This is a genomic window from Sphingomonas sp. 1F27F7B, assembly GCF_005503355.1.
Lineage (GTDB): Bacteria > Pseudomonadota > Alphaproteobacteria > Sphingomonadales > Sphingomonadaceae > Sphingomonas.
This window is the reverse complement of sequence record NZ_SCMK01000027.1, coordinates 1-55,291: the sequence shown is the minus strand read 5'-3', so window position 1 is coordinate 55,291 and position 55,291 is coordinate 1. Positions and strand designations below refer to the sequence as shown.

Annotated in this window: 58 protein-coding genes and 2 pseudogenes (1 of these 60 cut by a window edge); 41 read left to right on the top strand and 19 right to left on the bottom strand. The window is 64.2% G+C overall.

The window, feature by feature from the left end; genetic code table 11:
• Positions 1-34 carry the 3' end of a thermonuclease family protein gene (locus FFS08_RS20035; RefSeq protein WP_369805560.1) on the top strand. 467 nt of this gene lie to the left of the window's left edge, so only the last 34 of its 501 coding nucleotides appear in the window; its start codon lies beyond the left edge, outside the window; it ends in the stop codon at positions 32-34.
• A 3-nt stretch (positions 35-37) separates the two neighbouring features.
• Here the strand turns inward: FFS08_RS20035 and FFS08_RS20030 are convergent, their stop codons facing one another.
• Entirely contained in the window at positions 38-526 is a 489-nt protein-coding gene (locus FFS08_RS20030) for a hypothetical protein (RefSeq protein WP_070936340.1), read from the bottom strand.
• Between the two features lie 87 nt (positions 527-613).
• On the opposite strand from FFS08_RS20030, the gene FFS08_RS20025 reads away from it, so the two are divergent.
• The 12 genes from FFS08_RS20025 (at position 614) to FFS08_RS19970 (ending at position 10,527) form a co-directional block, all read left to right on the top strand.
• Positions 614-1,627 (top strand): deazapurine DNA modification protein DpdA family protein, encoded by a 1,014-nt coding sequence (locus tag FFS08_RS20025; RefSeq protein WP_062787883.1) that lies wholly within the window; start codon positions 614-616, stop codon positions 1,625-1,627.
• 97 nt (positions 1,628-1,724) lie between these two features.
• Complete coding sequence (locus tag FFS08_RS20020) at positions 1,725-3,344, top strand: PRTRC system ParB family protein (RefSeq protein ID WP_376765092.1); 1,620 nt, start codon at positions 1,725-1,727, stop codon at positions 3,342-3,344.
• A 33-nt stretch (positions 3,345-3,377) separates the two neighbouring features.
• On the top strand, positions 3,378-3,812 hold the full coding sequence (locus FFS08_RS20015; RefSeq protein WP_070936336.1) for a PRTRC system protein E: 435 nt from the start codon (positions 3,378-3,380) through the stop codon (positions 3,810-3,812).
• Positions 3,813-3,857: 45 nt separating this feature from the next.
• Positions 3,858-4,064 (top strand): PRTRC system protein C, encoded by a 207-nt coding sequence (locus FFS08_RS20010; protein ID WP_030090566.1) that lies wholly within the window; start codon positions 3,858-3,860, stop codon positions 4,062-4,064.
• 266 nt (positions 4,065-4,330) lie between these two features.
• Positions 4,331-5,227, top strand: a complete 897-nt coding sequence (locus FFS08_RS20005) for a hypothetical protein (protein ID WP_237241404.1) — start codon at positions 4,331-4,333, stop codon at positions 5,225-5,227.
• Between the two features lie 10 nt (positions 5,228-5,237).
• Positions 5,238-6,068: a PRTRC system protein B gene (locus FFS08_RS20000; protein WP_070936332.1), complete on the top strand. Its 831-nt coding sequence runs from the start codon at positions 5,238-5,240 to the stop codon at positions 6,066-6,068.
• Positions 6,065-6,724 (top strand): PRTRC system protein A, encoded by a 660-nt coding sequence (locus FFS08_RS19995; protein ID WP_070936330.1) that lies wholly within the window; start codon positions 6,065-6,067, stop codon positions 6,722-6,724. The genes FFS08_RS20000 and FFS08_RS19995 overlap by 4 nt, the downstream gene beginning before the upstream one ends.
• On the top strand, positions 6,714-7,472 hold the full coding sequence (locus FFS08_RS19990; protein WP_070936328.1) for a PRTRC system ThiF family protein: 759 nt from the start codon (positions 6,714-6,716) through the stop codon (positions 7,470-7,472). The genes FFS08_RS19995 and FFS08_RS19990 overlap by 11 nt, the downstream gene beginning before the upstream one ends.
• A 92-nt stretch (positions 7,473-7,564) precedes the next feature.
• Complete coding sequence (locus FFS08_RS19985; protein WP_070936326.1) at positions 7,565-8,209, top strand: hypothetical protein; 645 nt, start codon at positions 7,565-7,567, stop codon at positions 8,207-8,209.
• A 170-nt stretch (positions 8,210-8,379) separates the two neighbouring features.
• On the top strand, positions 8,380-9,513 hold the full coding sequence (locus FFS08_RS19980; RefSeq protein ID WP_137864400.1) for a hypothetical protein: 1,134 nt from the start codon (positions 8,380-8,382) through the stop codon (positions 9,511-9,513).
• 141 nt (positions 9,514-9,654) lie between these two features.
• A complete protein-coding gene (locus FFS08_RS19975; protein ID WP_070936322.1) occupies positions 9,655-10,107 on the top strand; it encodes a hypothetical protein in 453 nt (150 codons plus the stop codon).
• A gap of 180 nt (positions 10,108-10,287) precedes the next feature.
• Positions 10,288-10,527: a hypothetical protein gene (locus FFS08_RS19970; RefSeq protein WP_070936319.1), complete on the top strand. Its 240-nt coding sequence runs from the start codon at positions 10,288-10,290 to the stop codon at positions 10,525-10,527.
• Positions 10,528-10,758: 231 nt separating this feature from the next.
• Here the strand turns inward: FFS08_RS19970 and FFS08_RS19965 are convergent, their stop codons facing one another.
• From FFS08_RS19965 to FFS08_RS19945, 5 genes are all read right to left on the bottom strand, one after another.
• The gene (locus tag FFS08_RS19965) at positions 10,759-13,992 is read right to left on the bottom strand and encodes an efflux RND transporter permease subunit (protein WP_070936317.1); all 3,234 of its coding nucleotides are present in this window, start codon (positions 13,990-13,992) and stop codon (positions 10,759-10,761) included.
• Positions 13,989-15,149 carry an efflux RND transporter periplasmic adaptor subunit gene (locus FFS08_RS19960; RefSeq protein WP_070936315.1) on the bottom strand — a complete coding sequence of 387 codons (1,161 nt, stop codon included), beginning with the start codon at positions 15,147-15,149 and terminating at the stop codon, positions 13,989-13,991. Before FFS08_RS19960 ends, FFS08_RS19965 begins: the two co-directional genes overlap by 4 nt.
• Positions 15,146-16,414, bottom strand: a complete 1,269-nt coding sequence (locus tag FFS08_RS19955) for a TolC family protein (protein WP_070936313.1) — start codon at positions 16,412-16,414, stop codon at positions 15,146-15,148. Before FFS08_RS19955 ends, FFS08_RS19960 begins: the two co-directional genes overlap by 4 nt.
• 54 nt (positions 16,415-16,468) lie before the next feature.
• On the bottom strand, positions 16,469-16,771 hold the full coding sequence (locus FFS08_RS19950) for a hypothetical protein (protein WP_137864399.1): 303 nt from the start codon (positions 16,769-16,771) through the stop codon (positions 16,469-16,471).
• A gap of 110 nt (positions 16,772-16,881) precedes the next feature.
• Positions 16,882-18,219 carry an MFS transporter gene (locus FFS08_RS19945; RefSeq protein ID WP_070936309.1) on the bottom strand — a complete coding sequence of 446 codons (1,338 nt, stop codon included), beginning with the start codon at positions 18,217-18,219 and terminating at the stop codon, positions 16,882-16,884.
• 98 nt (positions 18,220-18,317) lie between these two features.
• Here FFS08_RS19945 and FFS08_RS19940 point away from each other — a divergent pair, with 98 nt between their 5' ends.
• The 11 genes from FFS08_RS19940 to FFS08_RS19890 all read left to right on the top strand — a co-directional run bounded on the left by FFS08_RS19940 (position 18,318) and on the right by FFS08_RS19890 (position 23,624).
• Entirely contained in the window at positions 18,318-18,587 is a 270-nt protein-coding gene (locus FFS08_RS19940; RefSeq protein ID WP_070936307.1) for a metal-sensing transcriptional repressor, read from the top strand.
• A gap of 222 nt (positions 18,588-18,809) precedes the next feature.
• A complete protein-coding gene (locus FFS08_RS19935) occupies positions 18,810-19,772 on the top strand; it encodes an adenine nucleotide alpha hydrolase family protein (protein ID WP_137864403.1) in 963 nt (320 codons plus the stop codon).
• On the top strand, positions 19,769-20,119 hold the full coding sequence (locus FFS08_RS19930) for a DUF3768 domain-containing protein (RefSeq protein ID WP_030090586.1): 351 nt from the start codon (positions 19,769-19,771) through the stop codon (positions 20,117-20,119). The genes FFS08_RS19935 and FFS08_RS19930 overlap by 4 nt, the downstream gene beginning before the upstream one ends.
• A gap of 45 nt (positions 20,120-20,164) precedes the next feature.
• Positions 20,165-20,359, top strand: a complete 195-nt coding sequence (locus FFS08_RS19925; RefSeq protein WP_083216155.1) for a hypothetical protein — start codon at positions 20,165-20,167, stop codon at positions 20,357-20,359.
• Positions 20,356-20,685 (top strand): hypothetical protein, encoded by a 330-nt coding sequence (locus FFS08_RS19920; RefSeq protein ID WP_062787874.1) that lies wholly within the window; start codon positions 20,356-20,358, stop codon positions 20,683-20,685. The genes FFS08_RS19925 and FFS08_RS19920 overlap by 4 nt, the downstream gene beginning before the upstream one ends.
• A gap of 73 nt (positions 20,686-20,758) precedes the next feature.
• The gene (locus FFS08_RS19915; RefSeq protein ID WP_030090587.1) at positions 20,759-21,079 is read left to right on the top strand and encodes a DUF7673 family protein; all 321 of its coding nucleotides are present in this window, start codon (positions 20,759-20,761) and stop codon (positions 21,077-21,079) included.
• Positions 21,080-21,242: 163 nt separating this feature from the next.
• Positions 21,243-21,755 carry a DUF736 domain-containing protein gene (locus FFS08_RS19910; RefSeq protein ID WP_062787872.1) on the top strand — a complete coding sequence of 171 codons (513 nt, stop codon included), beginning with the start codon at positions 21,243-21,245 and terminating at the stop codon, positions 21,753-21,755.
• A gap of 190 nt (positions 21,756-21,945) precedes the next feature.
• Positions 21,946-22,206, top strand: a complete 261-nt coding sequence (locus FFS08_RS19905; RefSeq protein WP_037505398.1) for a type II toxin-antitoxin system Phd/YefM family antitoxin — start codon at positions 21,946-21,948, stop codon at positions 22,204-22,206.
• Between the two features lie 3 nt (positions 22,207-22,209).
• A complete protein-coding gene (locus FFS08_RS19900; RefSeq protein WP_030090590.1) occupies positions 22,210-22,647 on the top strand; it encodes a hypothetical protein in 438 nt (145 codons plus the stop codon).
• Between the two features lie 65 nt (positions 22,648-22,712).
• Positions 22,713-22,904 (top strand): hypothetical protein, encoded by a 192-nt coding sequence (locus tag FFS08_RS19895; protein ID WP_062787870.1) that lies wholly within the window; start codon positions 22,713-22,715, stop codon positions 22,902-22,904.
• Positions 22,905-23,303: 399 nt separating this feature from the next.
• Positions 23,304-23,624, top strand: coding sequence for a single-stranded DNA-binding protein (locus FFS08_RS19890; RefSeq protein WP_062787869.1), 321 nt, complete (start codon positions 23,304-23,306; stop codon positions 23,622-23,624).
• A 32-nt stretch (positions 23,625-23,656) separates the two neighbouring features.
• Here FFS08_RS19890 and FFS08_RS19885 read toward each other — a convergent pair whose 3' ends face one another.
• On the bottom strand, positions 23,657-24,013 hold the full coding sequence (locus FFS08_RS19885) for a hypothetical protein (RefSeq protein ID WP_066703409.1): 357 nt from the start codon (positions 24,011-24,013) through the stop codon (positions 23,657-23,659).
• A gap of 512 nt (positions 24,014-24,525) precedes the next feature.
• Here FFS08_RS19885 and FFS08_RS19880 point away from each other — a divergent pair.
• Both FFS08_RS19880 and FFS08_RS19875 read left to right on the top strand, forming a co-directional pair.
• Entirely contained in the window at positions 24,526-25,500 is a 975-nt protein-coding gene (locus FFS08_RS19880) for a DUF2493 domain-containing protein (protein ID WP_030090592.1), read from the top strand.
• 184 nt (positions 25,501-25,684) lie between these two features.
• Positions 25,685-26,290, top strand: a complete 606-nt coding sequence (locus FFS08_RS19875; protein ID WP_349290417.1) for a hypothetical protein — start codon at positions 25,685-25,687, stop codon at positions 26,288-26,290.
• Positions 26,291-26,362: 72 nt separating this feature from the next.
• Here the strand turns inward: FFS08_RS19875 and FFS08_RS23650 are convergent, their stop codons facing one another.
• Positions 26,363-26,527 (bottom strand): hypothetical protein, encoded by a 165-nt coding sequence (locus FFS08_RS23650; RefSeq protein ID WP_157077779.1) that lies wholly within the window; start codon positions 26,525-26,527, stop codon positions 26,363-26,365.
• A 731-nt stretch (positions 26,528-27,258) separates the two neighbouring features.
• Between FFS08_RS23650 and FFS08_RS19870 the strand changes: the two genes are divergently transcribed.
• The gene (locus FFS08_RS19870) at positions 27,259-27,486 is read left to right on the top strand and encodes a hypothetical protein (RefSeq protein WP_062787863.1); all 228 of its coding nucleotides are present in this window, start codon (positions 27,259-27,261) and stop codon (positions 27,484-27,486) included.
• Between the two features lie 113 nt (positions 27,487-27,599).
• Here FFS08_RS19870 and FFS08_RS19865 read toward each other — a convergent pair whose 3' ends face one another.
• A complete protein-coding gene (locus tag FFS08_RS19865; protein ID WP_030090596.1) occupies positions 27,600-27,818 on the bottom strand; it encodes a hypothetical protein in 219 nt (72 codons plus the stop codon).
• 658 nt (positions 27,819-28,476) lie between these two features.
• Here FFS08_RS19865 and FFS08_RS19860 point away from each other — a divergent pair.
• The 7 genes from FFS08_RS19860 to FFS08_RS19830 all read left to right on the top strand — a co-directional run bounded on the left by FFS08_RS19860 (position 28,477) and on the right by FFS08_RS19830 (position 38,517).
• A complete protein-coding gene (locus tag FFS08_RS19860; protein WP_030090597.1) occupies positions 28,477-28,767 on the top strand; it encodes a hypothetical protein in 291 nt (96 codons plus the stop codon).
• A complete protein-coding gene (locus FFS08_RS19855) occupies positions 28,757-31,051 on the top strand; it encodes a type IV secretion system DNA-binding domain-containing protein (RefSeq protein ID WP_030090598.1) in 2,295 nt (764 codons plus the stop codon). Before FFS08_RS19860 ends, FFS08_RS19855 begins: the two co-directional genes overlap by 11 nt.
• Positions 31,052-31,054: 3 nt before the next feature.
• The gene (gene mobF, locus FFS08_RS19850) at positions 31,055-34,114 is read left to right on the top strand and encodes a MobF family relaxase (protein ID WP_030090599.1); all 3,060 of its coding nucleotides are present in this window, start codon (positions 31,055-31,057) and stop codon (positions 34,112-34,114) included.
• Positions 34,115-34,160: 46 nt separating this feature from the next.
• Positions 34,161-34,361, top strand: coding sequence for a hypothetical protein (locus FFS08_RS19845; RefSeq protein WP_066703418.1), 201 nt, complete (start codon positions 34,161-34,163; stop codon positions 34,359-34,361).
• Positions 34,362-34,406: 45 nt separating this feature from the next.
• Complete coding sequence (locus tag FFS08_RS19840; protein WP_070936293.1) at positions 34,407-35,045, top strand: hypothetical protein; 639 nt, start codon at positions 34,407-34,409, stop codon at positions 35,043-35,045.
• A 177-nt stretch (positions 35,046-35,222) separates the two neighbouring features.
• Positions 35,223-36,881, top strand: coding sequence for a hypothetical protein (locus FFS08_RS19835; protein ID WP_070936291.1), 1,659 nt, complete (start codon positions 35,223-35,225; stop codon positions 36,879-36,881).
• A 13-nt stretch (positions 36,882-36,894) separates the two neighbouring features.
• On the top strand, positions 36,895-38,517 hold the full coding sequence (locus tag FFS08_RS19830; protein ID WP_139181863.1) for a hypothetical protein: 1,623 nt from the start codon (positions 36,895-36,897) through the stop codon (positions 38,515-38,517).
• On the opposite strand, the gene FFS08_RS19825 is transcribed toward FFS08_RS19830, so the two are convergent.
• On the bottom strand, positions 38,514-39,035 hold the full coding sequence (locus FFS08_RS19825) for an SOS response-associated peptidase family protein (protein ID WP_066969933.1): 522 nt from the start codon (positions 39,033-39,035) through the stop codon (positions 38,514-38,516). The genes FFS08_RS19830 and FFS08_RS19825 overlap by 4 nt on opposite strands.
• Before the next feature lie 57 nt (positions 39,036-39,092).
• On the opposite strand from FFS08_RS19825, the gene FFS08_RS19820 reads away from it, so the two are divergent.
• Entirely contained in the window at positions 39,093-39,710 is a 618-nt protein-coding gene (locus FFS08_RS19820; RefSeq protein ID WP_066703426.1) for an SOS response-associated peptidase, read from the top strand.
• Between the two features lie 4 nt (positions 39,711-39,714).
• On the opposite strand, the gene FFS08_RS19815 is transcribed toward FFS08_RS19820, so the two are convergent.
• Entirely contained in the window at positions 39,715-40,491 is a 777-nt protein-coding gene (locus FFS08_RS19815; protein ID WP_066703428.1) for a hypothetical protein, read from the bottom strand.
• 52 nt (positions 40,492-40,543) lie between these two features.
• The gene (locus tag FFS08_RS19810; RefSeq protein WP_070936290.1) at positions 40,544-41,458 is read right to left on the bottom strand and encodes a hypothetical protein; all 915 of its coding nucleotides are present in this window, start codon (positions 41,456-41,458) and stop codon (positions 40,544-40,546) included.
• A gap of 127 nt (positions 41,459-41,585) precedes the next feature.
• Between FFS08_RS19810 and FFS08_RS19805 the strand changes: the two genes are divergently transcribed.
• The 3 genes from FFS08_RS19805 to FFS08_RS19795 all read left to right on the top strand — a co-directional run bounded on the left by FFS08_RS19805 (position 41,586) and on the right by FFS08_RS19795 (position 44,099).
• Positions 41,586-42,122 (top strand): hypothetical protein, encoded by a 537-nt coding sequence (locus tag FFS08_RS19805; RefSeq protein WP_066703440.1) that lies wholly within the window; start codon positions 41,586-41,588, stop codon positions 42,120-42,122.
• Entirely contained in the window at positions 42,119-43,522 is a 1,404-nt protein-coding gene (locus tag FFS08_RS19800) for a HEPN domain-containing protein (protein ID WP_066703444.1), read from the top strand. The genes FFS08_RS19805 and FFS08_RS19800 overlap by 4 nt, the downstream gene beginning before the upstream one ends.
• 79 nt (positions 43,523-43,601) lie before the next feature.
• Positions 43,602-44,099: a GNAT family N-acetyltransferase gene (locus FFS08_RS19795; RefSeq protein ID WP_096367890.1), complete on the top strand. Its 498-nt coding sequence runs from the start codon at positions 43,602-43,604 to the stop codon at positions 44,097-44,099.
• A 78-nt stretch (positions 44,100-44,177) separates the two neighbouring features.
• On the opposite strand, the gene FFS08_RS19790 is transcribed toward FFS08_RS19795, so the two are convergent.
• From FFS08_RS19790 to FFS08_RS19770, 5 genes and pseudogenes are all read right to left on the bottom strand, one after another.
• Positions 44,178-45,275, bottom strand: a complete 1,098-nt coding sequence (locus tag FFS08_RS19790; RefSeq protein WP_137864398.1) for a DUF4238 domain-containing protein — start codon at positions 45,273-45,275, stop codon at positions 44,178-44,180.
• Positions 45,276-45,292: 17 nt separating this feature from the next.
• Entirely contained in the window at positions 45,293-47,374 is a 2,082-nt protein-coding gene (locus FFS08_RS19785; protein ID WP_070936287.1) for a hypothetical protein, read from the bottom strand.
• A 342-nt stretch (positions 47,375-47,716) separates the two neighbouring features.
• Complete coding sequence (locus tag FFS08_RS19780) at positions 47,717-50,986, bottom strand: error-prone DNA polymerase (RefSeq protein WP_137864396.1); 3,270 nt, start codon at positions 50,984-50,986, stop codon at positions 47,717-47,719.
• Positions 50,983-52,539: a DUF6504 family protein gene (locus FFS08_RS19775; protein ID WP_066701114.1), complete on the bottom strand. Its 1,557-nt coding sequence runs from the start codon at positions 52,537-52,539 to the stop codon at positions 50,983-50,985. Before FFS08_RS19775 ends, FFS08_RS19780 begins: the two co-directional genes overlap by 4 nt.
• Positions 52,460-53,092 (bottom strand): annotated as a pseudogene (locus FFS08_RS19770) (ImuA family protein). The gene FFS08_RS19775 and the pseudogene FFS08_RS19770 overlap by 80 nt, the downstream one beginning before the upstream one ends.
• Here FFS08_RS19770 and FFS08_RS24260 point away from each other — a divergent pair.
• Together FFS08_RS24260 and FFS08_RS19765 are read left to right on the top strand one after the other, a co-directional pair.
• Positions 53,045-53,173 carry a hypothetical protein gene (locus FFS08_RS24260; protein WP_283214641.1) on the top strand — a complete coding sequence of 43 codons (129 nt, stop codon included), beginning with the start codon at positions 53,045-53,047 and terminating at the stop codon, positions 53,171-53,173. The pseudogene FFS08_RS19770 and the gene FFS08_RS24260 sit on opposite strands and share 48 nt — an antisense overlap.
• 183 nt (positions 53,174-53,356) lie before the next feature.
• Positions 53,357-53,890: a hypothetical protein gene (locus FFS08_RS19765; protein ID WP_066701116.1), complete on the top strand. Its 534-nt coding sequence runs from the start codon at positions 53,357-53,359 to the stop codon at positions 53,888-53,890.
• On the opposite strand, the gene FFS08_RS19760 is transcribed toward FFS08_RS19765, so the two are convergent.
• Positions 53,876-54,094, bottom strand: coding sequence for a hypothetical protein (locus FFS08_RS19760; RefSeq protein ID WP_066701117.1), 219 nt, complete (start codon positions 54,092-54,094; stop codon positions 53,876-53,878). The genes FFS08_RS19765 and FFS08_RS19760 overlap by 15 nt on opposite strands.
• A gap of 171 nt (positions 54,095-54,265) precedes the next feature.
• On the opposite strand from FFS08_RS19760, the gene FFS08_RS19755 reads away from it, so the two are divergent.
• Positions 54,266-54,469: a hypothetical protein gene (locus FFS08_RS19755; protein ID WP_070936279.1), complete on the top strand. Its 204-nt coding sequence runs from the start codon at positions 54,266-54,268 to the stop codon at positions 54,467-54,469.
• Between the two features lie 8 nt (positions 54,470-54,477).
• Here FFS08_RS19755 and FFS08_RS19750 read toward each other — a convergent pair.
• Positions 54,478-55,291, bottom strand: a pseudogene (locus FFS08_RS19750) (conjugal transfer protein TraG N-terminal domain-containing protein); the annotation flags it as partial.

Sequence of the window (55,291 nt, the reverse complement as noted above, 5' to 3'; positions counted from 1 at the left end):
GCGGCACGGGAACCGCCTGAGCTGCGAGCGCTGATGGTCAGGCCGACAAAGTCGGGTCGGCCCACCAAGATGGTCCCTGCTCGAAATTTCCGTCCATCCTGACCAACGGCCCATCGGGCGCGTCGGCCACATAGGGGTTCACGAGCGGCATCACCGTCTCCTTCAGGCGCTTCTGTTCGCCTGCGATGCGCCCGCGCCGCTCCAGCAGATCCTCCAGCCATTCAAGATCGTCGAGCATCGACACCACGCCGCGGCCGGCGAGGCAGAAATAGATGCAGCGCTGAAAATCGTCGGCACCATCATTGCCCAGGATCTCCGCCAGCTTCAGCTTGCCCGCCGAAACCCCTTCATGCACCCAGCTTACCGCCTCGCGCAGCTCCCGCACCGAATAGTAGGCGTCCTCGACATGCATGCCGATCGCCGCATTGGCGATCATCCGACGGGTCGGCCGGTTCTCCATATCCAGCGCCGCATCCCGCAGCGTTATGTCGAGATCGAACAGGTGTCGGATGCTGGGCGTCGTCATGGCAAATCTCCTACTCATTAGAACGTAACGTGAACATGCGCGACCGTCAATTGTCCGCGTGCTTCCGTTGCGAGCGGAGCGCGCATCATGCCCATCAACGTCATCGTCGGCCTTCCGCACCTGAACGATGGGCCGATCCTTCAGCGGGCACGCGCGCTTGGCCGGACCGCGCTCATCTCGGCGAACGCGCTTTCACGTTGGTCCGAAAAGCGCGGCTGGCGGGAATGGACCGGATGGCGCCTGGGGCAACTCCAGAATGCACGGGGTTTGTCCGGCCTCTGCCTGGACTCCGCAGGCTTCGTCGCGACTGCGCGCTATGGTGGCTTCCCGTGGTCCCTGTCGGACTATGTATCGCTCGCGGCGGCCTATCCATTCCAATGGTGGGCAAGTGCCGATTACTGCGTCGAGGCTGAGATCGCGCGAGATCGCGACGAAGTCTTCGACCGCCTGTCGCGCACCATCCGCGCCAATCGCGACTGCCGCATCCTGGGCGAGGATGCCGGAATAGCCGACAGACTGATGCCTGTGATCCAGGGCCGGCGACCATCCGACTATGAGCGCTGTGTCGATGCGCTCTGGGGTTCGCTCCGCCCCGGCGCATTGATCGGTGTCGGAAGCATGTGCCGGCGCGATATTCACGGACCGGAAGGCCTGATCGCGGTCATCGACCATCTCGATCAGATTCTTCCGGCCGGTGTTCTGCTCCACGCATTCGGCGTCAAGGGCACGGCACTGCCCTTCCTTCTGCCTTTCGCACACCGGGTCGCGTCGATCGACAGCCAGGCCTATGGCGTCGGTGCGCGTCGGGCAGCCCTGAAGGCGGGGATCTCCAAGACCGATCGCGTCGTGGCCGATTACATGGAGCAATGGCTCGCCGGTCAGTACCACCGACTAACCGAGCGGCCGCGCCGCCTTCCGCAGCAACGGCCTGCTGACGCAGATCCTCCGCCGATCGATCCCTGGGAGGCCGCAATCGCGCAGGCCCGTACCGAAATCCGCGATCTCATCGAGTCCGGCGATCTTGATCATGATGAGATGTTCGAGCCGTGGCTCGAGCAATGGGCGGCCGACATCTTCCATGACCAGACGGCGGAGCGGTGAAAGGGGAGGGGGAGTGGAAGGGTGAGCATCAGGCTCACCGAAAGGGTGCGCGTCGCGAGCAAGCGCGTGCACCGCCATTCTCACTAGGAGAACCGCCTTGACCGCATCGCACCCTGTCGGAACCGCCATGGTCCCGCTCGCCCGGATTGCCGTGGGCTATAATCCGCGCCGCTATTTCGACCGGAAGAAGCATGACGAACTCGTCGCCTCCCTGCGTTTGCGAGGCATGCTGCAGCCGATGCTGGTTCGGCCCGCTGCCGACCTGCCGGAGCATTTCACGATCGTCGCCGGTGGGCGCCGCTTCCGAGCCGCCATGGAAGCCTTCGGCGAAGACGGGGAGGTGCCGGTCCTGATCCGGGAGATGACGGATCAGGAGGCGCTCGATGCCGCTATTGCCGAAAACGACGATCGAGATGACCCCTCGGAGACTGAGCAGGCAGACGCGGCCGTTCGCTACCTCGCGGCGTGTCAAGGCGACCGCGCCGAGGCTGCCCGGCGGCTTGGCTGGTCTCGGGCGAAGCTCGATCGCCGCCTCGCGCTCGCCGACCTTTCCGACACCGTCAAAACCGCGCTCGACGAGCGCCGCATCAAGGTCGGACACGCCGAGCTGCTGGCCGCCGTTCCCGCCGACAAGCAGGACAAGGCGCTCGAGACGATCATCGCGGCTAGCCTTGATATCGCCAAGACCCGCGACCTCCTGATGCGTGTCACCCAGCGTCTGGCCGACGCCCTCTTCGACAAGACGGAATGCATGACTTGTCCGTTCAATTCGGGGACGCAGCGCGCCTTGTTCGACACCCATGTCGACGATGGTCACTGCACCAATGCCACCTGCTTCCAGCTCAAGACCGAAGTCGTCGAAGCCGCGCGCCGTGAAGCGGAGGCGGCCGCCGAGGCCGAGGATGCCGCCGCAGCAATCGGGTCCAATGATGGCGACGAGGCCGATCTTGCCGACGATGGCGACGAAATCGAGGATGGCGGAGAAACTGGCAGCCTGATCGATGACGCCGCGCCCGTGGCACCTCTGGCCGGCCGCGGGACCGTCGTGCGCAAGGTTTCCACCAGCACCGGGCCGAGCATCACCGCAAAGTCCATCGCGGGTCGCACCGCCGACCTGCGAGAGGCGACCTGGCGGACGGCACTCGCGCGCGGGCTGGCTGACGATCCATCGGCTGCGCAGGCGGCGATCCTCGTGGCGGCGCTGACCGGCACACTGTCGCACATCAAGGCAGGCACTTTGACCTCGCGCGCCGCGCTGCTGGTCGACGCCGCGTTCCCCGATCGCGGTTTCAAGGACAAGATCGCAGAGATCCGTGAGCTGTCGGAGGGACAAGCCACGACGGTGCTCGCCGCGATCGGGGCCGCCTATGCCCGGGACGTCCAGTCGTTTACGCATGTCGCCGATCTTGCCAGCGCCTTCGGCATCGACATTCGGACGGTCTGGCAGGTCGATCGCTCATTCCTCGAACGCTACACGAAGGACGAGCTCAAATTCATCGCCGGCGAATGCGGCCTGGTGGCGCATATGGGCGAGAAAGCCTTCGCCAAACTGCTTGGCGCCAAGAAGGCCGACCTCATCTCCGGCATGTTGAATGCGGTTGGCTTCGACTGGGCCGACCGGGTGCCGAGCGCGATGGCCCTCAATGGCCGCTATTCGCCGCCCCAGTTTCTTCCGCCCGCTGAGACCGAGGAGGTGGTCGCCGACCTGGCCGCCTGACCCCACCAGCCTTCCAATCAAGGAACCACCAACATGCTGATCTCAAGCCTATTGCCCTTGCTGGGCAGCTATTCGCTCGCCTTCGATCTCGTCGCCGGCGCTGACGATGTTGTCACCCTCATCATCATTCCCCGCATCGCCGAGGGGAAAACGCACAAGGCCGAGGCCGGCGAGCTGCGTCCGATCTCGATCACAGCGACGGCCGCTGAGATCGATGCCGAGCTCTCGAAGGGTGCCGACGGCGCCCTTGGCGGACTGATTGCCGCGCGCAAGACGCTCGCTGACCAGATCGCCACCCAGCGGGGCGCGGCCGAGGCCGCCCGCGCAGCGTCCGCCGAGGCGGCGAAGGCAAAGGCGGCATCGACGCCTCCCAAGTCGGCAGGCCCCACGACCATCGCGCCGGCTGCGCCAGCACCGGGCGCCCTTCCGGCCGATGCCAAATCGGAGGAACCCGCCAGTCTTTGGTGACGGGATGAACCGGCGCCCCTTTGCCATTCCAACGAGGACATTACGATGCAGATCGATCACCTTGCCCGGGTCTACCGCTATGACGGTATCGACCTCCCGCAGCCGCCGCACCTTGCCAACGACCCGCAAGGGCTGCGCGCCTATCACGCCACCCTCTACCCGGCGATCCTCAATGCCGACCTGGTGGATGCCGGGGTTACCGGCGGTGTCCATGTCACCGAATATCGCCGCGCGGTCGGCACGAAGGGCTGAGGTGGCACGCCCGCGAACAGCGGCCATCCCCGCAGCACCGCGCAACACGCTCCTCGAATGGATCGAGAACGACCATGGCGACACTTCCGGACTTTCCCGGCCAACCTGCAGCAAACAGGCCCAAGCCCTCCATGCGCAGATCGTCCTTTGCGCGGGCACGCAAGAGGACGGTCCCGCCGATCCCATCGCTCCACCCATCGGCCTGCCCCTCCCACCGCTCGGCTGACCTCGCCGGACGGTCCGTCCGCTTCTCGCCCGATATTCCCGTGATCTTCGATCGCTCGCTCGTAGCCCATCACAAGCTGGTGGGCAGCTGGGTGGTGTCGAAGGAGGGGGCGACAGCGCGTCTGACGCGCCCCGAGGCACGGCGGCGCATCGAGCAGGTCTTCACGGCGAAGGTCCTGGACATCCTGCGAAGCTGTACGATCGCGGACTTGCGCGTCGTCCTCCTCAACGGGGAATCCTGCGGCGCGCCGGCGATCGCCATCGTCTGCGATAGCGTCGGACAGTTGGATCTTGGATGGATCGAGGACAGCAATCGGCCGATCCCGTGGCGCGCGGCGGCCTACCGGGCGCTCGAGCGCACGCTCGGAAGCGCTCTCCCGGTGTTCTGCTATGACGATCTCTTCGACAATATCTCGATGTACTATTGGGATGGCGAGACCGAAGATGGGGCCGCCCGCGAAGCCCTGATCGCCTACCACGGGGCTGATCCCAGCGAAATCGACGCCCAAATCATGCCGTCCGCCATGAATGCCAAGCGGCCGGAATGGATGTTCGCAGCAAAGGCGGCGCCTCAGTCGAAGCTACCGATTGTCCTTCGCCGGGCCTTGCGCGAATTACGCGATGCTCACGCGGCACTCACCGATCTGCCCGACGAGCATCATGCCTGGCGCGTAGAGATGGACGTTCTCTACGAATATGTCCCCGGCATCGAGGAATGCTCGCCACTGCCGCCGCTGACCCTCGTTCCCGTCGAGCAGTTCGCGGTCGAGGTCGACGATGTCGGGCGCCACGGCATGGAGTATGGCTTCATGGACGTGACGGGTCTCTGCCCGATGACACAAATCGCAGCAATCGATGCATGGCTTGCCTCGCTCGCGGTTGGCGCCCGGCTTCTGCGCGCTGCCAGACACCTAATCGAACTCTATCCCCCCGAATAGCGAGGCCGACATGACCGACCATTGCGTGCAGTTCGAGCGAACTGCCGGCGGATTGGTGCTGACCAACGCCATCCTGCTTTACAGAAGCAACGGGGCCCGCGGCCTCGGTTCCCATCTTACCCCCGACGAGGATGCCGACGCTTTCGCCAGCATCCACCAGATCGACCATGACGCCGCCGGCGCACCGACTATCGCCGCCGGGACGCCTTTGACACGAGCACATTTGCGGCATTGGTCGCAGGCGCTCGGCCGCGTCGCCGCGCCCCAAATTCTCCCCGAGACGGTGCTCGTTGCGCATCCCGATCTGCTCGTCTGGTGGGTGCCCGCGCAGGTGCGGCCAGCATATTTCAACCTGTCGACCCCGCCGGCGGGCCTTCGTGCGCTTGCTGGCCGTACCGTTGTCCCGGTCGCATATCCCGCGCACGTCCTTGTCGCCACTCGGCGTAGGCTTGGTGTCTATGCCCTTGGCCGCAGCGAGCGGCCCACGGCCGAGACCATCCTGCTTCATTCGCCCATCCTCAACGTCTTCCTCAATGGCTCGCTGTGTTGGGGCAACATTCCGAGGCCGACATCGCTGGAGGTGGCGGCCATTCCCGAATTCGAACGTGCGCTTTTTGACTCCTGGTCGACGCACCCCAATCCGGGCCAGGAGCTGACCGTCACGGGAAAGGGCGGTCTCGTGCGGCTCTGGGACAATCTCGCGGCGACCCGCGCGACACGCTTCCCGGTCAAACGCCTGAAGGCGTTCGTTGGCGATCGTCGTCAAGCCGTCCCACGAGGGGGCACCAAGGCCGAGCCGATGACGCTTGGTGACTTGATCTACGGAAAGTCCCGCCGATGATAGCCCTTGCCGAAGACCCGACCTCCGCTGCCGTCCTGGCGGCCGCGCCATGTTATCCGGTGCCGCCCAGTGGGCAATCCCCTGCCATCGACGCGGTTCGCGAAGCCCGTGTCGGTCAATGCCTCGTCGTCGGCCGCGACGGTGTCTGCTTGATCCTGCGCCGGGCCTGGCTCGCTCTGGACCTGCCCGTCACACCGCCTATTCCAGCTTATCTCCCGTATGGAAGCATTGGCGCCGGGCGCGCGGATCTGCGCTGCGGACTGATACCGGCAGAGCTGTTGGCACAAGTCCTCAAGCACTTTCGGGCCGCTCTGCCGAACGAGGCCGCGGCGTTCATCGTCTGGGATGAGAACGATCGGCAATTCACGCTCGATCTCCCCCAGATCGACCACGCGACGCCGTCGCACCTCACCTACCGTCCACCCGTGCAGCCGCCGCACCGGCATATCGTCTGTGACATCCACAGCCATGGCCATGCTCCCGCCTTCTTCAGCGCAACCGACGACGCCGACGACGCACACGCGACCAAGATTTCCATGGTGGTCGGACGTCTCGGTCACGCGGATGGCCCGACAATCGCCTCCCGGCTGTGCGCCGGCGGGATGTTCCTGCCGCTTCCGCGCAGCCCATTTTCTGGAGACTATCATGAGCTCTGATCCGCCTGCCCGCCACTATCTGCCCGCGGCCCTTGGCAGCGGGGCGATCAAGGTCGTGCTCGTGGGTTGCGGCGGCAACGGAGCGCAGATGCTGATGGGCCTCGCCTCGCTGGACACCGCACTGCGCGCCATTTCCTCTCGCTCGCTCGACGTGACCGTCGTCGACGATGACATCGTCAGCGAAGCCAATCTCGGCCGACAGCCCTTCTATCGATGCGACATCGGCAACTCCAAGGCCCGGACCCTGACCGAGCGGGTCAATCTCGCTCACGGCCTTGCCTGGACGGCGGTACACGGACGGGCGCCCGAGGCCGCCAAGCTCGACGGCGCTGATATTCTCATCACCTGCGTCGATACCGCCTCCGCGCGCCGGGCCATAGGAGCAGCACTGGTGGCCGGGCGGAGCCCGCCGACCTACTGGATGGACCTCGGCAATCGCGCGGGCGATGGACAATTCATTCTCGGCTGCCCGAACCACGAGGCCGAGGCCGACCATCAACTACCTCCCACGGTCCTCGAATATTTTCCGGAGATCGCGGACGAGACCCTACCGGATGACGATGCGCCGTCATGCTCGATGGCCGAGGCCCTGGAGCGTCAATCGCTCTTCGTGAACAGAGTCGTGGCGAGCCATGCCCTGGCGCTGCTCTTTGACCTCATTGGTCGAGGATCGATCGGGCATGCGGGGGCCTTCATCAACATTGCCACGGGGCAGAGCGTTCCCATTCCGCTGCCGATCGCCGCCTGAGAGTCAGCGCTCCCCGAGGCCGCCCACGGGAGAAAGGGGAGGGGGAGAGGGCCGTTTGAGCGGATTTTCGCTCAAGACCGGAGGGCCTCCCCATGACTTACGACGTCGCCATGCGCCATCAGCAAGCGCTCGATCCCAGCTCGCTGATCACGGTCTTCACCACCCTCCACGCCATCGGCGCCGCAATCAAGGATTGCCGCAACGCCGGCAAGGATGCGGAAACCGATCCTGCCGTGATCCTGCTCGTCCGCCATCTGAGCGCAGTGTGCGAGGATCGGCCGTCCAGCCTGGAGCTTCGGCGCACCTGCATGGACCAGATTGCCGAAATCCGCCGCACCCCGGTGCTGCGAAATCTGGCCTATCGCGGCGTCAGCTATGACGAGGCCGCCAAGCGGCTCTTCCATTCCGAGGGCCGCTCCGCGATGCGGCGCCTGGCCGACGCCCTCGGCCTCTGCGACGGGACCTACGACATTCGCTCCAACAAGGGCGGCCCCGCGGTCTCCGGCGAAATCACGCTCCATGGCGAGGAGGCGTGGGTGCAGCTCTCGCTCGGCTGTTCGGGCCCGGGCCGGGAAGTCCTCTATCGCCGCGTTCGCGGCCGTGACGACCACTGCGGCGATCGCAATCACTGGGCATCGGTCAACGACCTCATGGCGCCCGACCGTTTCGCCGCCCGCCTGCAGCGCGACCTGCGCCTGCCCCCGCCGGTCGCACAGCCCATGCGCCTCTTTGCCTGATGTCGACGGAGGCCGAGCACATGACACGTGCCGAGAATATCCCGCCCTTCGATCCCTGCTCGGCCGCCACCTAGCTTGCCCGAGGCCGCGCACCGGATCAAGCCGAGGCGATTGCGAAAGCCTGGCGCGACTATCCCGACCTGCCGCCAACATCGACGGCGGCAGACCGCATGGCGCGTACCCGCGAACGTGTCGTCGCGATGAAGCCGGTCAACGACGCCATCGCCGCAGCTGCCGAGGCCGAGCGCCAGGCACGCAATTTCAGCTTCACCGAGGACCGAGCCGCCTCGGTACGCGGCGACGAGCGCGATGCGGCGATCCTGCGCGGCAGAGAGCGCTACGGCTATGACTGGAATCAGGCGATCCGCTATGCCGATGGCTGGTATGCGGCCCACGTTGGTTGGAATCACCGTCCACCGTCCAAAACCGCAGAACGCTCGGCCTATGATCGCGGGTTTGCCGATGGTGGCGGTGACGTCGATGATCTCTTCGATGCGGCCCGCCGCGCCAATCTTGCCGCGGCAAGAACAGGCGCGCCGTCGCGACCGTTCGTCGCGGCACGATGTCTGCCCTCGGATTGGTTGAAGCCGAGCGATCGACCACGGCCGACACCGTGGCCACGGCGGGTCATCATCCTCGGTGATCACCCAGCAGCCGCACTCGGCCGCGGCGACATCTTCGAGCGCTTTCAGGAGACGGGCGGTCGCTGCGGCGGTCGCGCCATCGTCCTCACGGCCGCCAGGGGCTTCGCTTCGTCAGCGTCGGCATTGTCTGAGGCCGAGGAATTGACGGCGGCTCGCGCCGATGAACTCATTGCCAGTCCCGAGCAGGGAGACCGCCTTCGCGCCCTCCTGGCGGACAGCGATGTTGAGGACATTCTTGTCGCATTGCATGGCGACTATTTGCGGGTTCTCGACGCCCATTCGGCAGCCCTGCCGACCTGTCGAAATCGTGAGCGCACGCGCAACACGCCGCCGCAGGTCAAAGCGCACCTGAAGCTCTGGATGGACCGAGGCCGCGAGGCCGGAAGCAATGTCGGCGCCGGCCACATCCGTTGGTCCAAGGCGACCAAAGGCCTCACCGCCAAGCTGGGCGAGCTGACGGCCCGCTATCAGGGGCCCGGCCCCGACAGGGGGCATATGGTTTCGATCGAGCAGGGCGGTGCGCCCGCGTATGGCTTCATCGATCCTGACGGCGAACTCCTCGATCCCACGGTTGTCGTCGGTAGCAAGGCCCGGCTGCGCGAGGAGATGGCACGGGCGCTTCGCCTGTTCGGCGGGGCGACGAGATTCGGCGCTCGCTAATCCCTGGGGTGAAATACCCGCAGCCAGCGCTGGCGCGGACGCCGTTGCTCTGTGGACCGCGATCTCACGGTCATCGATCCCGCCGCCTAGGCCTTCGAGGTCATCGAACACCCGCACCGCAGCCCATCGCAGGAGACCACCATGTCCCGCACCGATGGACGCGCCTATGCGCGTCACCTGATCGACGCGGCCCAACATTTCCTGCAGTCAGCAGTTGCCGACTATGCGCCCATGACCACCGAGCACCGCTACTACTGGACCGCCATCTCGATCGAACTGGCGCTCAAAGCGTGGCTTAGCCTTGTCGGCTTCACCGACGACCAAATGCGCCGCACCGTTGGGCATGACCTCGCTATCGCGCGTAGCCTGGCGGAAATCGAGGGGCTTTCGTTCCCCGACGCCGCCGAACCGGTGCTGACGCTGGTCCATCCCTTCTACATGCAAGGCGGTTTTCGGCGACCTAACGATGTTGAATGGCCTGCGGCGCTTCTTGCCCAGACCCTGCCGTTCCTCACGGCCTTCTACGCCGCGATCTCCGATACGATCGCCGCGGTGCCACCCGAATCCGTTTCAGCGCCCGCCACGCCAACCTGACGGCGGCCGTCGCCGAAATCCTCGCTTCGCGCATCGCCGTACCATCGCGGTGACCTTACATGCCACTCGGCGGCGTGTCCGGTGCAGGGGAAGGCTTCGCAGGCCCGACTGTGTCACCCTCGATGCCGGGATCGAGATCTGTTGGGCGTATTTCGCAACTCCCGATCAGGAGCCCCCGTCATGTTGAACCAGTTCCAACGCGCCTGCGCGGATGTCTATGGCGGGAGCGACTTCGCCCATGTCGAAAGCCTGAGCGACGCCCGTGAGGCCGGAGACACGCTCTTCACCTTCCTGATGATCGAGCTCTCCTCGAGCGAGGGCTGCGACGGTCGCGATGAAGCGGTGCGAAGGCTCGATATGGCAGTCGCCGAAATCCAGGGTGTCGCCGAGGCCGTCCAGCGCGGCGGGCCCGCGCGCTGACGGAGCAGGGGGGCTGGCGGGGTGGTGATCTGAGACCATTCACGCTCGACGCCTCCCGATGTCATCCCGCCAAGCATCGGCCTTGGGCGGCACCGCAGCAGCTCTTTGGTCTACCCGCTGTCGACCTCTTGTTGGCAGGCGCTCTCCTTGATCGAGCAGGCCTGGTGACACGCCAATCCTAATAGCTTGTGCCCCGGCCTGCTCGATCATTTCCTCGCCGTTCGGTAGTGGTCAGCTAGCAGCAGACGGGGCGATAGCTTGCCCCGCCTGCCTTCGCCGCGAGCGACGACCCACAAACACGGTGATTGCCGGTAACACCAGCAGCGTCAACGCGGTCGAAGTGATCAGCCCGCCAATGACGACGGTCGCCAGTGGCCGCTGGACCTCGGCGCCAGTACCGGTCGCGAGCGCCATCGGCACGAACCCGAGGCTGGCCACCAGCGCGGTCATCAGTACGGGACGTACACGCTCCATCGCTCCGCCGATGATCGCCTCGTCCTCGGTCACACCATCCTCACGGCGCTTGCGTATCGCGCTCATCATCACGAGGCCGTTGAGCACCGCCACGCCGGATAAGGCGATGAACCCGACCGCGGCCGTGATCGAGAACGGGATACCGCGCAGCAGTAGCGCGAACACGCCGCCCGCCAGCGCCATGGGCACCGCGCTGAACACGATCGCTGCCGGCACCAGGCCCCCGAGCGCCATGTAGAGCAGCGCGTAGATCGCCAAGAAGCAGATCGGCACGACGATCAGCAGTCGTAGCCGCGCCGATTGCAGGCTCTCGAATGTGCCGCCCCACGCCGTGTACATTCCGGCCGGGAGTTGGAGTTGGCCGATCTTCGCCTGCGCCTCCTCAACGAATCCGCCGAGGTCGCGCCCGCGCACATTGACCTGAACGACCACCATGCGCTTGCCGTTCTCGCGGCTTATCTGGTTCAGCCCCTGGGTGTAGCTGAACCGGGCCACCTCCCGGAGCGGGATCGACCGCGCGACCTGTCCCTCGGCCGCCGGCAGCATGACCGGGATAGCGCCGAGCGTTTCCAGATCGTCGCGCTGGGCGTCGGGCAGCCGAACGACTACGGCGAAACGCCGGTCGCCCTCGAACAGGAGCCCGGCTTCCCGTCCGCCAAGTGCTGCGGCGACGGTGTTCGCCACCTCTTCGACCGACAGGCCGTAGCGTCCCGCTGCCTGGCGATCGATCTTTACGTCGAAAGTTGGGGCGCCGTCCGTCTGCTCGACGCTGACATCGCCTGCGCCGGGAATCGCGCGGAGGATGCCGGCAATGCGCTGGGCTTGCTGGCTCATCTGATCCAGATCGTCGCCGTAGAGCTTGACTGCAACGTCGGCGCGGACGCCCGCGATCAGCTCGTTGAAGCGCATCTGGATCGGCTGCTGGATCTCGGTCCGGTTGCCGATCAGCGGCTTCATCTTCTCCTCGATGCGGCGCAGGATATCCTCCTTGGACTTCACCTCTGCCGGCCATTCCTTCTCCGGCTTGGGGATGAAATAGGTGTCCGAGGCGTTGGGCGGCATCGGGTCAGTACCGAGATCGGCATTGCCGTTCTTCGAGAAGACCAGCGCCGCTTCTGGCAGCGACTTCAGCGCATTTTCGATCTGGAGCTGCATCTGCGTCGATTGGTCGATCGAGGCCGAGGGCACGCGGAAGTTCGTAACGGTGATGTCCTTCTCGTCGAGCTGCGGCATGAATTCCTCGCCGAGCAGGCCGAAGCAGAGGATCGCCGCCGCAAAGATGCCGACGCCGCCTGCAATGAACGGCAGCGGTCGGGCGACTGCTTGTCGCAGCATGGGTGCATATTTCTCCTTGAACCAGCGGATTGCTTTCACTTCGGTCTCGCTGACCTTTCCCTTGATAAGGATTGCGAGCATCGCCGGCACGAAAGTCAGCGACAGCACGAAAGCGCTGGCGAGCGCCACCATCAGCGTGATCGCCATCGGCGAGAAGGTCTTGCCCTCGACGCCCTGGAAGGTGAGCAAGGGCACGAACACGAGGAAGATGATGAGCTGGCCATAGACGGTCGGCCGCACCATCTCCTGCGATGCCTCGATCGTTTCGCCCAGGCGTTCGCGCAGGGTCAGCAGCCTCCCCTCATGCTCCTGGCGTTGGGCGAGGCGCCGCAGCGCATTCTCGACGATGATGACCGCGCCATCGACAATGAGACCGAAATCGAGCGCGCCCAGGCTCATCAGATTGCCCGAGACGCCGAGCCCATTCATGCCCGCTGCCGTCATCAGCATGGTGATCGGGATCACCGCGGCGGTGATGAGCGCCGCGCGAATATTGCCGAGTAGCAGGAACAAGACGACGATGACGAGCAGCGCGCCTTCGACCAGATTCTTCTCGACCGTCGCGATGGTCGCATTGACCAGCTTGGAGCGGTTATAGACCGGCTCGGCGAACACGTCGGGCGGCAGCGCCTTGTTGACCTGGTCGAGTTTCTCGGCCGCACTGTTTGCGACAATGCGGCTGTTTTGGCCAACCAGCATCAGCACGGTCGAGATCACCGCCTCCGAGCCCATACGGCTGCCCGATCCGGTACGGACTGCACCGCCGATCACGACCTGGCCGACATCCTTCACCCGCACGGGCACGCCGGCGCGGGTGGCGACCACAGCTTCCTGAATGTCTTCGATCGACTTGAGCCGTGCATCGGCACGGACAAGGAAGCTTTCCCCTGCACGCCGGACATAGTTGGAGCCCGCCGACAGGTTTGCGCGCTCCAGCGCGTCTGCAAGCTCGGTGATCGACAGACCATAGCTGGCAAGCGCGTTCAGATTGGGCTCGATCAGATATTGCTTCACATAGCCGCCGTTGGAATCGACCCCGGCGACACCCTGCACGTTGCGCATTTGCGGCCGGATGATCCAGTCCTGCACGGTGCGCAGGTAGGCGGCCTTGGCCAATTCGGTCGTCAGCCGCTCGCCTTCGGGGGTGAGATAGCTGCCGTCGGACTGCCAGCCCGGCTTGCCGTCCACGACCTTGACGCCCTTGCCGTCGGGATGCCGGAACGCGACAGAATAGAAGAAAATCTCGCCGAGGCCGGTGCTGAGCGGCGCGAGGTTGGGTTGGATGCCGGCGGGCAAGCTGTCCTTGGCCTGAGTGAGCCGCTCCGTGACCTGCTGGCGCGCGAAATAGATATTAGTGTCGTCGGTGAAAACCGCCGTCACCTGGCTGAACCCGTTGCGCGAGAAGGAGCGCGTCATCTCCAGGCCGGGAATACCTGCGAGTGCCGTCTCCACCGGGAAGGTGACTTGCTTCTCGATGTCGACCGGACCCAACGTCGGGGCAAAGGTGCTGATCTGCACCTGGCGGTTGGTGACGTCCGGCACCGCGTCGATCGGCAGTTTGGTGATCTGCCAGGCACCGAAGCCGACTACGATGAGCGTCAGGAACGCGACGAGCCATCGCATCCTGACGGAGAGCGCGAGGATACCGGCGATCATTCCTCACCTCCTTCATTCTTCTCGATCTCAGCCTTCAGGAGAAAGGCATTGGAGGTCGCGATCGGGATACCGGCGACGAGGCCGGAGATGATCGCGACCAGCCCGCCGGAGCGGCTCCCGACCTGCACGTTCGTGGCCTTGAAGCCGGTCGCGGTGCGAACGAAGACGACGGTGCGGTCGCCGAGTGTCTGCACGGCATCTTGCGGTACACTCACGCCGCCCTTGGCCGCGCCTCCGCTTGCGAAGATACGCGCCTGGACGAGCTGGCCAGGGACAAGCGTGCTGCCGCCCGAACTCGGCACGATGATGACGGTCGCGGCGCGCGTCGTCGGATCGACCACGCCGGTCTCGGAGCGGACCTGCCCCTCGATCCTGCGCCCGTCAGTGGTGGTCAATTCTACGTGATCGCCGGCCCGCACGCGGGGCGCATCGGCCGGCGGCAGACTTGCCGCGATTTGCAGGCGTGTCGGATCGGCGACGCGGAACAGCTCCGTCTCGGCCGACACGAAGGTGCCGAGGGTTCCGGTTGCCGAGGTGATGCGCCCGGTGATCGGGCTGACCACCGCCACCGAGCGGCCATCAGACGCCACCCGTGCAGCACCGGCGGCGGCGGCGGCGCGACGGGCATCGGCCTGCGCCACGGCAAGATTAGCCTGCGCGGTCTCATAGTCGGCGCGCGGGCTCACGCCTTGATCGAGCAGCGATTTCTCACGGGCAAGCTGTCGCTCTGCGAGCGTGACGCGCGCGGCCGCGGCGCCGCGGTCGGCGGCGATTGCCGAGGCGTCGCGACTTTCGAGCAAAGCGATCGTTTCTCCGGCACGCACCGGATCGCCGATCCGCTTGAAGATGCGCGTGACCGTCCCCGCCGCGCGCGCCGTCAGCACCGCTTCGGCGTCGGGCGTCGAATCAACGGTGGCGCTTGCGCTGATCGCCGCATCCAGTCCGCCTGCGGCGGCCGGCGCAATGCCGATCTTCGAGATGCGGATGCCTTCGGCGGTGATGACGACACTATCCTTCGGTGTGTCGGCCTTGGCGGAAGCGGCCTCGGGAGCGGGCAGAACGGGTTGGGTTAGGCGAGCGATGCCGAATCCGATTCCGGCTGCAATGGCAAGCGCAATAGCGGCTCCGGCATAGAGCCGGTTCTTCTCGGAGGTCATTGGATCGGGTCTCCGGTGATGGTGCGGCCCTGAAGGCGGGCCAGGATGGCGTAAGTGGTGAAACGGCCGGCCTGGGCGTCGAGCACGACGCCTCGGGCCAGCCCAAGGTTGCGGCGCGCGGTCAGCAGTTCGATCAGCGGCGCCTTGCCGCCTTCGTAGGCGATGCGGGCAAGGCGATAGCCTTCCTGCGCGGTCGCGAGCGACGCTTGCGCGGCTCTAACACGCGCTTCGGATGCCTCTGCCTGCGCGATGGCGCCACGAAGCTCTGCTTCCGCTTCGGTCCGGGCGACTTCTGCGCGTGCCTCGGCGCCGGCTACTTCGGCGCGCGCAGCGGCGATATTCCCCCGGTTGCTGTCGAACAGCGGCAGCGGCACCGAGACGCCGACGACAAGCGCGTTCGCCCCCTCGCGTTCGAGCCGCCGGACGCCGAGCGAGCCGGTGACGTCGGGTATCGCACGCTTGCGCTCATAAGCGAGCCGCTGGTTTGCCGCCTCCCGTTCGGCGAGGGCGGTTCGATAGATCGTCGAACGGCCCGGATCGACAGGACCGACCGCCGGAGACGTATCGAAAAGCGCCAGCACGGACCCGGAAACGCCGGTATAGGGCTGCGCAACGCCAGAGAGCGCTGACAGGCGGGCAAGGGCTCCAGTGTAGTTGGCCCTCGCGAGGTCCAGATCGGCCCGCAACGCCTGCAAAACGGTTTCCGCCTGAAGGCTGCGCAGCCGTGCTTCCTTGCCAGCGCCGACCTGGGCATTGGCGACTCTCAGGTCGGCCTCGGCGTTCCCAACTTCATCCTGGGCAAGCTCGATCCGGCGCTGCGCGATCTCCGCGGCGGCATAGCCGGTCGCAAGATCATAGGCATAGGCGACCCGCGCATTGAGCCCACGCGCCTTTGCCGCACCCACACCTGCCTCACCAGCAGCGATGCGGGCAAAACGTTTGCCACCCAGCTCGAAAGGCTGGTTGATCTGAAGCGTCGTCTCCGCCGCGTCGAATCTGCTATAAGGTGCACTGCCGGCAATGTTTTCGGCCTGCACGCTCACGCTCGGATTGGGCCTTGCGCGCGCTTGTTCGGCGAGTCCCTCCGCCTGCGCGACATCGGCGGCGATAGCGGCTGCACGAGGTGCCCCTTCGCTTTGCTTGAGCAATGTGGGGAACGGCGGCGCCTCCTGGGCATAGGCCGTCCTTCCCAAGGCCGCGCCCCATAGCACGACCGTCATGCCGACCATCGCGCAACGCGCCAGCCGGCGTTTTACGCCATTCATGATTATTCCCTTCGAGCTGACTGGTTCCCGCTGCGACGATGCCGCGTCGGACCGTCAGTCCCGTGGGGGGCGCAGGATCGATATCGGCGGGAGAGAATCGACCGCGGCTGGCCCCGCCATCGTCCACACGACCGCGAGAGCGGGCGCGGTTGCGATGACTGCCGGCTCGGCCGGAATGGCGAGCCCTTGCAGGACGACATGCGCTGCGAGGTGCAGCGGATCGCTTGGCTGCGGCAGGTCGCCGGGATGATGATCGCTAAGCTCGATCACATGCTCGGCACTCGCGATGTCATGAACGTGGGGTTTCGAATCGTGCCAGCTCGCAATGCCGACCATCCCCACCAGGGCGAGCAGCATCAGGAGCAACGCCAAAGGGCGGCCCCGAACAAGCTTGGTGCGGAAAGGTGTCGCGATCACCGCTCTTTGGTAACGCGAGAGTAATCGCCCTGGCAATGCGCGAGTGTTGCTCATGTCGTCGGCCAACGCGGGTGGAGGTCATCGATCACGAAGGCGTGCTTGGCATCGCCGTCGGCGTGAGCGTCACGCTGATGGGGATGATCGGCCGGAAGATCATCGTGACGGTGCGACACCGAGTCCGGGTCGTTCGCCGGCCACAGCAGCAGCGCCGCGACCGCACCAACCGCCGCCAGCGCGGCCATACCGCCGAATGCGGCGGTCATGCTCACCCGCGCGCCAAGCTGGCCGACCAGCGGATAGGCGATCAGCCAGCAGACATGGCTGAGTGCGAACTGCGCCGCGAACAATGCAGGCCGGTCTTCCGAACTGGCTGAACGCCGCAGCAGCCGGCCGCCCGGCGTGACGCTCATCGAATAAGCGACGCCGAGTAGTAGCCAGCCACCGAGCAGAATGTGCCAATAAGCCTGCCCCGGCGGAATCATGGCGCTGATCGCAGTCAACGCGGCCAAGCCGAGGACCAGCAAGAACGAGGCGCCGATCATGATCGCGCGGTCGGCGACGCGATCGAGGATGCGGGGCAGCGCGAAAGCGGCGCACATCGAGCCGCCGCCAAAGGCGGCCAGGGTCAGCGCCACGTCCCGCTGGCCGAGCCCGAGCCCGCGCACGATCACGACGGTATTGACGATCACCATCGCGCTCGCCGCCGCCGCGGCCAGCGTCACGGCGAGCAGGCCGCGCATCCGCGGCGTCTTGAGGTAGATGCGAATGCCGCGCGTCGTCTTGTCGTAGATGCCCATCCTGCGGGTCGCTGCGGCCACCGTTTTAGCCAGGCCCGAGGTCACGACCAGCGCGGCCGAAGCGACAAAGCCGATCGCGGTGCCCGAGAACAGCCAGTGGAAGTTGATGACCGTCAGCAGCGCGGCCGCGAGCATCGGGCTGGTCAGACTCTCCATGTCATAGGCGAGCCGGGACAGCGACAGCGCGCGGGTATAATCGGCTTCCTCCGGCAGAACGTCGGGAATGGTCGCCTGAAAGGTCGGGGTAAACCCCGCCGAGGCCGATTGCAGCACGAAGATCAGCATATAGACCTGCCAGACCTCGGTGACGAACGGCAAGCAGATGGCGACGGCGGCGCGGACCAGGTCGAGCGAGACGAGCAGCGCCTTGCGCGGCACCCGGTCGGCGAAGGCGCCCGCCATCGGCGCAACGCCGATATAAGCGATCATCTTGATCGCCAGCGCCGTTCCCAGCACCGCGCCCGCATCGCCGCCGGCAATGTCATAGGCGAGCAGTCCAAGCGCGACCGTCGCCAGGCCCGTCCCGACGAGCGCGATCATCTGCGCCAGAAACAGGTGGCGATAGGTGCGGTTGGCGAGCACATGAAGCATGGTCTCTCCCTATCCCCCTGGGGGGATGTGTGCAACATCCCCTTGGGGGGGATGTATGAATTCCTCGACAAGCGTTTTGGGTGGTGAAAGATAGACCGATGAGCAACCACAAGCACGCCAGCCACCCGGCGATCATCAAGCGGCTCAATCGCGCCACGGGGCATCTCCGCAGCATCGTCACCATGATCGAGGAGGGGCGGACCTGCGTCGACGTCGCGCAGCAGCTCGATGCGGTCGAGAAGGCCGTGGCGAGCGCGAAGCGCGCCCTCATCAACGATCATATCGACCATTGCCTAAGCCATGCCGCGGACGAAGGCGGCGCGGCCAGGGCGATTGAGGATTTCAAGGCGATCTCGCGCTACCTGTAACTCTCTGTCTCGGTACTGGCTCAAAGGTGAAGGCCGCGCTGCAGGAGGCCCTCTCCAAGCAATAGGCGCCGCCGCCCAGGCCGCATGAGCGGATCATCCGCGTAATGACCATCGTGCTTCCGTCCGATTGCGGATCGGACGATGCCTGCTCCGATTCCAGCAGAGAGGGGAGGGGGGCCGGGCGGGGCGGCAATTTTGCCGCCCTCAAGGACTCGAAGCCCCATGCTTCCACATCCAACTGTCGAGTCCGCTGGGGCTCGCGCGCCGGTCGACTACATCCTTGTTGCCGCGCCCCCGCCGGTCGTTCTTGCTTATGGGATCGGCGTCGATTCAACCGCTCTCCTCGTCGAACTCGAATCGCGCGGCGAGCCGCCCGACCTGGTCCTGACGGCCGATCCCGGTGCCGAAAAGCCGGAAACCTACGAGTATCAGAGAGTGATCTCGCTCTGGATGGCGGCGCGCGGCATTCCCTACGAGGTGGTCCGCTATGTGCCCACGCGTTTCAAGCATTGGCCGCCTTACTATTCGATCCTCGCCAATGTCCTCACGAACGCGACACTGCCGAGCATCAGCCTTGGACGGCACAGCCTCAAATGGAAGGTGGCGCCGCAAGACGCTTTCCTGAAGCAATGGGCACCGGCTCGCGCCGCATGGGCGAATGGGCAGAAGGTCGAGCGGCTGATCGGCTACGACACGTCGCCCTCCGATTCCCGGCGTCATGCCCATGCTGCCGGGCTGGACGATCCGCTGTTCCAGTGCCGCTATCCGCTGCGCGAATGGAACTGGACGCGCGATCGCTGCATCGCCCGGATCGAGGCCGCCGGTCTCCCGGTGCCGCCCAAGTCGAGCTGCTTCTTCTGCGGCGCCATCCGGCCCGATGAAGTACGCGCCCTGCCGGCGTGGTGCCTTCGCTTGATTGTCCTGATTGAGGCCCGCGCCGAACCGCGCCTGCGCACCGTCGAGGGATTGTGGCGCCGATCGACCAGGACCCGGCCCGGCAGGATCACCGATTTCATCCGCGCCGAGCGGCTGCTCCCCGAGGCCGAGATCGACGCGATCCGTCGCGATGCGCCGACCGATCTCATCCGTTTCCAGGACGCCGCCAGCATCGTGCCGATCGCCGAGCGGCCGACGATGGAAGAATGGATCGCGAGTTTCAACGCCGGCTTGATGGAGGCAGCATGACCAGCACCATATCCCGGATCGCCGAGCTCAATGACCGCGTGCGGCTCGGCCTCGATCGAAACGCGCGGATCGTGATGACGGCGACCTGTCTCGCCACATTGGCAGGCGGCGACCGCATCGTCAGCGAAGCCGTCGCCCAGGCCGCGGTACTCGCGGCCGTCCGGCGCTACGAATTCAAGCCTGATGACGGCCCGGAACGCAACTACGGGCAGTTCGAGCTCGAGGGTCACATCGTCTGCTTTCGCATCGATTATTACGATCCCTCGCTCGAATGGGGCTCGGAAGATCCTGCCGACGCCGCGGTGACCGTCCGTGTCCTGACGATCATGCTCCCCTGCGACGATTGAGCCGATCAGTCGCCTCGCCAATTTCCAACCAAAATGGAGGTAATCTTGCGCCGCATCACACCCGCGACGTCCGAGGACGGACAAGCCATTGCGATTGCCGTTGAACGCCTGCGCGAAGCCCGTAACCTGCTGCGCAGGGCGGGCGCGCGCCGCGCGGCATCGGCAGCAGGTCAGGCCATCAACAGCGCCGAAGGCGCCGCGCGGCACGTCGCGCACAGAATGCGGAGGACACACGCATGAGCAGGCACATTCTCCCGCCCAAGGCCGGCCATCCCGACGTCATCTGCGCGGCGGTAGGCTGGGACCGACCGCTCCAGACCTATTATGCTCAGGTGTGCTTTCGCACCGATGATGAGCCCGATGAAGGGGAAGCGCTGATCTGGCGGGGCACGGAACCGGGCGAGCTTCCCACGCCCGAGGCCGCGATCGCCGTTATCACGCCCTATGCGGAAATCCCGCCGAGGCTTGCCGAACAGCTCCTCGCCGACATGACCGCGACGATCGGCGAGAAGGATGGCCGGCACCAGGCCGAGGTCAAGCGGCGGCTGTTCGGCTCGATTCATTAGGATCGGGCCGTTCGAGGCAGAAACGCTTGCGCCCGGGTTTCGCCTCGATACCCTCTGCGCGCGGAGAAAACCGATGACGTCCGTACCGACAGATTATGATTCCGCCCGTGCGGCGCTGACACGGCTTATCCCGCTCGCCATGGGCGACACCGGGCAGGCGCGCCGCGTCGCGAACTTTCTGATGGCCTGGTGGAATGGCCCGGAGCTTGGTCATTTCGAGATCGCCGACATGTTCGGCCTCGACATCGACGTGGCAAACGACATCACGAGCGTGATCGGCTTTCTCGGCCAGAACGACCGCGGCGCCGTCTATATCGACGGTCTCGGTTTCGCCGAAGAGATGCAGGATGTCATTGCCCTGTGGCGGCCATCGGCAAGCGCTCCCCAGACTTGACACGCATCGCGTGATTGCGAGGCCCTGAAGTACCCGACGGCGCCGAAGTGGCGCGTCGGAGCGGCGCTGGCGCGCCTTACTCGGCCGAACGGCCGAGGAGAGGAGCGGGTGAGAGAAGGTGTTCGGACAAGGGGTTCGAGCGCACTTTCTCAGGAGACTTCCCATGAACATCGGCACCATCACCCAGAACGCCAGCGGCACCTACACCGGCAAAATCTCGACGCTCACGGTCGCGATCGTCATCGCCCTTCGCACCGTCCATTCCGCCAATCCGCGTGCGCCCAAGTTCGAGATCCTCGCGCTCTCGGCGGCACGCCAGTGGGTCCAGGTCGGCTCACTGTTCGAGCTGGCGTCCAATGCGACCGGCGAAATGTTCCTCAACGGCAAGATCGAGGATCCCAGCCTCGACAAGCCGCTCTACATCTCGGCGTTCCGTCAGGACGACGGCTCGTACAACATCGTCTGGTCGCGTCCCAACCGCCGCCGCGATGCGCCGACCGACACCGCCCCGGCCGACGACAGCCTGCCGCCGCTGCCCGGTGCGGACGAGCCGGCCAAGCCGAACGGCCTCGCCGGTACGGATGGCCTGGGTGAATCCTCGGCCGAGGGCGCGTTCGGCGGCGAGCCCGCGCAGGGCAATGGCCGCCGTCGCCGCACGCCCGAGATGGCCGACTGACGATCCTCTCTCCCTGCCGCGCGCGTCCCTCCGGCGCGCGGCAACCCCGCAGGGCTCGTTTGCCTCACGGCAAGCGGGCCCTGCCTTCGTTTCCCTGTGACCGTGTCCTCAGCTATCGTCCTCGCGCGCGCGACAGAGAGGACTTGAAATTTATCCGGAAACTCCGTACTTTCCGGACAGGAGAATCACCATGCCCCAGACTGTCAGTTCCGTTGAGGCGTCAAAGGCCTTCGGCCGCATCAGCCGCCAGGCGCTGGTTGCGCCCCTTACCATCACGCATCATGGCCACGATAGCCTCGTGTTGATGTCGGCCGCCGAATATCAGCGGCTCAAGCGGCGCGATCGCGAGGTCTTCACGTTGACTGACGTGCCGGAGGAAATCGTGGAGGGGGTTCGAGCGGCGCGAGCGCCGGCAGAAGCCGCTGCCTTCGATCACGAGGTCGAGTCCTGACGAGTGCAAATTCCCGATCCAGTTCCCGGCCTCGTAATTCGCTACTCGTATCTCTGGAGCCATGAAGCAAAGGCAGGTCACGAAGAAGGCAGCAAAGACCGTCCCTGCGCCGTGCTGCTCGCGACGACAAATAAGGCAGGCGCCAAGATGGTCACCATCCTGCCAGTGACCCATACGCCGCCGTCCGACACGAGCCTTGCCGTTGAAATTCCGCACGCGACGAAGGTTCGTCTCGGGCTCGATGATGATCGCTCGTGGGTCGTCCTCACGGAGCTCAACTATTTTCAATGGCCCGGGCCCGATCTTCGGACGGTGCCCGGCGATCCATTGGGCGAGGTTGCATACGGTCAGCTTCCAACCGCCTTCTACGAAACCATCCGCACCCGCTGGCTCGCCGCCTACGACGCCGGCAAGGTCACGCAGGTCAAGCGTACCTCCTGACCAGTATCGGCCGCGCCCGCATTTGCCACGCGGCGCGGATCATCGCGACTTCGGAGTGAGAACACATGGGAACGAACCAGCGGCACGGCAATCGGGCGGTGAGCACGGCCGAGACCTTGAGCGACAAGCAGCGGGCCGATCTCGCGGGCGCGCGACCTACGGACGAAGAGATCGCCGCCGACCGATGGGCTGATGAGCATGATACCGCGCGCGAAAGGTCCCGCCGCGCGAAACTCCGTCTGCCATTTCGCGCCTGAGGCCGCCGAGGCCGAGCAATACGAGGCTCTGCCCTCAATCCCGATCGCTGCGTCTAGCGGGCCTCGCCGAACGGGCTTGCCCGTCACCGATTGCTGAGCACGAACTCCTGAGGGCGCTCCGCCGCCGGCGCCGGGGTCAAGAGCAGCGCGCCGCGCGATCGTCCATCGGGTAGAGCCCCGCCGCGGCCAGCAGCCTTCCTTCGCCTGTTCCTGACACCTGCGGCGAGACGAAGACGTCCCGCAACCCCATCCGGTCGCCCGTGTTGCCGCTTCGCGGCTGCCCGCGCCAACTCCCTCCAGGGGTTCCCCTCCGCTGACGCTACGGTGCGGACCCTCTCCGCACGCCGCTCTTCGGTGTCACCGGCGGGAAGGCCGCTGGACCCAACGAGGAGCACTACCATGAACAACGTCAATCTCGCCGGCCGCGTCGCCAAGGACCCCGAGACCCGCGGCGCCGTCACCACCCTCATTGTCGCGACCGATCGCGTGAAGCTCAGGGACGGCAAGACCTATGTCGACGACGCCACCGGCTACACCGCCAAAGAGACAGAGTTCCACAAGGTCACCTGCTTCAACGGCCTCGGCAAGGCCGGCGCCTCGCGCAAGAAGGGCGATGTCGTCGCCATCACCGGCCGGCTGCACTATTCGAGTTGGGAGGATCGCGACGGAGTCACCCGGTACGGCTGCGAGATCATCGCCGACAAGATCGACTTCTTCTGACCCGGTAGAGCGGCGCCTGCGGGCGCCGCCCTTCAGCTCAACTGGCCCGGGAAGTTCGCGCGTCGCCCCGTCTCGAGGTTGTGGACCATGTTCTCGACGCCGATCGCGTAGAACTCGCCGACATGGAAGCTCGCCCCATCCCGGAGCTTCCACTCCTGATCGGTGACGACCTTGATCACGCTGTTCACCAGCGCGATCACGTCCTGCTCCGCCAGCGGATAGAGGATCGGCTCGATCTGCCACAGGCGGTCGCCATGAATATCACGTTGCCGCAGGAGCTGCTGATAGACGGCGAGTTTCGCCACCAGCCCCGGTGGCTCATTGCCATGCAACAGTGCAGCATATCGCGATAGACGCTCCTCATAGTTCGCCTGAATCTGGGCCTTCACTCTTCATTCCTTCAACATTGCCTGCGGCGTCGGTGCTCGATCATTTGGCGCATCCCGGCCCTTCGACAGGCTCAGGCCGGGACCGGCGCTCTACTCGCCTGCGGCTCCCGGAGCCACGGCCTTGCCGCGTCTCCGCCCTGCCGGGTTACGATCACCTTGCGGGGGTGATGGGGAGGGGGTTTCTCCTGGGACAGTATGGAGCGATTTGCTGTTAACCCGGCCGCCGCGCGGCCGGGGCAAATCCAATTCTCTCTCTAACATCTCGGTATCAGACAAGCTTCATCGCCGTAGTGTGATGTGCCTTGGGGGGCTTTCTCAAGGATGCGCGGTCCCCCCAATTTTCCCGGGACCGTCGCTGCGCTCTGGCCCCAAGAAAATCGGTTCCCCCACGCCCCGCCGAGGCGGCGCGGGGACTTGTCCCCGCGTCCCTGACAAAGCCCCGTCGGCCCATCCGATGAGATTTCATCTTTCATCCAATCCCGGATGAGAGATCGACTTGTTCGGAGGCTTTTATGACTTCTTTCAACAATTTCGCCGACCTTGCCAGCTTCGTCGCCGCGTCGCGTGAAAATGACGGACTGACCCAGACCTACGAGGGCGCGTTCATCGAACATAGCGAGATGGCCAAGCTCAGCATCGTCGAAGCGCCCGAAGCACTTGACATGCCCGATCCCGAGCAGGTGCGGGCCGCCACCGAGATGATGATGCAGACCATGTTCGACGTGCTGCGCGACACCCGCATGGAGCCGTTTGCGGCCGATCTGGCGTGGGGTTTCGCCAACAGCTTCCATGTCGTGGCGAAGCGTATCGAGGGCCGCGAGGATGACGCCGCCAAGAAGCTCGGCGATCTCGCACGCAGCTATGATCCGTCCGAGATCTACGCGACCGAACTCGAAGACACCCAGCTCCTCTGCCAGACCCTCCAGGGTTGCCGCGAGGCGATGGAATGCATGCGCGACCATGCCGCCGAGGTCTATCGGGTCGAAACCGGCAAGCCCTTCTCGCCGGTGCGGGGAAGCCGGGTTTCCAGCGCGCTTACCGCATCGATGATCGAGGCCCGCGACTATCTTGCCTCGAAAGCCCGGGAGCGCCGCGAGCAGTTCGCCCCCGAAGGCCCGGTCGTGGCGTTCTCCGGTGGTCAGGTGTGGGAGGACGTGGACCTGCTCTGGAACGGTCTCGACAGCATCAAGGCACGCATCCCGGAGATGATCCTCGCGACCACCGCGCAAGCGAAGGGCTGCGATGCCGTGGCGCACGCATGGGCGGCATCGCGCGGCGTCAAGGTCATCCAGTTCCGCCTCGATCGCAGTCAGGGCAACCGCGCCGCCTTCGTCCGCAATGACCGCATTCTCGGTCTCAAGCCGGTGGAAGCCGTCATCTGCGAAGGCTCGGGCATCCAGCAGAACCTCGCCCAGAAGCTGCGGCAGGCGGGGGTGCCGCTGCACATCGTCCGCCTCGCGCACCAGCGCACCCAGCGCAGCGCGTGAGTGCTCGCTTGGAGGGGCTCCGGCTTCGGCCGGGGCCTCTCCATCTTTTTCTGCGTGGACATGCGGCGCTCAGGGGCATCGAGCCCCTTCGCGCCGCGGGGGACTGAGCGCTGGCGCGCTCGCGCAATGGCCACCATTCGCACCGACTTCGCCCCGCCAGGCGGCCAGAGGGGAGAAGGGACGGGTGCTGCGTTCAGCAAGGGAGGACGAGATGTCCATTGTGTTTCGCATCACCACATCGGCCGACCATCAGGAACGCCAGACCGCCGTCATCAACGCCCGCCAGCTCGCCGCCTTCCGGGAATTTCTGCGCGGCCAAGGCGAGCGTCTCGACATGACCCTGCTGGATCCAGATTTCGCGGAGGACGACTATCTCTCCTATCGGTTCGAGGCGCGTGTCTGCCCGCTGGCGCTCGCCAGCATCGCACGCATCTTCGACTATCAGACCGATGTCATCACGGTGCTGGATGAGGCCCAGTTTCGCGGCCGCCGGGTCAGCGTCTATCGCGAGGGCGACACTGGCCCGATCACCCTGTCGGTCGGGCTGACCTCCGATCTCGGCCTCGAACTCGATCTGGCCTATCAGAATGCGTTCGCGCTGCTCGAAGGGCTTGGACTGCGACCGGAGAGCGTCGGCGAAATCCCGGTCGACAATGTCCGTGCCCGCCTCGCTGATCCCGCGATCCGGCGCAGCGTCGAAGCGCAGGGTGCAGCCCCATACCTGTCCCGGCTCGACCGCCTGATCGCGACCGGAGATCTTGACGACAGTTCCCGTCTGGAATGGGCATAGCCTCCGCCCGGACCAGACGTCGCGAAGGGGCGCGTCGCCGCGCGCGGCGCGCCCCGCAATGCCGCTGCGAGCCTATGCCGCGACCGGCGTTCGCGGTGTCAGCAGGGTATCGATCGCGCGCTGCAATTGGTCGGCGGCATCGACATCGTTTGTCGCCGCCAGATACTCTTTGGCCTGCCGCATCAATGCCAGCGCAAGCGCCCGTGTCACCGTCGGGTCCGTCTCCGAGAGGTCCATATCGCTACCTCGAGCGCGGTCCATCCTCGCGAGCTTCCGGGCCGTCGCTCCTCCCCGGAGAGCTCCCGCGCCGTGCGCGGGAGCCGGGGCTGGTAACACGTCGAGACATGCGCCTACGCTTTTAGTGCCAAGGCACCTGGACATGTGCGCAGGCACCCCGGCGTGAGATCACACCGAGCTGCCTTTCTCGACGGGATTACCAGTCCCGGCGCCGCAGCCTTCGCAGCGCAATCCGGCGCCTAACACAGACCTCCTGTGACACCAAGGCGAAGTCGTTTCGGCCCTGTCCAGCACCCTCCCGGATCAGTGGATTGTCCATCCGCTCCGCCCGCTGGCCGAGATCGGTGAAGGGTCCGTGCACGCCGTTCTCATAATTCGCAAAAGCCATGATGGGGCGGCGTTTCATCGTGACGACACCGGCTCGCTCGCGTGCCGCACGGACCCGTCGGTCCGCGCGCCGCTACGCCTTGCCGGAGGCGCTTCCCCGAGAGGAAAAATCTCTCACAGTCTTCCCATTCTGTCGGGCGGACGAGACCGTCTCAAGCCCGGCGGGGCCCCACCATTTTCTTCGGCGGATCGGGCGCTGCGCATCAATCTCGAACGACGGTGGCCGCCGAAGAAAATCGTGACCCCCACCGCCGCTTTGCGGTCGCCGGCAAGCCGGCGAGGCCTGACACGGTCCCGCCCGCCCGACGCCATTCCCCTGTCATTCAAGACGACAGGAGACGAACATGCAGACGATCACGAACATCGCCGCCGCCGATCAGCACGCCGCCTACTTCGCCGCCGTCGCCAATGCCGAGCGCCGCGCGATGCACAGCTACTTCGACCAGCATGTGGTCGAGGACGATGAGCTGGGGTTCCTCGCCATTGACGAGGGCGACTACGGCGCGCTCGGACAGGCGATGATCGACCGGATCGTCTACACCGCGCCGGGCGGCATCATCGACGAATTCTGAACGATAGGGGAGGGGCTGCGGCCTCTCCCCTTTTTTTGCTGGGAGAGGAACGGTCACGGGGGGCATCGAGCCCCCCATGACCGTGCCGCGGCGTTGCCGCGGCGGGGGATGATTCAGGCCTTGAGCCGCTTTTCGACTTCCTCGAAACCCAGTGTCTTGATGCGGGCCGTCAGATCGGCGAGCCGCTTAGGTTCAAGCTTCAGCAGTCCGGATTTCTCGATCGTCGCGATCGCCTGCTCGCGCTCTTTCTCTTCGAGCTTCCTGCGCCGCTCTTCCAGCCGGCGCTGATCCTCTTCGAGAGCCTGTCTCTCCTGTTCCAGTGTCTTTGCCATAGGTGCCTCTTGTGAAGGCTAATCGGGCTATGAACTGGCTGAACATAGCGCTGGTTGGTGAGGGCAGGAAGAAGAAGATTCATGGGGCTGGGCGCATCGGGCCTGCGCCCGACGACGGCTCTATTCGCTAGGGCTCCCGATGCCCTTCAGGCAACGAGAGCCCAACCTCACGGAGCCAAGGCATGCGCCTTGTCTCCGCCCTTCGGGTCACGATCCTCGCCTTTCCAACGCGGCCCTTTGGCCGACGTTGATGCTGCGCATCGGGGCTTTTCGCGCCCTGATCGGATCGGTGACACCGGCCTCGCGCGTTCCGCCTCACGGCGGCGCGTACCTCGCCGGTCCCGGCAACCGGCTCCTCTCCGACGACATCGTAACAGGCCCAGGGACAGGGGATCGGGCTCTTGGGATTAGCACACCCTACGCACCTGAAGGTGCATGAGTTCCGTTGTTTCACAACGGGTTAGCGCGGAAGGAAAGGAGACTACGTTGTAGTACGAGCTGGTGGGCGGGCAAAAACGGCGGAAATCAGCCATTCGCGCGTAGTCTGTGAGACTACGGCCTGCTGGTCCATGACGATCAACTTGCCGGAACCGGGCCGCTCGGCTATAAATAGAGCCATTCTTCAGTCCCCACCAGCCTCCCTGCTAGGAGGTTGGTCTTGGCTACCAGTTACCGGCATTACAACGTCCGCCTGGAGCGCGCCCAATGGGACCGCCTCAGCGTGATCGCCGCCGAACAGAAATTGAGCGTCGCCGACGTCATCCGGTCGGCCCTCAATGTCTTCCTTTCATCCTCCGACGTGCTGACCGCGAGCCAGCGCCGCCTGGCCCGGATCAGCGAGTTCCAGCAGCTCGTGCTCGACGTCATTCTGCGCGAGCAATATCCTGAGCTTCGCGACCGCCTCGTTGCCGAAACCGACAAGCGCCTGGTGCAATATCATGGCGCGTGAGGACATCCGCTCGAACGGGAAAAACATCCCGCTGACCCACCACTCTGCGCGCGGCCGCGTGCAGCGAAACTCGGGCAATTTCACCCGCGGCTCACAGCTTCTCACCCACGAGATGCTGATGTGGTTTTCGGGCGCGCGGCTGCCCATCATGGTCTGGTTCTTCGCCTTCCTCGCGGCCTGGTTCGTCATCCTCTCGATCCGCCTCGACGAGCACGGATTCCAGCTCGTCTGCATGAAGATCTATTCGGCGCTCTGGAACTGGGTCGACCTCAATCCCAACAAGCGCGTCAACGTCACCCTGCCCAATGGCGAGATCTACAAAACGGTCATGCCCGTGGTGCCCTATATCCCGGCCGTGCAGCAGGCCTGGGAGACCACCATCCGGGCGCTGATCGGCTCGATCCTCGTCTCGGTTTTCGTGGTCGCGCCACTCACCATCTGGTTCGTCGACATCTCGCGCAGGCGTGGGCGTTCGATCCTTCAGGAACGCCATGAGCGCGGCGCCATGCTGGTCGATCGCGCCGTGCTGGTCTCCGAAATCGCGCAGCACAATGCGGAAAAATTCGCGGAGGACGCGCGCGAGTTCTTCCCCGGCCGCTCGTCCGCCGCCGTGCTCAAATTGCCGTTCGCGACACGGAAGGCGGGCGGCATCCACCATCCCTATACGCTCGCCGGCATCCCCTATCCGCACCGCCTCGAGCAGTCCCATTCCATGCTGATCGGCACCACCGGCGCGGGCAAGACCACCGAGCTCAGGAGTCTGGTCAGCCAGATGCGCCAGCGCCAGGACAGCGCCGTGATCTTCGATCTCACCGGCGCCTATGTCGAAGCCTTCTACGATCCCATGCGCGACACGATCCTGAACCCGATGGACCAGCGCTGCCCGGCCTGGTCGATCTTCAACGACTGCTCGACCTACAGCCATTTCACGTCGGCCGCCGCGGCGCTCATTCCCTCCGATGGCGGCTCGTCCGAGCCCTTCTGGGCGCTCGCGGCCCGCACCCTGTTCATCGAGATGTGCGTCCGGCTTCAGGAGCGCGGCCAGACCACCAACCTGGCGCTCGCCGAGAACCTGATGACCGCCGATTTGAAGCGGGTGCATCGCTTCCTCGCGAACACCATCGCCGACCCGCTGACCGCCCCGGAAGCGGCCCGCATGGCGGAATCGATCCGCGCCGTCTTCAACACCAATGCGCAGGTCCTGCGTTTCCTGCCCGACGAAGGAGAGCCGTTCTCGATCCGGCACTGGATGACCACCGAGCGCGCGCCCGGATCGATCCTGTTCGTCACCTCCGACTACGACGATCTGGAGATGAACCGGCCGCTGCTGACGCTCTGGATGAACATCGCCATCACCAGCCTCATGACGCTGCCGCGCACGCGCAGCTTGCGGACCTGGTTCATGTTCGATGAGGTCGGCGCGCTGCACCGCCTGCCTGCGATCGAGAAGGGCCTGCAGACCGCGCGGAACTTCGGCGGCGCAATGATCCTGGGGCTCCACAGCTTCCAGAAGCTGGTCGAGGTCTATGGCGAGGAAGGCGCGCGAAATCTCGCCTCGCTCGCCCGCTCCAAGCTCATCCTCGCGACCAGCGAGTTCAAGACCGCCGAGGAGTGCTCGCAGTACATCGGCAACCGCGAAGTGCGGCAGATGGATGAGGCCTATAGCTACGGCTACAACAACAATCGCGACGCCTCGACCCTGACTCCGCGCAAGCAGGTCGAGCCCCTCGTGATCCCCGACGACATCACCAACCTGCCCTCGATGCACGGGTTCGTGAAATTCCCCGACGGTTTCCCGGCCGCGCGCATCCTTCTCGAATGGAAGAACTACCCCATCGTGGCGCCGGGCTTCCTGAAGCGTCCCGTGATGCAGCCCGTCCGGTCCAAGCGCGGGGAGGAGATTTTCGACGAGGAGGGCGGTGAGGCCGGCGGCAGGGACGGCGCCGTCCAGATCGTGGATGAGGTGGTCGAGCCAACCAATCTTGCGAAGGAAATGGCGGCGCGGATCCTGCAGTCGCCGAGCGAGGACCAGGCCGCCGAAACCCATCGTACCGCCCCGCGTAGCGATGACCGGCCGGTGCCCCCGCAGGCGAAGGGAGCGGGCGGCGGCAAGGAGGACGGCGCGCGCGGCAGGGACGCCCAGCAGGAGACCGGCCAGCGGCCCGCCGACGACCGGCGCGGACCGTCACCGCAGGCGCCGCAAGTCGAGGATCAGACCCTCATCGAACTGCGTCAGGGCTTCGCCGCGGGCCGTGACCAGGACGATCTCGACATGGGGATCTGATCCATGCTCTCGGTCGCCGCCGTCCGTTCCGCATCAGGCGCCGCGAACTATTTCGCGAAGGACGACTTCAAGGACAATTACTACACGGCCGATGGCTCCTCCGAGGTCAGTGCCTGGGGCGGGGCAGGGGCCGAAGCCCTCGCGCTTGAAGGCGAAGTCAGCCGCGAAAGCTTCGAGCAGATTCTGAGCGGCGTCCTGCCGAGCGGAGAGGGCGTCGCCCAGGTCGAAAACCGGCGCAACGGTGTCGACCTCACCTTCTCCGCGCCCAAGTCCGTGTCGGTCATGGCCTATGTCGCCGGCGACAAGCGGGTGCTCGCCGCCAACATGGTCGCGGTCCAGAAAACCATGGCCTGGGTCGAGAAGAATCTCGCCGAAGGGCGCAAGGACGTCGAGGGTCGCAAGGTGCCGGTGCCGACCGGCAAGCTCGTCTATGCGCTGTTCCAGCACGACACCAGTCGCGCGCTCGATCCGCAGGCCCATGTCCACTCCGTCATCGCCAATCTGACCCAGATGCCCGACGGCAAATGGCAGGCGCTGCACGCCGACAAGATCTGGTCGAATAACGCGGTCGTCGGGGCGATCTACCACGCCTACCTGCGCGCCGGGCTGGAGAAGCTCGGCTACCAGGTCGAGCTCAAGGGCAAGCACGGCACGTTCGAGATCATGGGCGTGCCCAAGGCGATCATCGATGCCTTCAGCCAACGGCGCGAGGCGATCCTCGAGAAGGCGGCCGAGCTCGGCATCGTCTCGGCCAAGGGGCGCGACGGCGTGACCACCACCACCCGCGATCCCAAGCTCAATGTCGAGGACCGCGACGGGCTCCTCAAAGGATGGATCGACAAGGCGGCGGAGCTCGGGTTCGACGGCAAAGGACTGCTCGCCTCGGCGCTGGCCCGGGCAGGGCAGGGCGCCGCCGACAACAAGCTGGAGCGGGGCTTCCGGGCGGTCACCGACGCGATCGCCGGCGCGCGCGATCTCATCGGCGGCTTCCTTCGCTCGCCCGATCCGCTGATCGACAGCGGCCTTGCCCGCGCCACCAAATCGCCGGCCGTCGCCCGGACGCAATTGGCGGTAGCCTCGGCCGTCCGCATCCTCGCCGAACGCGAGGCGGCGTTCGACGTCAACAAGCTCTCCAAGACCGCGCTGGACCTCGGCCTGAAGGGCGTCACCATCGAGACGGTCGAGCACCGGATCGAGCAGCTCTACGACAACCGCCAGCTAATCCCCGGTGTCGCCCGCGCCGGCGACAAGGGCGTCCGGATGGTGACCACCCAGGAGGCGCTGCGCACCGAGGAAGCCGTTCTCAAGGCGGTCGATGCGGGCGTGGGCAAGGCGGTGCCGATACTCCCCGCGCAGGATGGGCCCGCCCGCCTGCAGGAGGTCGCCGATCGCCCGCTCAATGCGGGGCAGCTCGCAGCCGCGACCCTGATCCTCTCCTCCGAAGATCGGACCGTGACTGTCCAGGGCGTCGCCGGCGCCGGGAAGTCGACCATGCTGCAGGCGGTTGCCCGGATCGCGGAAGGCGAAGGCAAGGATGTGCTGGGCCTGGCCTTCCAGAACAAGATGGTCGCCGACCTCGCCGAAGGGGCCGGGATCAAGAGCCAGACGATCGCCTCGTTCGTGCTCGCCAACGAGCGCTACCTGACCGAGCGCGATACGCCGCGCTACGAGGAGGCGCGCGAGCGGCTCGGCGGCGCGATGCTGGTCGTGGACGAGACCTCGATGGTCTCCAGCGCCGACATGCTGAAGCTTCACAGCATCGTCGAGGCGCTCGGCATCGACAAGCTCGTGCTGGTTGGCGATCGCCAGCAGCTCTCCTCGATCGACGCCGGCAAGTCCTTCGCGATGATCCAGGCCGCCGGCGGCACGATGGCCCGAATGGACGAGAATATCCGTCAGCGGACCGACACGCTGCGCACCGTCGCCGCGCTCGCCAATGTCGGTAAGGCGGGCGAGGCGATGAAGGTGCTGGGCGATAACGTCCACGAAAGCGCGAACCCGCCCGAAGAGGCCGCCGACAGGTGGCTCGCGCTGGGGGCGGACGACCGTGCCGCGACCCAGGTGTTTGCGTCTGGCCGGGAGTCCCGCGCCATCATCAACCAGCGCATCCAGGACGGCCTTGCCGCCGAGGGCACCGTGCGGGGCGAGGGCATCCATCTCATCGTCTATGACCGCGTGAACCTGACCCGCGAGGAGCTTCGCTACGCCGCCAGCTATCGGCCCGGCCTCACCCTCGATGTCGGCCGCGGCGGCGCGCAGGACGTCGGGCTCGCGCAGGGACGCTATGACGTCTCCAGGGTGCTGCCCTCGGGCAAGGTCGAACTGGTCGATGGGCGCCGCAAGATTCGCTTCGACCCGCAGCGCCTCTCGCCCACCGAAAAGCGGGACCGGCTCGAACTCACCGAGAAGAAGGATCTGCATGTCCGCGAGGGGGATCGCATCCGCTGGACCGCGAACGACAAGCCGCGCGACCTGCACAACGCGGCGCTCGCCCGGATCATCTCGGCCGATGCCTCGGGCATCACCGTCGAGACGGCGGGCAATCAGACCCTGACATTGGCGCCGGGCGATCCGATGCTCTCGCGTTTGGACCTCGCCTACGCGCTCAACATGCACATGGCGCAGGGCATCACCACCGACAAGGCGATCACGGTCATGGACAGCCATGAGCGCAACCTGTCGAACCAGCGCCTGTTCAATGTGGGCGTGACGCGGGTGCGCGACGAACTCACCATGATCGTGGACGATAAGGAAAAGCTCGAACGCCAGCTCGACCACAATGCCGGCAACAAGACCTCGGCCCTAGAGACGGTCGGCCGCCTCGATATCGACGGCAAGAAGGGCGGCGCCAAGCCGGTGAAGTTCGATCCCGGCCCGATCGACGGGATCAACCTCGCGGATCAGCCGGACATCCTCGCTGATCTTCCCCCCATTCCGGACGGGCCGCTTGAGCCCGCAGCACCGATCAAGGGCGACGGCCTCAAGGCGCCCCCGGATCTCAAGCCCGAAAAGGCAGACCTGCTGCCGCCGCTGCCCGAGCGCAGCCTGGGCCTTGATCTTTGATGACGAACGGTCGGCGCGGTGCCGGCTGAAAGCAAGGAGAGTGACGATGGCATGGGATTTTGACGAAGGCGGCAAGTTCGGCAGCGAGAAGGCCGCCGAGGACTATGCCCGGCGCAACGGCCTCAGCAATGCGGACTTCCGCACCCGGCGCAAGGGTGATGAGGTCGAGCTGGAGATCCGCCGCTCCGCCATCGACGGCCGAAACCTTCGTGACGCGGGCGAAGGCCGCAAGGGCGGTTGGTTTTGATCCGGACGTCGGCGGCCCGGACATTCGGCAGGAGGCGGCTGTCCAATGGGCATCGATGATCGCGACTATATGCGAGCGCGCCACAGACAGCGCGCCAACCGGACGAGATGGAACGAGGGTAGGGGGCGGATCGAGGCGGCCTGGCTTGATCCGCGCCACCAGCGATATCGCCGACAACCGTCTGCGGCGGCGATCGCTGTCCGTTTCGCCCTGCCGGTGCTGAGCCTGCTGCTGATCCTGATCCCATTCTATGGGGACGCGCAGCGTCATGGCTGGATTCCTGATCTCGAGCCGGCGCAGCCGTTTCCGGAGAGCGGGTCGGTTACGGTTGGGGCCAATGTTATCGGTCTGATCAAACGCAGCAATCTCACGATCGAGGCAGCCGATTCCAACACGGTGGTGCAATTGGTGGACCCGGATACGAACGCCCATGCACTGTCGATCTATGTTGCCGCCAATGACCGGGTGTCCCTGCCGGTGCCTGCGGGTACGTACCGGGTCCGCCTGATCGAGGGGCGGAAGTGGCACGGCGCGAAGCGCTATTTCGGGCCGAACACATCCTACGAGACGGTGGCCAGTCTGATAGAGTTCACGCCGACGATGGGTCACGTCATCGACCTGCATCGTCGGCCCGGCGGCAATCTGGAGACGCGGATGATGGGCTCTCGACCAGCGCCGCTTTGACCGGGGCGGCCCGCCCCACCAGAACCTAAGATGCCATCAATGACACTTTACCCCGAAACGCCTGGTAGAGTGTCATTGATGACAATCATTCGACGAGGGAAAGTGCGTCCATGATGCTTGGGCCAGGCAGGCATGTTAGCGAGGGCGACCACCATAACGACGAGAATCGCTACCTGAATGCCGCACCATATCTTCTATTCCTGGCAAAGCGACACGGAGAACCGGATCGGTCGCGGCTTGATTCAGTGGGCGCTGGACCGCGCCATTCGAACCGTCAATGCGGACGCCGACGTTGATCCCGCCGATCGTGAGCTTCGCGCCGATCGCGACACTGTGAATGTGCCGGGCATGCCGCCGCTCGCGGACACCATCTTCGGAAAGATCGACCGGGCGGTCGCCTTCCTGTCCGACCTCACGCACGTTGCCACGCGCGCCAAGGGCCAGCTCTCGCCCAACCCCAATGTCCTGCTCGAGCATGGCTGGGCGCTAAAATCGCGCGGGTGGGGCAGGATGATCGGCGTCATGAACACAGCGATGGGCCATCCCGACGAGCATCCTCTTCCGTTCGACCTCACCCATTTCAAACGGCCGATCCTCTTCCACTGTCCGGCCGACGCGACCGACGAGGAGCGCCAGGCGGCGCGGGCAGGGCTTCAGAAGGATCTGGAGAGCGCTCTTCGCCTGATTCTCGACGACGAGGTTCTTATGGCGGCTGCGCCGCCGGCCGAACCTCACCCTCATGATGTTGAGCTGTTGCAGCGGTATCGCCAGCAAATCCCGGAGCTGCTGCGCCAGTTCCTGCGCGAGCATAATTTCGGGACGCCCTATCCGCGCAAGGCACTCGATCCCCTCGATGATATGGCTGCTACCTGGGCGGGCGCTGCCTTCGATTTCGAGGACACCGCGCTACAGGAGGCCGCCATGGCGCTTCGCGCGGCGAACACCTCTCTCATGGAGCTGGTCTATGAGCGCATCCATGTGATGGACCGGAACCCCAACATGGTCTGGCCGAAGACCGACTATGACGTGCGGCACGGCACGCAGCAGGTCACCCTGGATGCGATCCGGGAACTCAATGCGCGCGCCGGAACGCTGATCGGCGCGATAGATGCGTTCGAGAAGGTTGGGCGCTCCCGAATTCGTGTCGCGCCGCCGGCGCCAACGGCGCCGCAGGTGGATCCCCGCTGGGAGGCCGCGCGGACCGCGATTTCAGAGCTGGCGGCGGACCGGATGCGAGGAGGGCTTCCCGAGATCGTCGCCATGCCCAGCATGACGCTGCGCATTGTGCCGCTCGCTGCGATGGATCGGCCGGCTCTCGATCCAAAGACCGTCCTCGCTGCGGCGCTCCGCTTTCCGCCTGACAGCCAGGTCCGGGTTCAGTCAGATTCGGATGAGCGCCAATGGTGGAGCTATGGCCTGCCGCTCATTCAGACCGAAAATAACCCGGAGACCCGGTGGCGCACGCGCCTTGTTCGACCCGGCCTGATTGAATTCGAGGCGATGATCGGCGCCCGGATCGACGATGATCCCGAGATCCTGGTGAATGGTCGCGAGCTGGAAGCATCGATCGCCGCCCATCTCGAGCGTCTTGCCGCCGTGCTCGCCGACGTGGGCCTGGCCGGTTCCGGCCTCGTTTCCATCGCATTCCGGGGAGTGGAAGACGTCGAGTTGACGCGGGCCCGCGGTGGCGGTCGCAAGATCCGAAAGCCCGAGCTGTTCCTGCCTGAGCTTCAGGTGACCGATCTTGCCGCGCCGATGCAGCCGCAGCTGCAGGAGCAATTCAATATCCTCTGGCAGGCGTCGGGCTGGGCCGACGGCTCGCCGTCGTTCGACTGACCGGGTGCGCGCTGTGGAGCTCAAGCCCCCGTCACCGGAAGAGGGAGATGCCGGTCTTCAGGCGTTCCGTGAGGCAGCCAAGCTCCATGAGGATACGTTGCGCAGCCGGATGTCCCGCGAATTCTATCGAAAGGACCTGGCAAAGTGGCAGAAACTCTACGCGACGCTCGCAGGGAAACGCGCGGCAGGCTCGGCAACGGCCGTTCATTTCACTCGACTATCGGCGCTCTGCGGTGAGCTGCTGACAGAATATGGACCGGAGGCGCCGCCCAAGAAGCGGGTGCCCAAGGCGGTGGAGCCGGTGCCGTTGAGCTATCCCGACTTCCCCGACGACATTACCCATCGCATTCACTTCCTCGAAGGGCCGGGGATCCGGCGGCAACGCGCCGTTAAGCTTTCCGTCCATGCGCCGGGCATCTTCCGGCAGATCTCGGCGCGTGGCCGCGTCCTGCTCTCGATCGGGGTCCGTCAGGATCAGGTCCGGCTGTTCGAGCGCATCGTTGAAGCTATCGGCGATCTCGCCATGGCTGATTACGCCGCCGCGGGATTCGACATCGGCTATGTGATGCGGCCCGATGGAATCGCCCAAGGTCAGTCCTGGACGCCCAATCCCCTCGATCCAGCCTTGCCGACTGCCCGCGTATGGGAAGACAATCAACGGGCCCGGAGTTACGGATTGCAGGCACGCCTGCTTGGCGACCAATGGCGTGGCGCTGACGGCACCGGCCTCCCAGGTGATCTTCCGGATGTCGATGGCGAACCTTGGGATCCCGATCCGCATTGGCAGCGCGTTCTTGAACTCACACAGGCTGATCGGCTCGACGAGGCACTTACGCTGGTCGAGGCGGTGCCCGGCCGCGATCGTGAGCCTCTGTTCGACGAGGTCATCTATCTCAGATTCCTGACAGGATCGCCGCTGCGCGCGCAGGATATTCGCGTACTGGCGCGCAAACATGCGGAATCATCGCTCATTGCGGGGCGTCTGCTGGAGGAATTCGAGGCATTCCTGGGCCATCTCGATGCGCAATTCACGCTGGAGCCGCCTGTCCTGGAGGAAATGATCAGGCTTCGGCCGGATTTCGGGTCGACCATGATACCGCCCATGCCGCCCGCTTCGGATTGGGCCGCCTATCGGCGTCATATGGCGCAGTTCACGAACCACGGTGCGCGGCGCGGCCGGATTTTCTCCATCAACATCGGGGCCGCCGACACCGGGGCATCCGCGTTCTTTGCGACCGCCATGGTCGCTGCCGAAGAGGCGTTCCGCCGCGAGAGGTCGATTCCCGAGATCGGACGGGGCTGGGTGTCCGAGGTGGCGCTGCTCGATCTGGTTCGAACCCTATGGCCCTCCGCGGTCCATCAATGGCGCCCGGCGTTCCTCGGCATGCAGTCCGTCGATATCCATGTGCCGGAGCTGGGCCTCGCCATCGAGTATCAGGGGCAGCAGCACTACGCGCCCGTGACGCTCTTCGGCGGCGAAGAGGGGTTCAAGCTCACGCAATTCCGCGACGAGAAAAAGCGCGCGCTGCTGGCTCGCCACGGTGTGCGGCTCCTTGAATGGCGCTTTGATGTTCGGATCACCAGGGCAGAGCTGATCGCTCAGATGGCGGCGATGGAAATCCAGATCCCGGACTAGACGGCAAGCCTCTTCTGCCTCGGGCCGCCGTTTATTTCCTCGACGATGAAGGTGCGGGCCGGCGGTGTTTCGAGAAGGTCGATCTCTGGGAGCAGGTGGTCGAGCCATTGCATGCGTTGCCGGCGCAGGATGATGGCATCGTGTCGATCCTGATAGTGGCTGACTTCAGGATTGGCCGCGACGGTGATGACCCGGAAGGACAGGGGCCACTCTGCCATGGCCGGCTCCCAGATCGCCGCGAGATAGAAGAAATTGCCGTCTTCGAGCCGCACCCGATACTGCTTGCCGCCGCTAACGGTCATGTGGAATTCCGAGGCGGGCACCAGACAGCGCTGGCTGGGGAAGATCTGGCCCTCCGAGCGCACGAAGCGGAAGGAGGCCCCGCCGCTGAAGCGTGGATTGGAGCCCCACCGGGCCTCGACCATTTCCATTTCTTGCATATCGTCCGGATTTCGCCGGATGATGGGCAAGAGCTTTTCGAGGGGGGCCTCGGAGTCGAACGGTGTTGGCGTCGCCATGACAAGAACATATATAGAACGACGATGAGTCGCAAGGACCAGTGGAACGGATGACCGATGTGCAATGATTATCGCCTGGAGGTCGATATCGCCTCGATCGTTGAGGATTTCGACGACCTCAAGATCAAGATCAAAATGCCCGAAGGGACGCCCAATGTCGCGGCCCGCGCAGACATCAACATCAGCGACGTCGCGCCTATCGTGCGCAGCGGCGAGGGCAGGGGATCGGGCGAGCTCGTCAATCGGCGATGGAGCTGGCCTGGCCAGAATGGGCGGCCGGTCTATAATTTCCGCTCCGAGGGCCGCGAGTTCACTTCGCACCGCTGCCTCATTCCGGCCGACGGTTTCTATGAGTTCACGGCGCCGCTCGAACCGGGCCAGAAGCGCAAGACAAAATGGCTGTTCACGATGAAGGACCATCCCTGGTTCTGCATCGCCGGCATCTGGCGATCGCATCCGGAAATCGGCGAGGCGTTCACCATGCTGACGATGGAGCCCGGCGAGGATGTCGCGCCCTATCATTCCCGTCAGATCATCCCGCTACCGCGCGACCGGTGGGCCGACTGGCTTGATCCCTCAGTACCAGCAGAGGAGGTGCTTGGCCTCCTGCCGAAGGGCAGCCTCCTGCCGCTGCAGGTCTATCCACCGGCCGCGGCGCAAGCGTCGCTGCTTTGAGGTCTCAGGCCGCCGGGGGCTCGACATCCGGCGGGTTCATATAGACCCTGAATCCAGCAAGATCCTCGTCGCTCGGATTCTCCATCTCGGGGATATAGCGGATCGTCTCAGCCATATCGCGCCGCGTAACATAGTCGATGATCGAGCCACCGTTGGAGAGCTCATATTGCATCGATCCGCAATGGCGATCGACGGTGGCGAGCCCGGGCGCGAAGGCGATGGGCTTCTTGTTTCCCTTTTTGCTCACCTCATGCTTGGCGAGCGCAACGCGCAGGAATTCCAGCCTGGTGAAGCCCATTTCCGTCCGGCGTAGATCGATCCGCATCTGATCGACGAGTTCGGGTCGCTCCTGAGCATCGCGAAGCTGTTGGGCCCGCAGCTCCCTATCGTAATGCCGGTAGCCGAGATCGCGTTCGAGGTTGGTGGCCTTGAGATTGATCCCGCCATTCTCCGCGAGCTTGATGACCTCCTCGCACCGTTGGCGCCAGGTGCGGAGCAGTTCGTAGGCCGCATAGATCCACATGGGTGTCAGGGCCGACAGCTGCGCCATCCGGCCGCGCGGCGGTTCGTCGTCGAGCTGATGCTCAAGGATCTCCTGCTCGATGTGATTGAGCATGTTGTCGACCAGGCACAGCTGGCTCGCCTGCATCCTCAAAAATGGATTCTCGCCGAACCCTGCCAGGGTCATCAGGGCTTCGTAGAGTTCGGCCTGTCCGATCTCAGCCACCGGACGATATCGAGGCTCGTCATCCACCTCGTCGGGATAGGGTTCGTAGTCCACGGTCAGTCCTTTCGCGCCGGCCGTGATCGCGCCGGTCCGGGGGTGATAGTGCTCACGAGACCTTCTCCCGGAGCCAGGACGACAGCCCTGCGTCGAGGACCATTCGCGCGAGGCGCTGCGGCCCGAGTAGGATTACCCCGTCCGGGCCTTCATTCTCTGGGATGTTGCCGGTGTGCCATACGAAGAACATGCGATCATAGGCCTCCGCTTCGGCCAGCCGGCCGACATAGTCGTCGAGAGCTGCCCGAGTGGCTTGAGATTTCACTTGCACGAAGGCGCGTTCGGCAGTGCTCGGAAGCACGAGTTCGAGGTCGATCGTTTTCTGGGTCCGGCCGACCTGGCTGAGCCGGCGCCATCCGCTGCTCGAGAAGACCAGATCAACCAGCAGTTCGAAATCCTGCCAGGTCAGCAGTCGCATCAGGGGAATGATCGCCGCTGTGAGGGCGCGTTCCGCCTCTTCCGCCGCTGCGACCTCCGGTGACAGCTCATCGCTCAACCGGCGCAGCAGATAGTCGGCCGCGCGCACGTCGCAGATCGTCCCGCGGAACATCTGGACCTTGAGCAGTCGCCCGGACAGCCGGTCAGCCGTCAACAGACTGCCGCCGACCGACGTGCTGTGCCAGCCATCCAGGGTCGCGCGGCGATGGCTGTTGTCGGGCAGGATCTCGATCTCGCCGACCGGCCGACACCAATAGAGCAAGCCGCCGACGAAGGTGATGAAGATGGTATCCTCGTCGCTCTCGTAAAATGCCCGGATTTGCTTCACATCGCGAGTTGCAGCGCCGGCGTCCCCTCGACGATCCTTCATCGCGTCCCAAACGCCGGGCCAGTCGCCTGCCACGCAAAGGTCGTGCGGCACTTCGCGGTAGCCAAAGCGCAGCACGCCGTCGCGGATGCTCTCCGTCTCCCAGTCACCGCCCCGGCCCAGCTTGATGTAAAAGACGTTCGACGCCGTAACTGCGGTCATGGAATCCCCCGTTATAAGCAGGGCAATTCCGATCAGCCCGCCCGCATCGCAAGCTATACCTTCATCGTAGAAAAGATATTGAAGAGCTTGCCCTGATCGGGCGGCGGGCAGCAAAATTGGGGGGCAAATGGCTAAGGCAAACAGCAACGCACATCGCGAGAAATCGTCAAAGCCCTATAACGAACGCACCGATCTCGAAAAATTGCAGTCACAATGGACCAAATTATCCGGCCTGCACCTTCGAGAAGAGCCATCTGCGGCGATCGTCCGTTGCGCCACGGCAGCGGAGATCGCGGCCAACTATGCCATTCGGACGGAATGGGCCCGCAAGACCGAATTCGATGACACCATCGTCGACATGTTCCTGCGTTGGGCCAATGGCCTTCCGCTAAAGGTCACTCGGCTGTTCGTTCCGATCTATTTCGAGACGCCGGACAAGAGTCCGATCGGAAAGGCGCTCAAAGCGTCGGCCGAGAAGATCAACACGGTGCGCAATGCCGTGGTGCACCAAGGAGCCTTCAGCAATCCCGAGGAGGCTGAAGCCGTGATCGCCGAGGCGAAGGCCTTCATCAACACGATTGTCGGCCTGTCGATCGAAGGGTTCGACATCGAGGCGGCGGCGCGAGAATGGCAGGCGTCCCGCAAGAGCGAGGGGGGCGAATGACCTCGACGCTCGGCGGTCTGACCGTCACGCTCGGCAAGAAGCTCAAACAGTCCGACGATTTCCTGAAGGCCAAGCACAACCTGCTGACCCAGTTCGACAGCATCGACGATCTCGTCACGGACGAAACCAAGCTGTCTGCCAAGGATCGCCAGGCGATCGAGCATCATATCCTGCAGCTCCGCGCGGCGATCGCGCGCACGCTATGGTCGAACGAGTTCTACATCGGGCGCTCTCTGCTCGACGACTATATCCTGCACACCGCCAAGAATGGGGGCGGGGATGTGCCCGCGCGGGTCATCGCCGGGCTCGCGACCGCAGGCGCCGACAGGCCGGGCTTCGTCCTCTATCCGCTGACAGGTTTCGGGATGGAGATGCCGCGGATCTTCGCGAAGGACAGCAAGCTCCGCTCCGAGGCGATCTTCAGGAGCGCGGGCTTCGCCGTGAGTACCCAGAGCAATTCGTTCGACGCGGCCGTCGCCAGCATCGAGCGGATGGCAAGGGGGCTCGGCGTGAAGCAGCGCATAGACAAGTCGGATTTCCGGCACTTCGCTTACTCGGCAAAGTGGTTCGGAAAGAACCCGCTCATGCTGGTCCGCCTCACGTCGTTCACTGGCGATATGTACGAGAACCAGTTCGTCTATTCACTCAAGATCAGGGTGGCAGCGGCGAACCTGCTGATGCTGCATAGCCTGTCGCAGGAGGCAGTCGGGCCGCTCGACCGGCACCGCAATTCGTCCTTCGTCAACAATTTCGAGACGCTCGACATCGCCCATTATATGATCGGTGAGGCGATCCCTGGCCGCCCGATGTCCACGCGCCGCGTGCCCATGAACGTCTCCCAGCTCGAGCTGGCCAAGCTCTCTGACGTCGCCGCGACGCTCTCCACCACCGCACTGGCGACGTCCCGCATGCGGCGGCTTGCGGCGAAGGTGACGCAGGCGTTGAACACGGTGGAGCGAGGCTATTTTCGTCACGTCAGTATCGCCACGCATTCGAAACCGGAGAACCGCCTTTACCGCCGTCTGCTCACTGCCTTGGACTGGTTCCGGCAGTCGTTCAGTGCCCGGGCGAACGAGGCGGAGGCGATCGTCGCGCTGGCGGTGGCGTTCGAGACGCTGCTCACGGACCAATATGCCCCCGCGATTGCAGAGCGCCTGCGGCGCCGGATTGGGATTTGCATCAAAGGGGTGCCAGGCGTGGCGAACTATCAGGCCAGCGTTCTGGCGATCTACTATGCCCGCAGCGCCATCGTTCATACGGGCGAGCCTGACCACGCGATTGACATTCATCGCGGCCAGGTCGCCTTCGCGCGCTGCTTCTGTGCAATCGCCGAACGGCTCACGGCTTGGACACCGACCTCGAACAACGCCATGGGCGACCTGTTGGGCGATATTGCATGAGACCTTCGTCAGGCTGAACCTATCGATAGGCCGCCGCCCTACCGTTGAGGGCCTTCGACACTTTGCTATGATGATACCGATGCAGATACGACCCGAGAAACCTGCGGACGAGGAATTTATCCGCGCCGTAACTACTTCCGCTTTCCTCGCAGCGGAGCACAGTGACGGCAACGAGGCCTCAATCGTTGATGGGCTGCGCAATGCGGGTGCGCTGACGATCTCGCTTGTCGCTGCCAACGGTGGGAATATCGTAGGCCATGTCGCATTCTCCCCAGTCATGATCGACGGCATTCTCGACGGGTGGTTTGGGCTTGGCCCCGTGTCGGTTGACCCAAATTGCCAACGAGAGGGCGTCGGCAGTGCGCTGATCGAGGCAGGTCTCACCGACCTGAAGCGGCAAGGCTCGAAAGGATGCGTGGTTCTCGGCGATCCCGCTTACTACCGCCGGTTCGGCTTTGCCGTCGATCCCGACCTGCGGTTAGCAGGAGCCCCGCCAGAGTTTTTTCAGCGGCTCTCGTTCGATCAGCAGCACCACAGCGGCATCGTCACATATCATCCCGCATTTGGCGGCGAGTAGAGAGCCCTATTCGCTGTTTCTTGCGCTGCGTTCCGGGCCGGGTGCGTCAGCGGAAATCGCGCTATCGGCGCCCACACGCTAGACCGAGATCTTTCGATAGCCGCTTCCCTGCACGAATCCCTGTTCAAGGCACCATCGGCGGGTCAAGCCGGCGCCGGTGTCATTCGAGTAGGCGTGCGCGTTCGAGCGGAAGCGCAGAAATGAGGGCCAGGTCGAAGGGGCTGGGTGGTTCGTCGCTACATGGACAAGGACCTTCTCCCCGTTTCTGATATCGGTGGGCTTCCTGACGGCGTAATATTCGCCCCAATCGTCGCTCTTTTCGAGGACGGCCTGGGTCACCGTTTGCCGAGTGGCAGGCCGTCCGGGTTTACCGGCCTCTACCTGCGACGCAATTGTATCGCGATCGCCCCATTCCCGGAAATACACGTTGGCCCAGCAGCCAAGAACCTGATGGGCGTTGAGCGCCTCGATATCCTGGTGCCGATCGATGTCGATCCAGTGCGCCCGGTGGCCAGAGGTGTAGACAGCCCCGTCGTAAAGGATTGCGCAGAGAGAAGGTGAGAGCGGCAGGATAAAGATGGCCCCAGCGGTCTTTACCCCGAAACTCGGTCGGCCCTTGCGCGGCCGTTGAATATGCAGGCGGTTGGTCAGGATGGCCGGATCGTCGGAGGTGAAGAAGGGGAGGTCTGACCGGTTTCGCGCGATGCAAAGCGTGAGATCGTCGACGATCCGCATCGTGTCCTTGTAGTTCAGCATCGCGGCCTGGACGGCCTCCTTCGATGCCTCCTTCACCGTTGGCACGGGAAGGTCGGATCCAGGAACATCTTGCAGCGCCAGCGCCATTTCACTGGCTTTCAGCGAGGCGGCTTCCGTCCGGAGGTATTGGAGATAGATGAACCGCTTGAGGACGACCTTGACCGCTGAACCGACCGCGCCGCCATCGGACAAGTGGCGGACGATCGGCCCATAAGGGTCCTCGATGAAGTTGATCGCGTTCTCGAGAAGCTTGTTTTGCCCGTAGAAATAGTCGCCCGAGCATTGATTCCTGACGGGTGCGTTGGGAATGGCCTTCATGCGATCGAGATTGAACAGGTTGATCGCCAGCCCCTCTCCGTTGACCGTGAACGGCCGAAGGTGGACCCGAGGGACAAAGTGCTGGTTCTTGTTGTCGGCCATCTATCGGCGTGTCCGCATCATGCGTGTTCAACGGCCGGGTAGCTTGCCTCCATGATCCCCTGAAGTTTCAGAGGATCAAGGACATAGGTCGCGAGCGTAAGTCGCCTGTATCCCATCGCGACTTCCCAGTCTGTGGGGTCGAGCGCCGCAAGTTGTTTGGCGGCGATGGAATCGCCCTCGAGATAGGTCACAAGATCGAGCGCATGGAATTCGCTTCCGGCCCAGATCGACAGACTGCGCTCCTCACCGCTCAGCTTGCCCATGGTCAGGACATTGATGAGTTCATGCGCCTGGCGAACCGGATGGCCGTTCAGGGCCGCACCATGAAAGATACGATTTGCGGTGACGATTCCGGTGTGGACTTCGGCAGACGGATCGACCGCCCAGCCATGCTTCTTCAACAATTGGCTCTTGTGGGTCGTCTCCGAAAAGACCCGCCGCCGCTTGTCCAGCTGGTCGCGCCCGACCTTAATGTGATCATAGCTGTTGCGCATCTCGTGTGGTGAGCACGGGTGGTAGGCGTTCTTGCATTCGAAGAAAAACAGATGGCCATCGCGCCAGGCGACGATGTCGAGTTCAAAATCGAGCCCGCCAGCACGCAGTTCCACGCCGGATTCAACCTTGAACCCCGCGGATTTGAGCGCGTCGATCACTGCGTTCACCATCTGGTCTTCGGGGCCGAGTGCGATCGGTCGCAGGCCGTTGGCCACGATGGTGTTACGGACGAGATTCGAGGCGGCCAGCACCTGAGGGGCAATGACGTAGTAGCCGCCGAGGTCGATCAACGGTCGATATTGCAGATCGATGTGACCGGTGCTGATGGTCATTTTCATCAGATCGATCAGGGAGCGCACCTTTGCTTCGCTCCTAAAAATCAACATCATCTGCATGAAGAGATTGTCGTGAGACATCACAAAGACGGTCGACGTGAAGGTGAGGAATGTGCGCTCGGCCTCGTCCTCAATCCGCGCCAAGGCCCTTTGGTACACACCGCTCAGGAAGGTGAAGTACCTCTGAAATTTGAAGATGTCGGTGGTGGTGACATGCTCATTCACATCGGCGATCAGATCGCTGACGTTCCCAAAGTTGTTGACATCGAGGAGGAGGAGGCTCTCCACCTCCTCGCGAAACATCTGGTCCCCAGCGAAGATCGAGAAGATTTCCGGCGCCGTCGGCAGCATCATTCGATAGCGTCTGACCGGCTTTTCCGCGAGTTCGAGCAAGCCGGGAAAGGCGTCACGTTCAAAGCCCATGTCGAGAAAGTCACTCATGGACATCGGCGGGTTTGAGTTCCGGAAACGGTGGATCCGGATGATCGCTTGATTGTCGCTCTGAATGTAGCCCAAGCGGACGGAGCGCTCTATGTCCGGGTCGATCGATGAGATTGTGACGGTCTCGCCTTCGAGCGTCGCTTGATAGGGCAACCCATCAATCTGGGTTTCCGCGTCCTTGAATTTTGTGAGGCGCACGGCCGCGAGGAGCAGTCGTTCATAGACCACCGCGTCCGTCGTGATGGCAGCAATATCGACGTGATTGCAGCATTCGTCGGTGATCGGGAACAGCGAGGCATAGATCGAGAAGATCAGCGAGGCGCCGTCTACATATTCTTCCGTGGTGTAGCGGCGAGGCGACCAGGACGGCTGCGAAGGGTCGGCGACCCAGCCCTGGTAGAACTGGTTATTGAGAATCACGAGCAGGGTCTTGAGAACGCAATCTCGCCGGCTCCCGAGGATTTTGACGATTTCGTCGTAGATCGCGCGCGCGTTGGAGGCCAATTTGCTGAGCGCAATCACGGACTCGAAATAGCGAGCGCGTTCTGGAGCGTTCAACAACGGCCGTATCTGGAGTGCGGTCTTGGCGAGGGTGCCGATCAGATTGCCGGCGTAGCCGTAACGCGAAGCACGCAGCACACCTGCCCGGCGCAGGCGGGGCACCACATAGGCGGCATCGATGTACAACAGCGCGAGGAGCGTCACGGTCGCCTCGCGGCGGCGTTTTGCTTCGATATGACCGCCGAGCGTCTCGATTGCGGACCGGATCTCGGCGCCGATCGCCTTGGACATCGCAGGCCGCGGCGATTGGCCCAGCTTGGCAATCATGTCGGTCTGATTCCGTGTCGCAAGCAGTGTCGCGATGAGGGCTTCAACTGTCGCGGCGGACGAAGATACCATGAAACGCTGCTTTCCTGCTCCGGCTGTTGCTGGCGCGCCTCGTTCACCCGCTCACACGTCAATGGCGTGAACAGAAACACTGTGACGCGTTGGCCGTAAGCTGGCCCCCGAAGGCGATATAGGAATGGTCCAGGCTCCCTGCCATGAGCTGGAATGATGTCTCTCGCCCGAATACCTATGCACCGACCGGCTAGTCTAATGACAAGCTCCCACTGCGCCGAACTTCTCTCGTTTTCCCCCGGAGCTGCGAGCCGGCGAGTTTGGACAGGATCAGCGGAAATCACGCGAACGGACCCTTATGCCGGGATCAGGCGGTGGCGTCAGCGATCTGCGATCCCACGATACCAGATCACGGGGATCGCACCGCAGCGGATGTTTGGCCACGTCAGCGCGACTAACCCGGTAGATATCGGCGACATCCGTGCGTGTGCCAACGCTGGCAAGGAGCGGCGACAAATCATCGAGCCGCTGGGCGACCACATGGATAACCTCGCCCTCGCGCTGCACCTGGCCTCGCACGCCCATCATCGACGCACCCAGGACGGCGCGCCGATGCTTCTCGAACACGTTGGTCCATACCACCAGGTTGGCGACGTTCGTTTCGTCCTCCAGCGTGATGAACATGACGCCCTTGGCGGAGCCCGGCTTCTGTCTGACCAGCACGATCCCCGCGAGATTGATCCAGCGGCCGTCTTTCATGGACTGCAGCTCATCGCAGGTGATCATCTTGCGATTGCGCAATTCGTCGCGCAGGAACGCCAGCGGATGAGCCCGCAGCGACAGGCCAGAGGCCCGATAATCCTCGACCACTTCCGCGCCGGCGCCCATAGGCGCAAGGATGACCGTCGGCTCGATCGCTTCCTGGCGTAGCTTGCCTTCACGTTCGTCCGCCGCAGCGAACAAGGGCAATGCTGCATTGCCGAGCCCCTTAACGCTCCACAGTCCCTCACGCCGATTGTTCCCCAATGAGCCGAACCCATCGGCTTCGCCGATCCGATCCAGAGCGCCGCGCCCCACGCCGGCACGCCGCTGGATTTCCTCGACGCTCTCATAGTGTTGATCGGCGCGCGCCGTGACGATCGCCGCGGCATCGCGGTTGGCGAGCTCATTCACCATGCGAAGGCCCAGCCGAACGGCGAGATAGCGGCCGCCCGTTGGCTCAAGGGTGCAATCCCAGCGGCTGTGATTGACGTCGATCGGGCGGATCTCGACGCCATGCTGACGCGCGTCGCGGACGATTTGGGCCGGGGCATAAAAGCCCATGGGCTGGGCATTTAGCAGCGCGGCGCAAAACACATCTGGATGATGGCATTTCACCCAACTGCTGGCGTAGGCGATCAGCGCAAAGCTCGCGGCGTGGCTTTCCGGGAAACCATAGGAGCCGAAGCCCTCGATCTGTTTGAAGGTGCGCTCCGCGAATTCCTGATCGTATCCGCGCGCGACCATGCCATCGATCAGCTTGTCCCGAAAATGTGAGACGCCGCCTGTCAGCTTGAACGTCGCCATCGCGCGCCGAAGCAGATCCGCTTCGCTCGGTGTGAAGCCAGCGCATTCGATGGCCACGCGCATCGCCTGCTCCTGAAACAGCGGCACCCCCAAGGTCTTCTCGAGCACGCGCCGCAGTTCCTCGGTCGGATAGGTGACGGCCTCCTCGCCGTTGCGCCGGCGACGATAAGGGTGGACCATATCGCCCTGGATCGGCCCGGGGCGCACGATCGCCACCTGAATGACCAGATCATAGAAGGTGCGCGGCGCCATCAACGGAATGGACGCCATCTGTGCGCGGCTCTCGATCTGGAAGACACCCAAGGTATCGGCCTTGCGGATCATCGCGTAGGTCGCCGGATCCTCGGCGGGGATGGTCGCGAGATCGAGCTTCAGGCCCTTGTCATTCTCCATGAACTCGAACGCCCGCCGCATGCACGACAACATGCCCAGCGCCAGGACATCGACCTTCATGAAGCCCAGGAGATCGATATCGTCTTTGTCCCATTCGATCACCTGTCGATCTTCCATCGCAGCCGGCTCGATGGGCACCAGTTCGTCAAGCCGATCGCGCGTCAGCACGAATCCGCCAGGATGCTGCGACAAATGGCGCGGCGTATTGATGAGCTGACGGGCCAATTCCAGGGTCAGCACCAGGCGCCGGTCGGCGAGGTCCAGATTGAGCTCTTCCGCGTGTTTTTCCTCGACGCCATCCTGGCTCCATCCCCAGACGGACCCGGCCAGACCCGCCGTCATGTCCTCGCTCAGGCCGAGCGCCTTGCCGACTTCGCGGACCGCGCCCCGCGCGCGATAGCGGGTCACGACGGCCGTCAGCGCCGAGTGCGTCCGCCCATAAGTCTCATAAATCCACTGGATCACTTCCTCCCGGCGCTCATGCTCGAAATCGACGTCGATATCGGGCGGCTCGCGCCGCTCGGCCGACACGAAACGCTCGAACAGCAATTCCGAGCGCACCGGATCGATCGAGGTGATGCCCAGCACGTAGCAAACGGCACTGTTCGCGGCCGACCCACGTCCCTGGCAGATAATCTCGCGCCGCCGCGCTTCGGTCACGATGGAATGGACGGTCAGGAAATAGGGCGCATACTCAAGGTCCGCGATGAGCTTCAGTTCGTGCACCAGTTGCGAGCGCACCTTGTCATCGACCCCCTCGGGATAGCGGTCGGGGGCTTTCTCCCAGGTCAGCCGCTCCAGCTCCTCCTGCGGCGTCCGGCCGGGCACATTGATCTCATCCGGATATTGGTAACGGAGCTCCTCAAGGCTGAAACTGCACCGCGCTGCGATCTCGAGCGTGCGAGAGACGGGCGACGCATCCTTGAGATAGCGACGGAACAGCCGCTCCATTTCCTGGCCGGTCTTGAGATGCCGATCGGCGAACCGCTCGCGCCGAGCGCCCAATTCGTCGATCGTGCATTTCTCCCGGATGCAAGTGACAACATCCTGCAGCATGTGGCGCTCCGCCGCGTGGTAGAGCACGTCATTGGTCGCGACCGTAGGAACGCGAGCCGCAGCCGCCAGGTTCGCGAGATCACGCAGCCGGATCGCATCTTTCGGTCGCCGCCGGATCGTCAGAGCCAGATAGGCACGGTCGGCGAAAATCCGTTTCGTCCGCGCAAGGGCGGCCTCGGTGCCGACGTCTGCCCGGTCAGGACTCAGGATCGCGATGAGCCCGTCATTCCATTGTTCGACATCCGACCAGTCGAGATGACAGGCTCCCTTGCCGCCGCGTTCTTTGCCGATGCTGAGCAGTCGGCACATTCGGCCATAGGCTGCGCGATCCGTCGGATAGAGCAGTAGCGCCGTGCCGTCGCTCAGATCGATCCTGCATCCGATGATGGCACGAACGCCGGTGGTCCGTTCGGCATCCCAGGCCCGGACGATGCCGGCGACCGATCCTCGATCAACGACGCCGAGAGCAGGCAATCCGAGCAATGCGGCCGCGGCGAACAGCTCCTCGGGGGATGATGCGCCCCTCAGGAAGCTGAAGTGCGTCATAACCTGCAGCTCGACATAGTTGGCGTCGACCTCGCTCATGCGAACGCACCGTGGATGAACCAGCGCATGGTGCCCGTAGCCGGATTTACGCCGTCACCGAGCCGGAACAGCCAGTACCGACCGCCTGTCTCGGTCTCGACCTGATAATAATCCCGGACGATCAGCGCCTTGTCGGCCTCATTGCCGCTCTCGCGCCACCATTCGCCGTGCAAGCGTTCCGGACCATCGCCTCGGGTCACCCGATAGCGCTTTCGACGCCACACGAAGAGGCGAGGGGCATCGTCTGGCAGCAGGGCGACCACGTCGATTGGCTCGGGTCGATCCAACATGCGGGCGGGGCGAGGGAGGTCATCGTCCCACTGGGCGCCGCTATCTTTCGCAAGGGCGGGCATCGTGGTGATCGAGCGCTCAGGCATACTGCTCGCGTGCGGTGCCGCCCGATGCAGGCTCCGTGGACCAAAACGGTTGGCGAGCGCATCGACCAGAGAGGCGAGGTTCGGCCCGCGTCGCGGGCTTTCCAACCCTTCATCCTGTTGGGCCGCGAGCGCGTCAGCCAGCGGCGTCACGAGGGTCATTGCCTCAATGCCAAGCCCTGGCTCGACCGTCTCGATCTTAGCGCACAGCAATTTCGCGAGATGGCCTGCGTCGCGGGATGCGGTTGCGGTCCCGATGCGGATCGCCTGATTGTGGCCGTCCACACGGTGGAAATAGCAATCCAATCGGCGAGCACCCTTGCCGATACAGGTGAGCTGCCCCACCACATCGGCAACGAGATCGCCGATCACCTGGGCGAAGGCTTCAGGTGTCGCGATCGGCTCCATGAAACCTCGACGGGCCCGCGGCAGATGTTCAGGGTAGATCGGCTCGATCGGCTCGGGCACGAAGCCGAGCGCCTGATCCAGCCGCCGATGCAATTCGCGGCCGAACCGTTTGGCGAGAGGGCCGCGCGGCGCACCGATGAGCTGTTCGATCCGCTCAAATCCGAGCTTGCGCAAACCTTCGACCTCGCGTCCTGGCAATCGCAACGCCGATATCGGCAGGATGGAAATGGCAGTGCGGTGTCCGCCCGGCTCGATCGTGACCGGCCGGCCGGCGGGTACATGCCGCGCAACGGCATGGGCGCAGCCTGCAGTGTCGGCCACAGCGATCTGCAGAGCCAGCCCCGACGCGGCAACACGGCGATGGAGATCCTTGAGCAGCGCCTTCTCGGTGCCAAAGAGACCCGCGCAGCCGGTGATGTCGAGCCAGATTCCGTCGGGCGCATCCGGTGATACGAAGGGTGAGTATCGGCGGCCCGCCCATAGCGCGAGATCGCGAAGTCCCTGCAGGTCGCCCTCCGGGTCGGCATCGACGACCTGCAATTCAGGGGCAAACGCTCGGGCCTTCGTCACGGTCATGCCGACGCGGACACCGAGCGCCTTAGCCTCGGCATCGACGGCAGCAATGACTTTCCTGCCGTGATCGGGCACCGCGGTCACCAGCGGAAGATCAAGGACCAGGCCGTCACGGCACTCAGGCGACAATTTTGCGATCTTCCGCCGCAGCCGGTCGGTCGACCAGTGCGGCAGGAAGAGCGATACGACCCGTCGCATCGCACGCCTCCACGATCCAGGCGTGCGGATTACCACCGCGCACACGTTCCAAATCCACATGCCAGCGAGGGCGACCCAGGCTCGGCAGACCGAGATCTTCGCTTGGTGAAGCGGTGATCCGCCAGCGTGTCATCGCTGCCGTCCCTTCGGCGACCTGTTCGGCCTTCGCCGCGCGACGAAACACGAAGGCCGCTACACCCGAGCTTTCCGCCGCCAATTGCAGGCGCTTCGATGCAGTAGTCGAATATTTCCCGACTTCGCCAACCACACCGGCGATGCCAGGGTGATGCAGGCACTCCTCCATCGCGAGCAGGACATTGGTGTCGCTGCCGGCCTCGACATAGATGACCCGATCTGGATGAAGACCGGCGAGATGAAGGGCAGGGGCAAACAGGTCGCGCCAGCGCAGGCACCAGAAGACGGGACCTTCCATTCGCGCCAGGATTCCCGCCAGAAAGACCGTCGCACTCGCCTAGTCCGCGAGATCGGGACTGCCCATCATTTCATGGAGAGCACCTGCAGCAATGCCTCCGCCCGGCAATCGCTGATCCAGTTCGTCGATGCCGAACGGGATCGCTTCGCGCTGAACGCCTACGCCCTCGATACGCGCTCGCAAATCTTCAAGGACGGTTGATTGACGCATGGCATTCAGGAGACTCGGGACTCGTTGATTCGTTCCTTATTTGTTCCTGTTCCCGGCGATGAGTCAAGCAGCTCAAATGCACCGCTTCCGAAGCCTGTGGAATCCGCCAGAAAAAAAGCGCCTTCGGTCCTTTGTGGGATTCACATCCACCAAAGTGCATAGTAGATTCATGCTATGTTCCATCAGGCAGACCTATTCGAAGCATCCGTCGAACCCGCGCGAGGGATGGACACGCCGGGGCTTTTGGCGGCGATCGCCGCAGCTTCGCCGCGGCCAAAATTCTCCTACATGCTCCTCCAGCTCCTGGAGGAAGTCGCTGACGAAAAGGGCAGGGCTGGACCGAGCGTGATGGTGAACGGCGACGCCGTGCCTGTCCGCGACTGGCTGTGCGATGCGCTGGCTCCGATCGCGCAGCGTACACCCTGGCGCCGTTCGACGATCGAAACCGTGCGGTCGGCACTTGAGCAGGCTGACGAACTACCGGCCGATCCGACACAGGCTGACCGTGTCATTGAAGAAAGGGTCCGTGAGCGGGTTCGCCAATCGGGCCGCTGCAATGTCAGCCGCGCAGTGTCGGATCTATGTCGGGGCGGCCTCCTGCGACGCCACTATCAGGGCTATCGGGTGGATCATCAAAATCGCGGCGCCCAGCGCGAGGCAGTCTACACGATCATGCCGGACACCTTGGCGGCGCTACGCCGGCGATGAGCTGCCGCTGATCGCAAGATCGGCTTCTACTGCGGTCGCGCGCATCAGGCGATCGGGCATCTCCAACAACTTCACGGCCGCCGCGGTGATCGCTTCGGCTTCGGTGGGATAGGATTCGGCCGAGCTGATCGATACCCCATCGGGCAATGCGACCGTTGCCTGAAATCCGTTGCCTTTAGGTGTCGCGCTCAATCGGACTTCCATGAAAGGTCTCCGCGTTGTATCGGGACTGATATTCTTATAAGATATTGATATTTAACATAATATATATTATCGCTCTAAGAATTTGCGATTGTGGCACGTGTCCGCATCGGCCTATTCCGGTTTGAATGCGAAGTTACTCAATGATATGATGTCGGCGGTAGAAAGTCGCCCATGTTTGATACGATCACATACGCATTCACCAAAGATCTACCCGGCGGCCCAATCTATAGGCCGGCCGATCCGATGCCGCATGAGATCAATTCCGACGAGAGCGATGACGATACTAACGAGCTTTCGCGTGGCCGCCTGATCGGTGGCGTGATTTCGCTTGTCCTGCTCGTGGCGACGGGTGCCTATCTTTACCTGACGCTCTGACCGGTCCTTTACTTCCGCAAGTTCGGATCGGTGAAGAAACCGCGATTGAGTTCGCGGCCGACCTCGGATTGTAGATCAACATTCGCGCCACCGCGATTGTTACGGGCGGCTTCCGCTGCCGCCCGATCACCGTCCAGCTTCGCCTGTCCATCAGCGATCATGCGGGCAGCGGCGCCAGGGTCGCCGCCTCCCCCACCGCTACCGATCCCGCTAACCCCGCGCGGATTATAGGAGCCGCGCACATCGCCGGCGTCGAGATCGATCCGCGACACGTCGACCAGCGACGGGTCCTTGATATCGCCGCTGATCTCGGACCAAAGCGCGTCTCGTTTTTCCTGTGCCCACTGTTGAATCAATTGGTCACGGACCGCGCGCTTCTGCGGCGTTAAGTCGGTCGCCCAAAGCTCGGGCGCATCAAGGTTGGGATGAAGGGCCTGTTGCAGCCTGTACCATTGCGCAAGATCCTGGCTCATATTCTCGCTGAGCTGCATCCCGTGCGATTCGGCGAAGCTCGCATCGCGCGCGAGGGATTGCGATAGCTCTTCCATACGCCGCGCGGCCTCGGAATAGGATCGTGCCCGCGAAAGGGCGTCCTCGGTGCTCACCGAGGACGATGACGTCACCGATGACCGGCTGAACGAGCCTGAACGAACATAAGTGCCGTCGGATGTGCTAGCTCCGCTGCCGTTGGAGTGCTCGTCGCGCACACCGCTTGAAGACGAGCTGGAGCTGTCGGAGGAACGCGTTTGATCCGTGCCATAGCGAAGATTGTCGACCTGTTGCCCGGTCTTGCTGACCCCAAGGGAACCGCCGACATTGGGA

What these genes read in the sequence shown, in the direction of transcription:
- FFS08_RS19785 (WP_070936287.1), bottom strand. Translation starts at nt 47,374, where the DNA reads ATGATTGCCAAGCTGGGCCAATCGCCGCGGCCTGCGATGTCCAAGGCG.
- FFS08_RS20000 (WP_070936332.1), top strand. Translation starts at nt 5,238, where the DNA reads ATGACCGACCATTGCGTGCAGTTCGAGCGAACTGCCGGCGGATTGGTG.
- FFS08_RS19930 (WP_030090586.1), top strand. Translation starts at nt 19,769, where the DNA reads ATGACCAGCACCATATCCCGGATCGCCGAGCTCAATGACCGCGTGCGG.
- mobF (WP_030090599.1), top strand. Translation starts at nt 31,055, where the DNA reads ATGCTCTCGGTCGCCGCCGTCCGTTCCGCATCAGGCGCCGCGAACTAT.
- FFS08_RS19825 (WP_066969933.1), bottom strand. Translation starts at nt 39,035, where the DNA reads ATGGCGACGCCAACACCGTTCGACTCCGAGGCCCCCCTCGAAAAGCTC.
- FFS08_RS19990 (WP_070936328.1), top strand. Translation starts at nt 6,714, where the DNA reads ATGAGCTCTGATCCGCCTGCCCGCCACTATCTGCCCGCGGCCCTTGGC.
- FFS08_RS19915 (WP_030090587.1), top strand. Translation starts at nt 20,759, where the DNA reads ATGACGTCCGTACCGACAGATTATGATTCCGCCCGTGCGGCGCTGACA.
- FFS08_RS19995 (WP_070936330.1), top strand. Translation starts at nt 6,065, where the DNA reads ATGATAGCCCTTGCCGAAGACCCGACCTCCGCTGCCGTCCTGGCGGCC.
- FFS08_RS19800 (WP_066703444.1), top strand. Translation starts at nt 42,119, where the DNA reads ATGACCTCGACGCTCGGCGGTCTGACCGTCACGCTCGGCAAGAAGCTC.
- FFS08_RS19870 (WP_062787863.1), top strand. Translation starts at nt 27,259, where the DNA reads ATGCAGACGATCACGAACATCGCCGCCGCCGATCAGCACGCCGCCTAC.
- FFS08_RS20025 (WP_062787883.1), top strand. Translation starts at nt 614, where the DNA reads ATGCCCATCAACGTCATCGTCGGCCTTCCGCACCTGAACGATGGGCCG.
- FFS08_RS19780 (WP_137864396.1), bottom strand. Translation starts at nt 50,986, where the DNA reads ATGAGCGAGGTCGACGCCAACTATGTCGAGCTGCAGGTTATGACGCAC.
- FFS08_RS19970 (WP_070936319.1), top strand. Translation starts at nt 10,288, where the DNA reads ATGTTGAACCAGTTCCAACGCGCCTGCGCGGATGTCTATGGCGGGAGC.
- FFS08_RS19935 (WP_137864403.1), top strand. Translation starts at nt 18,810, where the DNA reads ATGCTTCCACATCCAACTGTCGAGTCCGCTGGGGCTCGCGCGCCGGTC.
- FFS08_RS19820 (WP_066703426.1), top strand. Translation starts at nt 39,093, where the DNA reads ATGTGCAATGATTATCGCCTGGAGGTCGATATCGCCTCGATCGTTGAG.
- FFS08_RS23650 (WP_157077779.1), bottom strand. Translation starts at nt 26,527, where the DNA reads ATGGACCTCTCGGAGACGGACCCGACGGTGACACGGGCGCTTGCGCTG.
- FFS08_RS19945 (WP_070936309.1), bottom strand. Translation starts at nt 18,219, where the DNA reads ATGCTTCATGTGCTCGCCAACCGCACCTATCGCCACCTGTTTCTGGCG.
- FFS08_RS19960 (WP_070936315.1), bottom strand. Translation starts at nt 15,149, where the DNA reads ATGACCTCCGAGAAGAACCGGCTCTATGCCGGAGCCGCTATTGCGCTT.
- FFS08_RS20015 (WP_070936336.1), top strand. Translation starts at nt 3,378, where the DNA reads ATGCTGATCTCAAGCCTATTGCCCTTGCTGGGCAGCTATTCGCTCGCC.
- FFS08_RS19910 (WP_062787872.1), top strand. Translation starts at nt 21,243, where the DNA reads ATGAACATCGGCACCATCACCCAGAACGCCAGCGGCACCTACACCGGC.
- FFS08_RS19855 (WP_030090598.1), top strand. Translation starts at nt 28,757, where the DNA reads ATGGCGCGTGAGGACATCCGCTCGAACGGGAAAAACATCCCGCTGACC.
- FFS08_RS24260 (WP_283214641.1), top strand. Translation starts at nt 53,045, where the DNA reads ATGGAGAGCACCTGCAGCAATGCCTCCGCCCGGCAATCGCTGATCCAG.
- FFS08_RS19920 (WP_062787874.1), top strand. Translation starts at nt 20,356, where the DNA reads ATGAGCAGGCACATTCTCCCGCCCAAGGCCGGCCATCCCGACGTCATC.
- FFS08_RS19840 (WP_070936293.1), top strand. Translation starts at nt 34,407, where the DNA reads ATGGGCATCGATGATCGCGACTATATGCGAGCGCGCCACAGACAGCGC.
- FFS08_RS19810 (WP_070936290.1), bottom strand. Translation starts at nt 41,458, where the DNA reads ATGACCGCAGTTACGGCGTCGAACGTCTTTTACATCAAGCTGGGCCGG.
- FFS08_RS19835 (WP_070936291.1), top strand. Translation starts at nt 35,223, where the DNA reads ATGCCGCACCATATCTTCTATTCCTGGCAAAGCGACACGGAGAACCGG.
- FFS08_RS19985 (WP_070936326.1), top strand. Translation starts at nt 7,565, where the DNA reads ATGACTTACGACGTCGCCATGCGCCATCAGCAAGCGCTCGATCCCAGC.
- FFS08_RS19805 (WP_066703440.1), top strand. Translation starts at nt 41,586, where the DNA reads ATGGCTAAGGCAAACAGCAACGCACATCGCGAGAAATCGTCAAAGCCC.
- FFS08_RS20010 (WP_030090566.1), top strand. Translation starts at nt 3,858, where the DNA reads ATGCAGATCGATCACCTTGCCCGGGTCTACCGCTATGACGGTATCGAC.
- FFS08_RS19905 (WP_037505398.1), top strand. Translation starts at nt 21,946, where the DNA reads ATGCCCCAGACTGTCAGTTCCGTTGAGGCGTCAAAGGCCTTCGGCCGC.
- FFS08_RS19890 (WP_062787869.1), top strand. Translation starts at nt 23,304, where the DNA reads ATGAACAACGTCAATCTCGCCGGCCGCGTCGCCAAGGACCCCGAGACC.
- FFS08_RS19760 (WP_066701117.1), bottom strand. Translation starts at nt 54,094, where the DNA reads ATGGAAGTCCGATTGAGCGCGACACCTAAAGGCAACGGATTTCAGGCA.
- FFS08_RS19845 (WP_066703418.1), top strand. Translation starts at nt 34,161, where the DNA reads ATGGCATGGGATTTTGACGAAGGCGGCAAGTTCGGCAGCGAGAAGGCC.
- FFS08_RS19975 (WP_070936322.1), top strand. Translation starts at nt 9,655, where the DNA reads ATGTCCCGCACCGATGGACGCGCCTATGCGCGTCACCTGATCGACGCG.
- FFS08_RS19955 (WP_070936313.1), bottom strand. Translation starts at nt 16,414, where the DNA reads ATGAATGGCGTAAAACGCCGGCTGGCGCGTTGCGCGATGGTCGGCATG.
- FFS08_RS19775 (WP_066701114.1), bottom strand. Translation starts at nt 52,539, where the DNA reads ATGCGACGGGTCGTATCGCTCTTCCTGCCGCACTGGTCGACCGACCGG.
- FFS08_RS20030 (WP_070936340.1), bottom strand. Translation starts at nt 526, where the DNA reads ATGACGACGCCCAGCATCCGACACCTGTTCGATCTCGACATAACGCTG.
- FFS08_RS19965 (WP_070936317.1), bottom strand. Translation starts at nt 13,992, where the DNA reads ATGATCGCCGGTATCCTCGCGCTCTCCGTCAGGATGCGATGGCTCGTC.
- FFS08_RS19940 (WP_070936307.1), top strand. Translation starts at nt 18,318, where the DNA reads ATGAGCAACCACAAGCACGCCAGCCACCCGGCGATCATCAAGCGGCTC.
- FFS08_RS19950 (WP_137864399.1), bottom strand. Translation starts at nt 16,771, where the DNA reads ATGCTGCTCGCCCTGGTGGGGATGGTCGGCATTGCGAGCTGGCACGAT.
- FFS08_RS19755 (WP_070936279.1), top strand. Translation starts at nt 54,266, where the DNA reads ATGTTTGATACGATCACATACGCATTCACCAAAGATCTACCCGGCGGC.
- FFS08_RS19790 (WP_137864398.1), bottom strand. Translation starts at nt 45,275, where the DNA reads ATGGCCGACAACAAGAACCAGCACTTTGTCCCTCGGGTCCACCTTCGG.
- FFS08_RS19865 (WP_030090596.1), bottom strand. Translation starts at nt 27,818, where the DNA reads ATGGCAAAGACACTGGAACAGGAGAGACAGGCTCTCGAAGAGGATCAG.
- FFS08_RS19880 (WP_030090592.1), top strand. Translation starts at nt 24,526, where the DNA reads ATGACTTCTTTCAACAATTTCGCCGACCTTGCCAGCTTCGTCGCCGCG.
- FFS08_RS19795 (WP_096367890.1), top strand. Translation starts at nt 43,602, where the DNA reads ATGCAGATACGACCCGAGAAACCTGCGGACGAGGAATTTATCCGCGCC.
- FFS08_RS19980 (WP_137864400.1), top strand. Translation starts at nt 8,380, where the DNA reads ATGGCGCGTACCCGCGAACGTGTCGTCGCGATGAAGCCGGTCAACGAC.
- FFS08_RS19765 (WP_066701116.1), top strand. Translation starts at nt 53,357, where the DNA reads ATGTTCCATCAGGCAGACCTATTCGAAGCATCCGTCGAACCCGCGCGA.
- FFS08_RS19895 (WP_062787870.1), top strand. Translation starts at nt 22,713, where the DNA reads ATGGGAACGAACCAGCGGCACGGCAATCGGGCGGTGAGCACGGCCGAG.